Raw genomic sequence first — 57,671 nt, 5'->3', positions numbered from 1 at the left:
TTGAAAGCATAGAATCTAAATCAAAGGATAAGAACTTTAAAACACCTGTTCTGTCTCACGCATTTGAAAAGGGGAAAAGCATTATTACCAACTCTCAGATGCATCGAAACAAGAAATACATTCTGAACATTGACTTGAAAAACTTTTTTGATTCTTTTAATTTTGGAAGAGTAAGAGGCTTCTTTATAAAAGACAAGGATTTTACTGTTTCACCAGAAATTGCTACAGTAATTGCTCAAATTGCATGTTACCAAGGTAAGTTACCACAAGGAGCCCCTTCTTCTCCCATCATCACAAATTTAATTACTAGAATTTTAGATTATCGGATTGTCAAAATTGCTAAAAAATATCGTTTTACATATTCTAGATACGCCGATGATATGACTTTTTCGACAAATCGTGAACTAAACTCTAATAAACTGAGAGCAAGCAAAGAGTTAGATAACTTTTTAACTGAATTAGAGGAGGTAATCATCTCATCTGGTTTTGAAATTAATCCTAAAAAAACACGATTGAGCAATAACATGCAGCGCCAAGAAGTGACTGGACTGGTTGTCAACAAAAAGATAAATGTAAAAAGAGAGTACATAAAAAATACTCGCGCAATGGCCTTTCAATTATACAAAGATGGAGCTTTTGAAATAGATAAGAAACCAGGAACGATCAATCAACTAACGGGACGCTTTGCTTTTATTTTTCAAATAGATCAATACAACAACTACTTACTTTATAAAAAGTCCCTGATTCAAAATAATCTGGATGCACAGAAATATTTATTAGGCAGAAACTCATCAAAAAAATCTGAATCGAAATATTATTGGAAATATATCTTTTATAATAAAGATTTACGAAAAGAATTATTCGATAATAAAAAACATAATACATATAATTTACCAACAGAGTTCTACAGTATAGGTAAGGAACAAAAGAAAACGTACATGTCTCTATTTAATTCTAGAGAAAAAGAGTACAAAAAATTTCTATTTTATAAATATTTTTTCGGAAATGATAAACCTATAATTGTCACAGAAGGAAAGACAGATCCCCGATATATTAAAGCAGCTTTAAAAAAGCTTTATCGTAAATATCCAGAACTTATTGAAAAAGTTGGCAATAACTTTGTATTTAAAATTGAATTTTTAAATCATACTAATACAATAGAGTATCTTTTTAATGTTCCAGAAGGGGGAGAAGGTTTTAAATATTGGTATAATTATTTTTCTGATAAATCTTACTATAATGATGAAGGTAAGAAAAAATTTTTTGCTCTAGATCCAGAAGAAAGAATTTTATACGCAAACTATATTACTTATTTCCAACAATTAACCGATAATATTCCAAATTATCCAACAATATTTTTATTTGATAATGAACCGAATAATAGAAATGGTAAGGATAAATCTCCCTTATTTTTGTTTGCGAATCATGCAAAAGACCTAATGAATCCTCAGAATAAAGACTCGAAGACTTCCAAGAGTTTAGAATCAAAAATTTCAGATAATTTAGAAAAAATTAGAAGAGAAAAACCTTGTCGTATTAATAAAAATGGGAGCTTATATATTATGGCGACACCTTTAGTATCTAGTAAGAATGACGGTAATTTTTCTGATATTGAAGATCTATTATTGTCACGTAAATTGCCACCCATTTTAAAAGGGAAAACATTCTCCAAGAGTGGTGGTGATAATCATTATGGAAAAGAAATTCTTTCAAAGCATGTTCTAAAAAATTATGAAAAATTCGATTTTACTGAGTTTATCCCTTTGTTAGACGGTATAAGAGATAATATACTAGATTATAAATCATTATTCTAGCTTATCTTTAAAATATAGAATTCTGCCGAATAACTGATGTATAATCCTCTAAACTTCTAGTTTTTACTAGGAGTTTTTTTATATGTAAAATTTTTACACATATTTCTTGACAGGGCTTTCATATTGAGATACAATATATTTGAAAAGAGTATATATAAAATTTTTATATAATATAAAGGAGGTTTCCCATGTACTTCCCAACATCCTCTGCCTTGATCGAGTTTCTCATCTTGGCTGTACTGGAGCAGGGGGATTCTTATGGTTATGAGATTAGTCAAACCATTAAGCTCATCGCCAATATCAAAGAATCTACGCTCTATCCCATTCTCAAAAAATTGGAAGCCAGTGGCTTTCTGACCACCTACTCTAGAGAGTTTCAGGGGCGTATGCGCAAATACTACTCCTTGACCAATCGGGGCGTAGAGCAGCTCGTTACTCTAAAGGAAGAGTGGACGCTCTATACCGACACCGTCAACGGCATCATAGAAGGGAGTATCCGCCATGACAAGAACTGACTATCTGACTCAGTTAGAAACCTATCTCAATAAACTGCCTGAAGCTGACCGCATCGAAGCTATGGACTACTTTAAGGAACTATTTGACGATGCAGGTTCAGAGGGCGAAGAGGAACTCATTGCCAGTCTAGGAACACCAAAAGAAGCGGCTCATGATGTCCTCTCTGATCTTCTCGATAAAAAAGTCAATGAAGCCCCTGCTCAAAAGAATGACCGTCAACTGCTACACATTGCCCTCCTGGCCCTGCTAGTAGCTCCTATCGGAATTCCGGTCGGGATCGGCATCCTCATGGCCATCATCGGTATTATTATCGCAGCCGTCTCCGTCATTTTAGCCTTTTTTACCGTCTCTGTAACGGGTATCCTGCTAGGTGGACTCTTTATCATAGAGAGCTTTAGTGTCCTAGTCGAAGCCAAATCTGCCTTTATCTTGATTTTTGGGGCTGGTTTGCTTTCTATCGGTGCTTCTTCTCTTGTTCTACTAGGTATCTCCTATGTAGCTCGTTTCTTTGGCCTCCTAATCGTCCGCTTAGCACAATGGATTCTTAAAAAAGGAAAGAGAGGTGATAGACATGCGTAAATTGACAAAAGGATTTCTCATTTTTGGTGTGGTTTCTACAATCCTCGGTTTTATCATGATCATTGTAGGTGCGCAGTCCAATGGTATTCAAAGTTTGCTTGCCATGTCAAAAGACCCCGTCTATGACAATCGTATCGAAGAAGTGACCTTTGGAAGTGAAGTGGAAAAGCTTGATTTGACCCTTGAGGAACATAGCCTAACCATCACAGAGTCTGTAGATGACAAGATTCACATCACCTATCATCCTTCCGTGTCTGGTCGTCACGATCTGACTACTGGCATGAGTGACAAAACACTAAGCGTCACTGACAAACAAGCCTCCCAACATCGCTTTCTCGGTTCAGGAATCGAAGGCCTACTTCGTATCGCCAGCAACTATTCTAATCGTTTTGACGAAGTCGTTCTCTCCCTCCCTAAAGGAAGAAAGCTGCAAGCTATCACCGTCTCAGCCAATCGTGGACAAACCAATATTCGTCAAGCCAATCTTGAAAATGCAACAATCAAAGCAAAAGGCTATCTCTTAAGAATAACAGAAAGCTCTATCAAGAATAGTACACTAACGACACCTCATATCATCAATATCTTTGATACCGAATTGACAGATAGCCAGGTCAAGACGGAAAGGGAACACATCTATGCTGAGAATATCAAGGTCCACGGCAAGGTTGAGCTAGAGGCCCATTCCACTCTAAACCTCATTCTCTCCCAGAAAGAGACTGACCGTATCAATCTAGATCTTTCTTCTCAGCATGGTGGTATCTATCATAAACCCAAAGAAGAACATCGTGGACAAAAAGAGAATGAACTTGCCAACCCATACAAGACAGACAAAGCAGATGTCAAGGACCTGCTCATTGCAAAAGCCAACCAGGATATCTACCTACCTAAAGAAGAGTACTCTTCTCCATCTAGAAACCATTGACAAAAACGCTTTCATCTGCTAATCTAAAAATAGAAAACGACCATAAAAAAGGAGGTTCCACCATGACACAAGAATGGTTTGAAAGTGCCGATCTTGAGAAGAAATCACCTCAGACAAAATCAGAAATCCAGCCCAACGAGCCTGAGACTTCAGAAACTGTGGAGACCGAACTACAAGTAAGCCAAGAAACTCCTATCTCACCTAAAGAGTCGGAAACGCATGAGGAGGAAGCTCCCGAAACGATAGAAGAAGCCCAAACCGAGGAAGAGGGAGAAGGGAAAGCTGAAGAGGAGCACAAGCAAGAAAACCCTGCAAAAGAGAAAAGTAACCTCAGCAAGGCTTTAGATAGTCCCTATATCCCAGACATTGACCCTCGTAAAACTGCCCGGTTCAAAGAAGAAATCGCACTATTTTGGACTTGGTTGCTGGACGCTATCCAAGAACCAACTGCCAGCAAGAATACGGACCAAAAGCATCGTTACAGTGTCTTTGGCCTGCTCACTTTACTATCCTCGATTAGCCTTTTCTTTAGTATCTATCATATCAAGCACCTCTACTACGGCTATATGGCCTCTATTGCCAATAGTTTACCTAACCAGCTCCCTCCTTTAGATCTCTTTGCTGGGCTTTCTATCTTGGTCGCTAGCGCTCTATTTTACTTTTCTATCATTTTGGGAGGCTTTACTGTCCGACGTGTGCTGGACCAGGAGAGCGACTTCACATTCCAAGAAGCTTGCGATCGTTACAGCCGGCTCTTTGCTATACCACTTGTCCTAACAGCTCTAGCAAGTTTCTTTGCACTTTTTGGTGGCTTACGATTTGCTGGCATCCTCACTCTTCTAAGCATGACCATCTTTGCCCTTGGAAATCTCTTTGTGATTAGCAAGCCAAGTAAGACCAGTAGCCTTGACCCATTTTATCGTTTCTTACTAGCTGTCTTACTTGATGCTGCTATTCTCTTACCCTTCTTCATTGCAGAGTTGGCGCTAACAGTGGACTACCTTCGCATCCTGACCTTCTTTTAACCAAAATCCCTGCCATTTGTTAATGACAGGGATTTTTATTCTTACTCTTTTTTGGACAAGGTCTACTCGATGCTTGCCAATCCTTCAAAATCTTTTCCCAAAATGGCTTGTACTTCCAATTGATTGGCATCTAGTTGGTGGTAAAATTCTGTTGGTAGTGACTCTAGGAATCTTGCATAGTCCAAGCGAGCGATGGTTTCATAGTCTTCTGCTTTGGACCCATCACCAGAAATCTTCACTAGGTCAATCTCCCAAACAAGCTCCTTGCCTGCTAGCTGCTCGGTATAGGGTGCTGGTACAAAGGGCTCCTTAGGTAAAATCGTCTTGACTCCCTGGGCTAGGTGGTAGATACCGTGCACCTTGCCTTGAGCATCCGGGTAAAATTTCACACTGGCAAGGTAGGCATCAGAGCCTTGAACCTTCTTGACTAGCTCTTCAAAACGTGCCAATCCGTCCTCAGCCAAAAAGCTCTCGAGGTAGTCCTTGTTGAGATAAATAGGAGACAAGAGTCCTTGGCAATATACTAAACGAACCGCCTTATCCGCTAGATAATGCTGGATCGTTTGTCGGAAATAAGCTTCAAAGTCAAAGTCTTCTAGCCCTTCTACCACTTGCCCCAACTTGCTCGATAGGGCTTGGAGGAGAGCCTCTACAATCTCCCAGTCCGCTCTGGTAAGAAAGTCTGGAATCACCACTTGATAGCCTTTTCGACTATCCGCATAGTTCACTTTGAAAAGAAATTGCGACTGGCCTACAATCCCACACTCCATGTACTCGAGACGATTGAGGGGCTGACGGAGATAGACTGCATCATAACTGTGCGACTCCAAGCCCTCCACCAAGGCCAAGATGGACTTGGCAGTCAAGACCTCCTGTTGTCCTAGAATGCTTTCTTTATTTGGGATAAAAAATGTTTTCGCCATAACTGGCCTCCTTTGAAATCGTTTACACATAGTATACCCTATTTTCCTGAAAGATACAGAAACAAATTTTAGATTTTTAGATAAAAAGCATAGAAAAACAGCCTCTAAGGGCTGTTTGCTTTATACTGTAGCGACTTGATCTAAGCTTTCACCGATAGCGGCTAGGCGCTCGATCACTTCTGCTTGTGTCAATTCATTTTCTGAAACATAGCGGTTGCGTGGGTGAACACGGCACTCGTGTGAGCATCCACGAAGGTATTTGTCTTCATTTTCTTCTGATGTTAGGATACGACGGTTACAGAAGGGATTTCCACAGTTGACATAACGTTCACATGGTGTTCCATCAAACCAGTCTTTCCCTACGATGGTTGGGTTAACATGGTTGACATCGACTGCGATACGCTCGTCAAAGACGTACATTTTCCCATCCCAAAGCTCACCTTGAACTTCTGGGTCTTTACCGTAAGTTGCGATTCCTCCGTGCAATTGGCCAACATCTTTGTAGCCTTCACGAACCATCCAACCTGAGAATTTCTCACAACGAACGCCACCTGTACAGTAAACCACGACACGCTTGTCCATGAATTTTTCCTTGTTGTCACGAACCCATTGTGGTAACTCACGGAAGTTGCGGATGTCTGGGCGGATAGCTCCACGGAAATGTCCTAGGTCGTACTCATAATCGTTACGTGTGTCAAGGACAACGGTATCTTCGTCAAGAAGGGCTTCTTTGAACTCTTTTGGAGACAAGTAAGCACCTGTTGTTTCAAGTGGGTTGATGTCGTTGTCAAAGTCGTTGTCTTCCAAACCAAGGTGGACAATTTCTTTCTTGTAGCGAACAAACATCTTCTTGAAGGCTTGTTCATTTTCTTCGTCAATCTTGAACCAGAGGTCTTCCATGCCTGGGAGACTGTGAACGTAGTCCATGTATTTTTGAGTTGTTTCGTAGTCACCTGAAACAGTTCCGTTAATTCCCTCGTCAGCGACTAGGATACGACCTTTAAGGCCGATTGATTTACAGAAAGCCAAGTGATCTGCCGCAAATTGCTCTGCATTTTCAATTGGAGTATAAAGGTAGTAAAGTAAGACACGAATATCTTTTGCCATAAGATTTGTTCTCTTTTCTATTCTTAAATTTTCAGAATTTTTCATTCAACTATACTAGTATACCCACTTGGGAAAACGAATGCAATTTATTTGACCGGAAATTGTAGAAAGAGTCCTACCCCTGCACTTCATCAGTAACCATAGCGAATCGCAGATAATTCTCTCAACTTTTTATTTGCATCCTAAAAATCACTACCTCCCCTAGAGAACTAAGGAAGGCAGTGATCACATTTTTAGGAATTAGGAATGAATACACGAAATCAATCAATCTTATGATTTTTTGTTTTTCAAGAATTCGTCATATTGTTTTTGCATTTCGTTCAATACTTTTTCGTAGGCACCTTCAGATTTCAATTTTTCCATCAATTCTGGAATAGCTTTATCTGGGTCTACAGTACCAGTGTTGATAGCTGTATCGAATTGTTGCATTGTGTTAGAAATTGCTGAGATTTCAGATTTCACATTGTCAGTGTTAAAGATGAATCCAAGTGCTGGAGATTCTTTAGCTTCTGCCAATTGTTTCTTAGAATCTTCGATTTGTTGATCTGTAACGTTTTCGTTGATGTAAAGAATCCAGTTGTTACCAGTGTTCCATCCACCCATGTGAGTATTTCCTTTGTAGCCATCAAGGACGCGTACACGGTTTTCTTTACCTTCAATTTTTTCCCAGTTCTTGCCTTCTGGACCGTAAACAAGACCGTTCAAGAGTTCTGGGTTCGTGTTCAAGAGGTTCAACACTTCCATTGATTTTTCTTTGTTCTTAGAGTTGTTTGAGATAACAAAGTTGGCAACTTGTGTTGTTTGGTTTTTCTTGATAAAGTTAGTGATTGGTTTGATTTGGATGTCTTTGTTAGCAACGCGTGAGAGCAAGCTGTTACCGTAGTCAGCTGGTCCTACTGTTTCTTCACGAACGAACCAAGTATCTTGTTGAAGGTCAAATGAAGTGTCGCTTGTTGCTACGTCTTTTGGAATGTATCCAGCTTCATAGAATTTGTGAAGAGTCTTCAAGTGTTCTTTGAAACGAGGCACTTCGTAACGGTTTACGATCTTAGTAGTGTCTCCTTCAAGGTCAATAACAAATGGAAGTCCGTTTGGTACTGGGTAGTCAAAGTTATCAGATGGGATAAAGTTCTTCGTAACCGCAAATGGTACTACGTCTGGAGCTTTTTCTTTGATTTGTTTCAAGACTGGCTCAAGTGTTTCGTATGAAGTTACACCTGAAATATCGATACCGTATTTAGCAAGAAGAGTTCCGTTGAAGGCAAAGTTTTGAGATGATGCAACGTTAGCTGCAACTGGTACTGCATAGATCTTACCGTTTACAGTGTTCCCTTTGATGTAAGCTGGGTCAAGTGCTTTGTAAAGCTCTGCTCCTTCTTTTTTATACAATTCTGTCAAGTCAGCATAAGCACCTTTTTGAGCATTTACGACATAGTTAGATGCAAATGCGATATCATAGTTTTCACCAGATGATGTGATAACTGACATTTTCTTATCATAGTCACCCCATCCGAGGTATTGGATATCCAATTTAGCACCGACTTTTTCTTCGATGATTTTGTTTGCATTTTCTAGCAATTCATCCAAGTTGTCTGGTTTGTCACCGATTTGGTACATTTTGATTACAGGTTTTTCACCTGAAGCAGTATCAGCAGCTTTTTTGTTATTACCTGTAAGGTTTCCACAAGCAGCAAGACCAGCAGCCAAAGCGACTACGCTAGCAGATGCAAAAGCATATTTTTTCCAGTTTTTCATGATAAAAACTCCTTTTTTTATTTTTAAACTTATAAACGATTTAATAATTTGTAACTTCAGTCACTAAGATGAAGTTGGGAAGGGAGAAACGGTGTTTCTCAGCAAGTGCTATTCTTTCACACCACCGATGGTCAAACCTTTAACAAAGTAGCGTTGGAAGAATGGATACAGAATCGCGATTGGAAGGGTTGCAACAACAACCATGGCCATACGACCTGTTTCTTTCGGTAGAGCAACTCCCAGTTGGCCAGATAGACCGACTGCTTTTGCAATGTAGTCCATATTTTGTTGGATTTGCATAAGCAAATATTGCAATGGATACAAGTTGTCACTCTTGATATAAAGAAGGGCGTTGAACCAGTCGTTCCAGAAACCAAGAGCTGTCAAAAGCGTGATGGTTGCGATACCTGGAAGTGACAATGGCAAACAGATCTGGAAGAAGATCCGAGCTTCACTGGCACCATCAATACGAGCAGATTCGAGAATGGCTTCTGGAATGGTCTTCTTGAAGAAGGAACGCATCAAGATGATGTTGAATGGTGAGAGGAGCATTGGAACAATCAAGGCCCAAACGGTATCACCCAGTTGAAGCAGGCGAGTTACCACAATATAGCCCGGTACCAAACCAGCATTGAACAACATACTAAGAAGAGCGAAGATCGTGAAGAATCTGCGGTACTTAAAGGTTGTCCGTGAGATGGCGTAGGCATAAGTGGTTGTAATGAAGACGTTGGTCACTGTTCCGACTACAGTTACAAAAACTGAGATAAAGAGCGCTTGGAGGATCTTATCTTTAAACTGAGCCAAGAACTGGAATCCGTCTACACCAAACTTCGAAGGGAAAAAGCTATATCCATACTGGAGGATGCTCTTTTCGTCTGTCACCGAAATGATGATAACGAAGATAAAGGGCAAGATACAAGAAAGAGCAATCAAACCAGAGATGATACTAAAGAAGATATCTGCTTTCTTACTGAAGGAGTGAATGCCGACATTATCGATTTTTTCTTTTTTAATTTTCTTTTCTGCCATATTCTCCTCCTTTCTAGAACAAAGCTGAGTTTGGATCGACTCGTCTTGCAAGCAAGTTTGATAGGATAACCAGAATCAAACCGACAACGGATTGGTAAAGACCGGCTGCTGAAGCCATACCGATATCTGCTGTCTGAGTCAAACCATTAAAGACATATACGTCCAAAACGTTGGTTACATTGTAAAGCTGACCAGCATTGTGTGGAATTTGATAGAAGAGACCAAAGTCTGCACGGAAGATATTTCCGACTGCAAGGATGGTCAATACAGTTACAAGTGGAGTCAACTGAGGAATGGTTACGTTGCGAATGCGTTGCCACTTGCTCGCCCCGTCCACTGTTGCTGCTTCGTAGTAGGTTGGATCAATTCCCATGATCGTCGCATAGTACATGACACTGCTATATCCAAAGCCTTTCCAAATACCTAGGAAAAGGAGAAGGTATGGCCAAATGCCTAAGTCAGCGTAAAAGTTGACTTCCTTCATGCCAATGGATGTTAGGAAATGGTTGAAGACCCCTTTGTCAATGTTTAGGAAGGCATCTGTAAAGAAACTGATGATAACCCATGACAGGAAGTAAGGGAACAACATAGACGTTTGGAAAATCTTAACCATTCTCTTAGAGCGGAGCTCGCTGAGGATGATGGCAATCCCTACTGATACAATCAAACCGATAAAGATAAACCCGAGATTGTAGAGAACGGTATTTCGAGTGATGATAAAGGCATCTTTTGAACTAAACAAGAATCTGAAATTATCTAACCCGACCCATTTACTATTCACAATACTATCTATGAAACCATTACTGGTCATATGGTAGTCTTTAAAGGCAACCACATTCCCAAATACTGGAATGTAAAAGAATAGAATCAACCAGAGTGCCCCTGGTAAAACCATCAAGAGAAAGATCCAGTTATCTCTCAAGGTCTTTGAAAACTTTTTCATAATTTCCTCCCTTTTTATTCCTAAAAACTGATTTCATCGAATTTTTAGGTTTGATAACGATTACATTATTAGTATACTCCTATTTGAAGGCTAGGTTAAACTACTAATTATAGAAAAAACTCCACAAATTATTTTTTGTGGAGAAGTTTTTTATAAGAAATAGGTTTCACGAGAAACACTCTGAACAAAGGACACTGTTCTTGTTTTTATACTCAATGAAAATCAAAGAGCAAACTAGGAAGCTAGCCGCAAGCTGCTCAAAGCACTGCTTTGAGGTTGCAGATAAAACTGACGAAGTCAGTAACATCTATACGGCAAGGCGAAGCTGACGTGGTTTTAAGAGATTTTCGAAGAGTATTAAGTCGTATAAATCGTTGAAGCTGTCGCAATAGTATGCCATTGGTTGGCTGTTGTGGCTGCGAAGTCCTTGTCTGCGTAGAAGTCAGTAAATGGTAGGATTTCAACTTCTAGCTCGTCGATGCGGTCAATCTGATCAGACAGATAGGCTTCGATACGGCTTTCTGCTCGCTTGATGCGTTGCAAGAGTCCGCCCATACGGATATCAACCGTATCCAAACCAAAGACCTTGTTTTCTTTCAACCATTGGTGGCTAAAGAGGGCATGGAAGTTTTCAATCTCGCTTCTAAGTTTTGGTAATTCTTGGCTTGCGATTTCTCTCAGACTTTCTTTATCGTTTACTTGGTAGGCCTGACGAATGCGTCGTCCCACATCCACTTTACTGCTTAAAATCTGGTTCAACTGGGCCTGAGTTTCAAAGAGATAAGCATAATTTCCTGCTTTTTCTTTGATTTCAGCAAGCGTCGCAGCTGCCTGAGCAAAGTGCGGTTTGTCCTGTTCAGGTGTCATATGTTTGTCAAGAATCGGACAGAGAATATCCTGATAAAAGACATAGCGGTTGGGATTGATGCCACTGAGATTGCCTAGTAGGTCTGGCAAGAGATTAGCTAGGTCAATCTGTATAAAGTCCTCAACCGATAGACCTGTATTGGTCTTGAAGTGTGCAGACAAACGGTCTAGGTCATTGCGGTAGCTGAGTTCTGCCCAGATTTGCAGACTTGGTAGAATAGAAAACTGGGCAGTTTCCCCACCATTGTCCCCCCAACCCGTTACAATGACTTCTTTGATGTCGTTAGCACGACAGGCTTTGTTGGCTTCAAGAGCAATAAGACGGCTGAAATGGTTGTTGGGTGTGAAACCGATCCACTTCCAAGCACCACCTGCAAAGGCAATATCTTGGCTAATCTTGTGGTGATTGCGGAAATTGCGGTTGTATTTTTCCTCGCTGTCCTGATAATAATCCCAGTAAACCAAGGTTACACGATCTTTAAGTCGGTCGAGGTAGACACGAGTTTCCTCAGGAATCTCCACATCACGGTCGTACTGGCCATCTGCTGACATGAGTTTAAAGAACATATCGCTCCACATCTGGCAGTGGAAACCATACTTGTCTGCAATATCCAGTACGCGCTCCAAGTGTTGGCACATAAGGAGACTACGGTCCACAACACCGTTCAAAATGAGGTAGCGCCCCAAACCAACCAAATGGGCTTCGTCCATCCCGATATTGACCTTGCGAGTCTGCAGTTTAGATAGAGTGGCAAACATGCCATCAATCAGGTCATAAACCTTTTCTTCGCCGATAAGGAGAATGTCCTCCACATCACGGAGTTCTTGCACTTCCTTAACACCCCATTTGACAAAGGCTGACAAGTGGGCCAAGGTCTGGATGCAAGGCACAAAGGTCATGTCAAACTGCTGAGCGTAGGCTTCGATTTCCTGCAACTCCTCAGCCGAGTAGGCACCACGGAAATAGCCAAAGTAAGGCTGTCCCTCAATCTGGTAGGTGTCTTCCATGTAAAGCTCAAATGTTGAGTAGCCCATGAGAGCCAAGACCTCAATCATCTGTTTGGCAGAAGCGACATTGAGCACTGCATTTCGTGAACAGTCTGCCATGTAGGCCAACTCTTCGTAAGCAGCTTCTTCTTCAATCTCTACCTTATCCCCTTCTACTAGAGCTGTTGCCAATAAGGACAAGGCGCGGTATAGTTGGTGAGGTTTGCGATAGGTTAGTTGATAGTGTCCACTTTCACCCTTGATAGAGATAGAGGCCTGATCAGACTGAGCGACTGCAATTTCCACATCTGGTAAAGAGATATGCTTTGTCAGCAAGTCGATTGCCTGAGTTTGTTTGGGACTAAGTCCTGTAAATCTTACCACTGATTTTCCTCCTGTAGCCAGTTGACAAGGGCACCGTAGAGATTGGCGTCTGCGTGATAGGTGCAGGTCTGGATAACTGGTGCGACCGTGTATTCTTCGTAGGTTTCGACAAATTCATCGACAGCTTTTTTGACACCTTGGATAAAGTCTGGATTCTGACTGATGGAGCCTCCCAGACTAATGACATCTGGGTCGATGAGATACTGAATATTGAGCAAGCCTTGCGCCAGATTACGGTTCATGCGCAAAATAGCTTCTTGACAAAGAGCATTGCCAGCTGCAGCTTCTTGGTAAATCTTGCGACCATCCCAGTCAGTCTGACCAGATTTTTCAATTACGTAACGAACCATGTTTCCTGTAGAGGCTAGTAGCGACCAGTTGTTGAGTTTTTCAGCTGGTTCAATGGTTGTCATATAGCCAAACTCACCACCTAAGCCGTGGCGACCACGGTGAAGTTTGCCATTGATAATCATAGCTCCGCCAATTCCTGTCCCAATCACGACACAGGCTGCATTTTCAATCTCTGGATGAGCCAGCAGTTCACTAAGTCCAACACAGTTGGCATCATTTTCTAGATGGACAGGGAGTTGATGATGAGCAAGAGCTTCATACCAAGAAAAGCCATGGATGTAAGGTACGGCACTGATTCCCTCAATCACACCTGTTTCTTGATTGACCGCGCCTGGAACGCTCATGGCAATGCCCTTATAATCTTTCTCCGACAGACGTTGGTCTAGCCAAGTCAGTAAATCCTCCAAGTTTTCTGGCGTCGGAGTACTTGTCTTATCTAGTATTTTTCCATCAGGAGTCAGACTGGCAAACTTAATCCCAGTCCCTCCGATATCAATGGTTGCAATGGTCATTGTTCTTCCCATAAAAAGGGGCGAATCAGTAGTCAATCCTTACTCTTTCGCCCCTCCTTTCTATCTCTTATTATTAGTTATCAAACACTTTAAAACTGTTAAATGTCTTCTTTTTTGATCAATTCTGTGCGAATCTCTTGTGGCGCTAATAGTCCTGAATGAACGGGATATGGTCGTTCAAGCAAGTCCAAAATGGTTTGTTGGTGTTCAGATATGCGCACATTTTCTTGGCTCATATTGTAGTAACGAAGTACATATCCTTCTTCATTTTCAGCTACCTTAAAGGCTGTCGGGCAGACTTGTGGCAAGCTGAGTGCCGCATGACTCAAGAGGCTACCAGTCGCAGCAACACTTCCTTCTTGTTTAGCAACCTGAAGACTAGTGAATGGTGTTTGGAAGGCTTTGGCACGACGGAAAGCTGAGAAACGTTCCCCTGCTTGGTGGCATTCAAGTGTAAACTCAACTTCAAACTCACGCAAGCACTGAGCTTCTGGTGTTGGGAAGTAACCCCAGTCACCTAACTCACCTGATGCACGCAAAATGGTCACTGCAATGGTGTCGTCTCCAAGGATTTCATACTCGTGCAATCCTTTATTAGCCACTGTCACCCCTTTTTCATCATCATACAGACTGACAAAGGCTTGTTGGTGTTGAGGATTTTCAGGATTTTCCCAAGAAGCAGCTGGTTTATTTGGTCGTGTCACCACCTCATAGATGCTTTCAGAGTCATTGCTTGGACGTGTGTTATGAGTCTTGACCAAGAGACGGATACGGTGGTCCTTGGCTGTGTTAGTAAAGCGAGTCTTGAAACGAATTTGTGGATTGTCAACAAAGACGGTCATCTCTGTTTCAAGAAGAACGCTTGTCAATTCTTCTGAGCGCCCAGCTTCACGCGTCATAAACTCGATGATGCCTCTTTGTTCCGCATCCAGTTTTTCGTCTGCACTTACTGGAATTGTCAATTCATGCTTGAGCAAAATCTTGGCAAAACGTGCTGTATTTTCCAAGACCTCATAGCCTTTGAGTTCTGCGTAGATAGGCTCTGTTCCTTTTGGTTGGAAGTAGATGTACTCATTTCCAATGTCACCACGGTCTTCAAAGCGAATAACATCTTCATAAGCTTCATGAGTTGTCTTGTCGTAGACCGTGATGTTTTCATCCACACTGACCGTTACAAATGGCGTATCAATCACTCCATTTTGGTAAATACCGTCACGGTGTTCTTGTTCTCCTTCAAGCAATTGGAAGGTTGTCCAAGAGAGAGGTGCTAGATGAACAGGGACTGTCACGCGCACTTGTCGAGCAATACGAGCCTGACGGAACTTGTCTTTTGGTAAATCATACTCAAAATTAGCTCCCAAATCTTCGATTTTCGCTTCTACAGCATGTCCTTCCAAGTCTTCAACACGGTAGCTTGGCAAGGTCAAGGCTGCCATCTTCTTATAGCCTTCTGTTGGGTGCAATTCTTTGAAATCACAAGTCGCCACATCAATCACTGTGCTGACCGTATCAACCTTATCATGCAAGCCTGTATTGATAACCGTAAAGAGATGGTCGCTTTGGGCTTCATGGGTTGCGATTTTACCCTTCCACTCGTTGAGAAGGTTAGTTTTCACAAAGTTTCCGACTTGGCTGACCTTGGCAAAACGTGTTTCCATCTCACGGTGAACCTCGTCCACGCTACAGCCACAGATACTGTCATGTGGCGCATTTTGTAGAAGGACTTTCCAAGCATAGGTCAACTGGTCCTTATGGTTGTGCCCACCAGTGATGACAGTCAATGGCTCCACAACTTGTTCTAGGAGGTTGCTATTTTCTTGGAAGGCTTGTTTGAGGTAAATGCGTGATGAAGAAGTATTGGCAAGCGTGTACCAACCATCTGTTTCCTGACTTGTCAACTCACCCGTAACGGTAGATAGTTGCTCCGGTAGAGCACTTTCTACTGCATGGACATAGTCATCAAAGGAACTATGCACAAAAGTCACATCTGGGAAGAGTTCATTTGCTACACGAATGGCTTCACTCAGATTTCTCTGTACAGGCTGGTGGTCACATCCGTTCATCATCAACCATTGGTTGGTCGAAGCGTAGTCACGCACATCTGCCAATTTTTGTTTCCAGAAAGCCAATGCCTCGTCTTTATCCACTGGAATTTCATTTCCATTACTGTACCAGTTAGCAAAGAGGATTCCGAGGACACGACTTCCGTCTGCACCCTGCCAGTACATTTCTGAAAACTGGGAAGTAAACTGCTCATCTTCGAGGACTTGGTTGTCAAATCCAATCGGCTTGACACCACGGCCAAAGGCTGCCACGTGAATGCCTGATTTTTGAAGGATTTGGGGAGCTTGTCCCATATTTCCAAAGGTATCTGGGAAGTAACCAATCTGAGTAGATTTGCCCCATTTTGCACATTCTGCTTGACCAATCAAGGTATTGCGGACGTTGGCTTCACTGGAAATCAAGTAGTCATCCTGCAAGATGTAAAAAGGACCAATTTTGAGTTTGCCTTGGTCGATGTAACCTTGGACTTTGTCGCGATTTTCAGGGCGAATTTCCAAATAGTCATCAAGGACAATGGTTTGGCCATCCAAGTGGAAACTCTTGAACTCAGGGTCATTTTCAAAAAGGTCAAAAAGATTATCAAATAATTCCACCAACTGCATCCGGTGGCTTTCAAAAGGCAAGTACCACTCACGATCCCAGTGACTATGTGAGATAATATGTACAACAACATTTTCCATGAGTTAAACCTCATTCTAAATTTAAATTTTAACGTTTTAAATGTAAAGGTGTGATTCTGACACGAATCGGTGAAACTAAAGCGCGCTCCTTAACGAATATCCAGGTAATCCAAGACTAATTCACAGAACATCATGTTGGCCCAAGAAAACCATTCACGTGAGTAAAGCGTTGGGTCGTCCACGTGGAAGCTTTCATGCATGACACCTGTGCCACCATCGCAGGCAACCAGCTGATCGAGTAAGAATTTCTTCTCTGCCTTATCTCTTGTTGTCAAACCTTGGATAGATAGGGCAATGGGCCAGATATAGCGATAGAAGGTATGGGAACTTCCGAGTCCACTTGCGTACTCTCCTTCATAGAAGTAGGGATTTTCAGGGCTGAGAATGGTGCGACGAGTGGCTTGATACACTTCGTCTTCAATGTCGCAATAACCCAGATAAGGCGCAGCCAACAAACTTGGTACGTTTGGATCATCCATGATGCTAGCATTTCCTAGACCATCCACTTCAAAGGCGTAAATCTTTTCACCCTTGCTGTTGGAGGTATAAGCGTAGTTTTCGATTCCTTCTTGAATCTCTGCTTGCAGACGTTTAGCGTCTGCGATGATGTTTTGGCTATCAGCTAGATCTAGTTCTGCAAAGATTTCTTGGACATAACCCAAGACAACGACTGCAAACATATTGGATGGAATCAAATAGCTATACTGACAGCAATCATCACTCGGTCGAAAGGCTGACCAAGTCATACCTGTCACCGCAAAGTCAGGTCCAAAGCCATCATTTACCAAGGTGTCTTCCTTGCGGTCCGTATCACGGACAAAACGATAAGGAGAATTCTTGTGGTCTTGCTCCACTGTCCATAGGTGAAGGATTTCCTTAGTTGCTGTGACAAAAGTTTCATCAAACTGGCTGGTTTCGCCAGTCTCTTTCCATAGGAGATAAGCCAGCTGCAAAGGATAGCAAAGCGAGTCCACCTCATACTTGCGCTCCCAAATCCAACCATTAAGGTCTGTATGGTCGGTCTCGTGGTGGCCCTTCCAGTTTTCCTCAATGTTAAAGGAGTTGGCATACGGATCTTTGAGTACTAGGGTCATTTGACGCTTGACCAAACCTGCAATGGTCTGACGTAAGAGAGGATCTCTTTTAGCCACATGAAGGTAGGGTCTGAGTTGGGCAGTCGAATCCCGAAGCCACATGGCAGGAATATCTCCTGTGAGTACAAAGGTTGAACCATCTTCTAGGATCTCAACCGTATTGTCCAAGGTGTCTGTATAGCAACGCTCAAAGACATCCACCCACTCCGGATGGTCCTTAGCCCGCTCTGCTACTTCATCCAGCCATTCTCTAACAATTTCTTTCGAATAAATCATCGTGCAGTTTCCTCTTTCAAACAAGTTTCATGTTCAGTATATAGTTTTTGAGACAGAAAATACATACACAAATGATAGTCATTTTTCTACAAAATAGTTATCTTTGAAACTCCTTTTCTAAAGACCTCATTTTTCTGATATAATGTAGAAAAACAGCTAAAGGAAATACTATGAAACCACTACTTGAAACCATCGATACCCGCTTTGGGACTGCTAGCAAGCATGCCTTTTCTCGAGGAAATACCCTGCCCTACACAGGCGTTCCTTTTGGGATGAATTATTTTGTGCCTCAGACCAGCGACCAGGAGGGAGCTTGGTTCTTCGATCCGCATCTGCCCATCTTTCAGGGGATTCGATTGACCCACCAGCCCAGCCCTTGGATTGGCGACTACTCTTGGCTCCTTCTGACACCTGTCACCGGCCAGCTTGGGGGAGATAACCTCTTTCACCGTCAATCCTCCTATGATAGGGATAAAGCTTCCTTCCAACCTCATTATCTGAAGATTTTCTCCCTGCGCTATCAGATTGAAACCCAGCTTACACCGACTTGCTATGGCGCTTCTATTCGTTTGGAGCAAAAGCAAGGCAAATCCCTCTCCCTCTACCTTCACGCTGCAGATGATTTAACAATTGAGCAGGTAGATAAGCAGACTCTAGCCCTCAGACAAGAAGGCAAAACAGAGACCAATAAAAATCCACTGATACTCTTCACCGCCCTACAAATAAATACGGATATTCTTGCTGTCAACCAAGAAAGCGGAGACTGGCGAATTGACTTAGCAAGCAGTCATGCTGACATCCAGCTAGCAACTTCTTTCATCTCGCCTTCTCAAGCTCTGCTTAATCTACCTCAAAAGGACTTTGATAGCTGTAAAGCAAGTGCCCAAGCAGACTGGGAAAATCTCCTCCATCGTTTTGACATACTAGAGACAGGAGAGGCTGACCGGACCTTCTTTGATCACTGCCTCTACAGACTCTTCCTCTTCCCACAGACTTTTTATGAAGTGAACGAGTCAGGGCAAACCATCCATATGGACCTGACTACTGGTACTGTCAAGCCCGGTATCCTCTTTAGCAATAATGGCTTCTGGGATACCTTCCGCACCACCTTCCCCCTCTTTGCCCTTGTCATACCGGAACACTATCACCTCTTTTTAGAAGGTTTCCTCAATAGCTACCGCGATACTGGGTTCCTTCCAAAATGGTTGGCTCCAGATGAACGTGGCATGATGCCTGGTACCCTGCTAGATGGCATTATCGCAGACAGCGCCTGCAAGGACATGGCCCCCGACCTAGAAAAAGAACTCCTTCAAGCCATGCTTGAAACAGCCACTAAGTCCGACCCTCTCGGCATCAATGGCCGCCACGGACTAGCCCAATACCAAGAACTGGGCTACCTCTCTACCGACCACCACGAAAGTGTCAGTCACACCCTTGACTACGCCTATAGCGATTTTTGTATCGCCAGCTGTGCCGAAAAGCTTGGTCAGAATGACATCGCGGAAACATATAGAACTGCGTCTCAAAATTACCGTCATCTATTTGATGCTGAAACAGGTTACATGCGAGCGCGAGATAGTCAAGGAAACTTCCGCCCTGACTTCTCTCCCTATAGTTGGGGACGCGACTACGCCGAATGCTCTGCCATTCAAGCGACTTTAGGCGTTCTCCACGACATCCCAGGTTTGCGTCAACTCATGGGTGGAAAAGAAGCCTTCAGCCACTATCTTTTGAAAGCCTGTCAGGACGCTCCTCTCTTTGAAACCACCGGCTATGGTTACGAGATTCACGAGATGAGCGAGATGGCTACCGCTCCTTTTGGGCAAATCGCCATTTCCAACCAACCGAGCTTCCACATCCCTTATCTCTTCCGCTACAGCGACTACCCTGACTACACTGCTCTACTCATCAAAACCTTGCGTCAGAAAGCCTTTCACCCCAGCTGGGAAGCCTATCCTGGCGATGAGGACAATGGCAGTCTCTCTGCTTGGTACATCTGGTCAGCTCTTGGATTCTACCCGATCTGTCCGGGCAAGCCAAGTTACGATCTCGGAATTCCTCTCTTTGACCACCTCCGTATCTACCTAGCCAAGGAAAATAAATGGCTGGATATCCATGCCGAGCAAAACCACAGCCATTTCAACTTTGTCAAAGAATGCCGATTGGACAAGGCTCCTGTATCTAGCATTCAACACCAAGACCTCTTGAAAGCTGAGCAACTGACCTTCACCCTCAGCTGGCTACCAAATCACTCCTAACCAAAAGAACCTTTGCATCGCGCAAAGGTTCTTCTTTTATGAAACTTGGACCTGAAGCTGGTCAACCAGCTGCCTATCTACCGTCAGATTTAGATAAAAATCTAAGTTTTTATCGCCTGCAAAATACAAGGTTGGTAGCGTCAGCCTTTTTTCAGTCTCGCCAACTTGAAACGCAAGGACTTGAATCTCGTCCCGATAAGCAACACCATGCACACCCGTCCCTGGTTGAATCGAAATCTTAGCTTCTAAAGGACTGCTAGATTCTCTTCGCTTCACTGTAAAGTGGACATTTTCTCCCTTGGTCACAACTAGACTTTTTTCTGAAAACTCTAACTGTTGAACAGCTTCTTTTTTCGACAAGGTAGGTGTTTTATAGAGTGAAATCTTGGTCAACAAAGGCAAAGCCTGTGCCTCTGTAATGATCACACGCACCTTCTGAGCCTCTACCATGGATCCTCGCAAAAGGCGTTTATAGCCAACAGTATAGCCGGATTCAAACTCCTGCCAGACACCATCCAACTCTACCTGAACACGGAAAGCAGCGATGCGTTGCCCCAAATTCAAATCTTCTCTTAACTCAATCACATCAAAAGCTTTAGGTGCACCTAAATCAAGCTCTAATTGGATTGGCAACTCTGCATCACTTGCCCATGAACTGGTCTCTAGCCCATCTGTCAGATGATGACAGGCATAGTCTGGTGATAGAGCAGGGCCAGATACCGTGGCTCCCAAAGCCAAATCTTCTTTATATAGCTCGTCACGGTAGGCAGCAAATTCATAGAGACGCTGGATATCCTTTTCATCAAAGAGGCCATCTTGGTTCGGTGGGATATTAAGCAAGAGTGGAGTTCCCCGCCCTACCGAGTGAAAGTAGATTTCGACCAACTCCTCCAGAGACTTAGGATCCTGATCCTCATGGTAAAACCAGCCCGGCCGAAGAGAAACATCTGCCTCACCGATTGAAAATAGCGTCCCAAAGGGGTCTCCGTGCTGTAGATAATCTAATTCCGCCTCTGTTCCTAACTGGTCTGGCTTGACTTTTTGCCACAAGGGATCCCCTGCATAGCCTCGTTCATTGCCAATCCAGCGAATACTAGTTCCCTCAGTTGAGAAAATCAAACAATCGCCCTGCAAGTCACGAATGGTTTCAAACCAAGTCTCAAACTCATAGTTGACCTTCTGGGCCCCTTCGCCTCGAGCACCATCCATCCACACCTCAGTGAGCTTGCCGGCATTCCCATAGGCAGGATTTGACAAGATTTCCTTCAACTGATCCAGATAATAGGCATTGTAGTCCGCTTCTCGGTCCACATGATAGAGGGGACTATGGGCATCCCAAGGAGATAAATAAACTCCCATATCCATGTCAAACTCAGTTGCAGCTTGGGAAACTTCAAGGAGCAAGTCCCCCTTTCCATCCCTCCAAGGACTAGCCTTGATCGAATAATCTGTGTGGGATGTCGGGTAGAGAACAAAGCCATCGTGGTGCTTCACCACCAAAATCAGCTTTTTAAAACCCGTTTCTTTAAGCACTCGAACCCATTCACGCGCATCCAACTTAGTCGGGTTAAAACGCATAGGATCCTCTTGCCCACTTCCCCATTCCTGGTCATAAAAGGTATTGGGACCAAAATGGATAAAGGCAGCTAGTTCATCCTCTAAATAATCCAGCTGGGCCTGACTTGGTAATGGTCCATGCGGTTTTATGTTCGTCATCATCTCACATCTCTTTCTCTTGTTCACAAAATTATCCACAACTTGTGGATAAGAAAACATGCCTAAAAACTAGTTTCTCCAAAATCCAGCTCTTAGACTTAGAGGCCTTCACCCCTAAACAGACCTTTGTCAAACAGCTCTGTACTAGGGTTTCTACTAGCTCTCTAGCAAGTTACTAATGTACGGAACTAGTATCAGGGTGCTTCAACACCCTGAGTTATATGTCATTTTCCCCTAGACTTATCCACAGACTGTGAATAAACTAGTGTTCCAGACCGCTCTCTCCTTGACTATAACAAAAAGCGATAGCAGCGTCAATATGACTAAGCTCCCTTCCTAAATCCCCTGAAAAGATTCTATAATTTGTACAATCGTAGCTTTTGCATTCGCCAGCTAGTGAGAATCAGCCAGTAGAAAATGACCTCTTTATCACATTGTGAACAGCACAGCTGTAGTACTATAGCGCCCACAACCTACTCAGATAATCGTTTCTAGCAAAAAATCCCGCAGATTTGCGGGATCTTCTCTTGCATCAATGCGCTAACATTTCTTGGGCGATTTCTTGGCCAGATAGGTTATCTGGGTAGTAGGTTGGCCAGTTATCCATTTCTTCAAAGAGGGCTTCTTGGCTTGTGCCTCCAAAGAAGATATGGAAATGTTCTGCCTTGACTGGGGCGATATTGTGGTCACTAAACTGAACATACTTGAACTGTCCAGCGTCCGCATCTGTCGCTTCAAAGAGGAAGCGCACACCACGATTGCCTTTCTTATAAGTCAAGATTTTCTTGCCGACATACTTATAGGTGAATTTCTTGCTTTGGCCACCTTGAACAAATTCCATAGTGTTATCCGTGATGTTGATTTTGGTCACATCTGTCTGATAGCCTTTTCTATAGTAAGCCTTATACTCATCCTTGGTCATCTTACCAGTCAACTTAGCCTTGTAGTCAAAGACTTGATCAAAGGTTCCATCCTCAAGGAAAGGATAAACTGACTGCCAGTTGCCAACATAGTCACTCAAGGTACGATCTTTGACATCTGCATCCTCAAAGTAACCGTTGTGAACTGTCTTAGTGTTTTCTTCCTTCTCTGGCTCGATTTCTGGTCCTTCTTGGTCCGTTGTTTGTTTCAAAGCCTTGAGGTTTTTCTCCATCACAGAGATATAATCCTCACCGGCCTTGGTTGCTTCTTCTGTTAGACTTTCTAGCGGATTGAGCACGTCTAGTTTGACACCTGTTTCTTTTGAAAGTGTATTGGCGAGGGCTTGTGAGGCATTTTCTTCAAAGTAGATATAAGAAATCTTGTTTTTCTTGATATACTCTGTCAATTCTGCCAAACGTGCTGCTGATGGTTCTGCATCTGGTGAGAGACCTGAGATAGATACTTGCTTGAGACCGTAGTCCAAGGCAAGGTAGTTAAAGGCAGCGTGCTGGGTCACAAAGCTCTTTTGTTTAGCTTGAGACAAGCCATCTGTGTAGGCCTTGTCCAATGCTTGCAATTTTTCAATATAGGCAGCCGCATTCTTCTCAAAAGTCTCTTTTTTATCAGGATAATCTGCTGACAAGCTGTCACGGATATGCTCTACCAGTTTGATGGCGCGTGCTGGTGAAAGCCAAACGTGGGGATCGTAGTCGTGATGGTGACCCTCACCGCCATGATCATGCCCTTCCTCTTCTTCCTCACCACCTGGCAAGAGGAGCATATTGCCTGTCGCCTTGATGGTTTTCACCTTTTTCTTATCCAAGGATTCTAACAATTTTGGAACCCAAGTTTCCATGTTTTCATTTTCATAGACAAAGGTATCTGCATCTTGGATTTTAGCAACTGCCTTGGCAGACGGTTCATATTCGTGAGGTTCTGTACCAGCACCGATGAGGAGTTCTACATTAGCAGTATCTCCTGCGACTTGCTTGGTAAATTCGTAGACAGGGTAAAAGGTTGTTACGATATTTAGCTTCCCATCTGCCTGTTTTTGATTGGAACAAGCCACTAAAAACAGGGCACATAGACTAGCCAGTAGTAAGCTTAGTTTTTTCATTTCATTCTCCTATTTGATAAAACGTTTCAGTAGACTGACTAACAAAAAGACAGCTACAAAGATAATGGTGATACTAGCGCTAGCAGGTGTTTCCGCATAGTAGGAAATATAAAGTCCTGCCACCATTCCCAAAAAGCCAATAGCGCTGGCTAGTAACATAACGGATTTAAAGTTTTTCCCCAGACGAAGGGCAATACTAGCTGGCAAGACCATAATGGTCGATACCAAAAGAGCTCCTGCAGCTGGAATCATAAGGGCAATGGCCACCCCTGTAACCATGTTAAAGAGGATAGACATGGTACGAACGGGCAAGCCATCCACAAAGGCCGTGTCCTCATCAAAAGTCAGGATGTACATGGGACGTAAGAATAAGAAAGTCAAGAGCAAAACGACCGCAGCAATGGCAAAGAGGAATACCACCTGCTCCTGGCTAATGGTTACAATCGAACCAAAGAGATATTGGTCCAAACTCATGGAGCTCGAACTTTTCCCCTTACTCATGACAATCAGTGACACCGCAAGTCCTGTTGACATGAGGATGGCTGTCCCGATTTCCATAAAGTTCTTATAGACTGTCCGGAGATACTCTAGAAAGACCGCAGCGATTAAGACAATAGCGATGGTTGAAATAGTTGGAGAAATTCCCAAAACCAGACCAAAGGCTACCCCTGACAGAGAAACGTGACTGAGGGTATCACTCATCAAACTCTGACGACGTAAGATAAGGAAAGTCCCAAGAACTGGAGAAAAGAGACTCATGGCAATAACCGCCAAGAAGGCACGCTGCATGAAATCATAAGATAACAAACTAAGCATGGTCCACCTCCTGGTCGCTTTCGTGAACGTTAAAACAACGCCATGGCGAATCTTGGTTACGAACCAGATGGATATTGCGATCCGCATAGTCCTTGACCTCCTCAGGGTCATGGGTAATCATCAAAACAGCCTTGCCATGATGGTGGGCACTATGGTGCATGAGTTCGTAAAATTCATTTTTGCTTCCCGCATCCATCCCTGTCGTTGGCTCATCCAAGACAAAGATATCTGGGTCAGAAGCAAACATCCGGGCAATCACTGCTCGTTGCTTTTGCCCTCCCGAAAGGGAACCAATTCGTTTGTTACGGTGTTCCCACATACCAACTGAGTCTAGACTGGCCTTGATATGTTCCTCATCATGGGCGTTCAAGCGACGGAACCAGCCCTTTCGCGGATAGCGACCCGACTTGACAAATTCATAAACTGTACTTGGAAAACCAGCATTAAAACTAGCTATCTGCTGGGGAAGATAGGCTATCCTAAGTTTTTTCCCATGAGTATTTGTCTTTGAGATGGTTACCTTACCAAATCTTGGCTGCAAGATGCCTAGGCTCGCCTTGATAAGCGTTGTCTTGGCAGCTCCATTTTCACCAGTCAAGGTGACAAACTCCCCGCTATCAACACTGTAGTTGATGTGCTCGAGGACAGGCTCTTTGTCATAATAGAAAGACAAGTCCTCTACTGTAATATACCGCATTATTTGATTTCTCCTACTAAAGCAGTTAAAAACCGCTGAATCACTTCTTGTTCATTTGGAGTAAACTGACTTGCCACTTGTTCATAGGCTAAGAGCGTGTGTTCATGATGATGGTGGTGTTCCTCTGCCACTGGTCGGGCTAGTTCTGTCAGTTGGTAAAAAATCACACGCGCATCTTTTGGATCTCTAGATGTCTCTAACATGCCCTCTTTGACCAAAGACTTGATAGCCTTGGTCACTGCCGCCTGACTGACATTAAGGCGACGGGCTAGCTCTGAGTTGGTTAGGGATTCTTCGGACAAGAGCATGAGGATGTGTTCCTGAGTATTGGTCAAGGCTACGTCACTCGTGCAATGCCCAATCAGAATTTCATGCTGGTTCTCAGATCTCAAGATCACCTCGTTTAAAAAGTTATCGATTTCCTGTGCAAGCTGTCTCATGTGTTACTCCTTCCCTAGCTATCTTTTTCGTAAAAAACATAGATAGCCACCGATTCTTTACTGGTTAATTATATCATAAACCAAAAAAGAGTCAAGGGAAAAAGGCGTAAAAACGTTTCCCTAGACTCTTCTAGATGTGAAATTTAACCTATTTTTGCTTTGGTTTTCGACTCGACAAGATACCTGCCAGACCAGCTACCATTCCCATCAAGAGCAAGAAGATGGACTGTTCGCTTCCTGTATTTGGGAGGGCTTTTTCTGAGACAACTGCCTTCTTGCTAAATTGACCTGCCACCTCATAAGTCAATGGCACATTTGTAGTCGCATCGCTAGCAGCTGCATTCGTTTGAGGTGTTTCTACTGGCAGACTAAAGGTTTTAGAATCCACAGAAATCGTCCGTGAGTTCGGATTGATCTTTTCATACTGGGTCAAGTCAGCGGTTTTCAGATACTCTTCAAAGGCTGCATCCATAGAAGGACCTTCTTCACGCGCGCCGCCTAACATAGTGTAGCCATCACCACCCGCAGCTAAGAAATCATTGGTTGCAAGATAGTAAGTTTTTGCGAGGTCTAGGAGATCATAACGACCAGTCGCGCGGTTTTTAACCTGGATGGCCAAGACACGTTTACCTGATGGTAGGTTGGTATCATAGTAGACCTTCACACCTGAAACTTGCAAGAATCCACCACTTGGTTCTAGCAATGGTTGTCCGTTCTCATCCAAGACCTTCTTGCCATCCTTATCGACCTGCAAGATAGATCCGAGTGATTTTTCAAACATATCCAAAACTTGTTGCCCCGTCACTTGGATTTGTGAAATGGTATTTCCAAATGGAAGAACAGCAATGACATTTCCTTTAGTGATTGGTTTTCCTTTTGCAATGGTTTCACGCAAGCCACCACCATTTGTCACAGCGATGTCTGTCGGATGGCTAAATCCTGTTTGACCATACTGATAGAGCGAGTCTGCCACGACGTTTCCGAGGTTGGTTTCACGGACCCGAACATTTTCACGATCACCGTTTAGTTCTACAGGGCTGTTTGAAACAATCTCAACCGCATTTTCAGTATCGTATTTTTGTTTAATGTCTTTGACTAGTTTTTCAACTGTTGGATTGGCTGGTAATTTTTTAGCATCAGCAGCCGGAATCTGAGTTGGATTGCCCAAAAGCTGACGGGATTTGTAGGTGATTTTCCCTACATTGTGAAGGTAGCTTCCCGTCTGGTTATAGGTAACATTGTCTCCATAGGTCGTTGATTCTACTGTATGAGAGTGACCATCGATTACTGTTACGCGTTTCCCTTTCAAACGAGGATTTTTAGACAAGGCTTCTGCCAAAGTTGAACCACGCCATTCTACTGGGGTTGTGGTATCCACACCCAAGTGAGCCAGCACAACATAGTGTTTGTAGTCCTTACCTTCTGCACGAGCCTTAGCTTGAACTTCTTCGATGACCTTATTGACTTCAGAGATTGGATCTGTAAAAGTTACCCCTTTGACATTTTTAGGGTGAGTTTTGGTTGCTGTTTCAGGTGTTGTCACCCCGATTACAACAAACTCATCACCTTCCACAGTCTTATCTTTATCAACGATTGTAGAAGCTTCAAAGAGACGAGCACCATTGACGTAGGTATTTGAACTAAGTAATGGGAATTTCAAGATTTCCTTGTATTTCTTAGCTTCGTCCAAACCAAAGTCAAACTCATGGTTTCCTACTGCCATGGCATCATACTGCATCTGATTGAGAATTTCAGCACGCGCTTCACCCTTAGTAGAGTTGGAAATCGGTAAACCTTGGAAAGCGTCTCCCGCATCAACAACTAGAGTATTTTGATTTGATTTCGCACGTTCCTGCTCAATGACTGTCGCTAACTTAGCATCTCCAATTACTCCCTTTTCCTCTACAATACGACCATGGACATCATTGGTGTGTAAGATAACGGTGTCCTTTTCTTCGCTTTTAGTAGATTCAGCAGGAGCTGTCGGAGCTTCTGCAGGTGCAACTGCTTCTGAAGTTGCCGAAGTTTCCGGTACCGCAGGGCTCTCAACAGGAGCTGGAGTCGCCGACGTAGCAGGAGTCGCTACGACAGCTGAACTTTCTTCAGGAGTTGTTGCTTCTTCAGCGTATACTTGTCCAGCTAAGAAGGCTGGAGCTAACAGGGCTGTCGATAAGACAGGTAACAAAGAACGTTTGTTCATTTTAAAATCCCTTTCTTTTCTTTTTCTCTTTTATATTATACGCTATTTCTAAAAATTTTGAAACTTTTGACCTATTTTTATCTTAAATATTCGCCATTTAAACAAAAAAGCTTGGGTTTAAATCCCAAACTTTTAACTCATTTTATTGGAAATCTTTGATGTTCCCATCATAGGTCGCCCAGTCCTTGCTAAAGAAGCGGTCATTCATCTTATAGTCTGGAGCTGGAGTCGGATCCGTCAAGAAAGGATTGACAACCTTATCAAAAGCCAGCCAACCTAACCATCCTAGATGAATGGTATCTTTAACAAAATAAGGGTCCCCTCCATTTTTTGAAAAATCAGCAATATTGGTAAAACCCTGACTTTCTAATTGGTAACGAATTTTCTCCACTGCATGCTGGTACATCTCCTCGCTGAGCCCTGTGTACTCCATCCACTTCTTGTTAACCGGCTGAATGACAAAGAGCACATTGACATTCGACTTAGCAAATTGATTGAGGACCAGCTGCAAATCATTGTACTCAGAGGACTTGAGGAAGTTGTAATTTTTTTGATATCCTTCCCATTTTTTTAAATCCTTTTGAATCTCTCTCGTATAGAAATGATTTTCCATCCCCATATCGTTATTGGTCGTATTTGCTTCTGCGTCCTTACGAACAATTTTTTCTAACTCATCATAAGAAAATTGATCCGGAAGATCTTTTAAATAGTTCTCCACGTGTTCCTTGTACTTGAGTTGTCCTCGAATGGAGAATTGTCCAAAGAGAGCGGATTGTTTTTCGTTGAATCGCGCAAAAAGATCAATAGCAACCTGATCAACATCTGATAATTCTTCACCCTTTGACAGTTTTTGAACAATGCCTTTTAATGCAACATTAGGATTCTGCTTTAACAATCGAATAGCCGCATGCTTTGCAGCAATGTCACCAGATTGATTTCCCAAAAAAGCTGTCAATTGGTCGCTGTTAAAAAATCTCTGAAACGCTGCGGGTTCATAATCTGTCTCCGTAAACCACTGAGGCGAAATCACAAATACAGCCTGCTTATTCTCTATTTCTGGCAAAATTTGCTGTAGACCAAAATATTGATTGAGAGAGGCTGCTCCTGCTTGACCTAGAAAGTAAGGACGATAGGGACGATGGTATTTTTCCGCTAAAACAGCTGGATGGACACTATCAAATCGAATCCATTCACTGGACCCTAGAAAAGGAATAAAACGCATATTTGGATCCGTAAGAGCCCTTACCTTTTGGCTTCTCTCTTTAAAACTCTCTGCACTAACAGAAGCCGCCGAATATTTCTCCTCCGTCAGATTATGGTTTGTTGTACCTGGATAAAAAAAGATGAGTAGAAGAACCAAAAATCCAGCAATGAAGATAGGCCCGAAGATCAGCCACAAGCGTTTAAGCATTCTTCAACTCCGTAATACCTTCTACGATTTTATTAGCCGTATTCCAGTCATCACGACCGAACTCCGTCACTGGAACACGAATGTCAAAACGGTTTTCAATCTCAACAATCAATTCAACCGTTCCCATACTATCCAAGACACCGGCATCAAAAAGATCTTCATCCATCATGTCAGAAACATCTTCCATAAACAACTCATCAATAATTTCAATAACTTCTGATTTGATATCCATTTTTTACATCCTTTTATTTTTTAAACCATAAATCATTCAAAAATCCAGAAAAGATTAAGAATGAAACCATCACGACATGGAAGGTGACAACCATGCCAAGCAACTGAATCCAGCGATTCTCAGGTAAGGAACCCTTTCCAGCTTTTTTCCGCTCTTTATTGAGTGCTTTTTTCTTACGAACCCAAGCGTCATTGATGACCAGCCCAATCCCATGAAAAAGTCCATAGGCGATGTAGTACCAGGTCACACCATGCCAAAATCCCATAATCAGCATATTGAGAATATAGGCTACACTTGATGTCACATTGCGATTTTTAAAGACCTTCTTTCTGGTCAACACCATGACCATCCGCATAAAGACAAAGTCACGGAACCAGAAAGACAGACTCATGTGCCAGCGATTCCAAAACTCTTTTAAATCCCTTGACAAAAAGGGCTTGTTAAAGTTGATAGGACTATGAATACCCATCAAGTTTGAAATGGCTAAGGCAAACATAGAGTAGCCCGCAAAGTCAAAGAAGAGCTCCAGACCAAAGGTGTACATGACCGCTAAAGCGTAGAGGTTAAAGAAACCACCTGTCTGCAAGGCCAAATTTTTCAGCGGAGGCAATAGTGTCTCTCCTAAAATGTGAGCCAAGATAAACTTGTAGAGGAAGCCAAGCATGATATATTTGACAGCCTCTTCTAGCATATCCATCAGCTCATCCCGCTCAGGAATGGTCTCGTAATTTTCATTGAAGCGTTTAAAACGATCAATGGGACCACTTGAGAAAGTCGGCATAAAGAGAAGAAAACGTAAGAATTGCCAGATCGTTAATTCCTTGATGACACCGTCTCTCAACTCAACGATAACCCCAACTGCACGAAAGGTCAAGTAAGAAATCCCTAAAAATCCAAACAAAGATTGAGGTCCATGAATAGCAGGAGATACTTTCACAAAGACGATTGGCAATAGGGATAAAAAGCTAACCAGGTAAAATATCCATTTACTATCCCGTTGTTTCCTGTACCTTTTGTAGAAAGATACAAGAAGTACTTGCCAGATAACATAAAGGATAAGAGCGATTATTTGATTCGTCTTTCCACCGACCAACATGGTGACGATAAAGAAGAGACTAACGAGCACCTCGTACAAGGCAAAACGTTTCTTGAAAAAAAGACCAATAAAGATAGGTAAAGTCGCAGCAATTACGTATAAAAAGTACTGAAGATCACCATAAGGTTCCAAATGAGGTAGCTGTTTATAAAGCTCCATCATCTACTGTTTACCTCGTTAATCAAGCCCTTGATATCAATTTTACCATTAGGCGTTAGTGGTAAACTGTCTCGATAGAGAAACTTAGACGGCATCATATAGGACATCATGATATCTGCTAGGTCTTCCTTGATAGCCTTGGTAATATCGATATCACGCTCAAACTGCTGACGGACACCGTCTTTTAGGATGACATAGGCCAGTAGATTTTGTACCTTGTGGTCCTTGTTATAACGTGGGACAGCAACAGCCGACTCGATAAAGCGAGACTTGTTGAGGTTTTGAGAGACATCTTCCAGCTCAATGCGATAACCATTAAACTTAATCTGGAAATCCATTCGTCCACCATAGAGAAGCAAGCCCTCATCTGTCATGGTTCCTACATCCCCTGTGTGGTAGGCTGGAAGACCTTCGAACTCAAAGAAAGCTTCTGCCGTTTTTTCAGGATTATTCATATAGCCTTTTGAAACAGCTGGTCCAGAAATGATGATTTCTCCCTGTTCACCATTTGGAACTTTCTTACCTTCCCCATCAATGATAAAGGTCGGAGAATCCGCCTTGGTATAGCCGATTGGCAGGCGTTTGAGAGTCGCCAACATCTCATCAGTGACGGCAACTGCTGACAAAGCTACCGTCGCTTCTGTTGGTCCGTAGGCATTGATAATACGGGCATTTGGGAATCGCTCGCGCAGTTTTTGAGCAGTTTTGACCGTCAATTCTTCACCATCAAAGTAGAAATGCGTGATTCCTGGCATTTTCTCACTATTAAAGTCTTCTGACAACATGGCCATATCTGCAAAGGATGGTGTTGAGGTCCAGATAGCAATGGGCAAGGAAAAAATCGTCGCAAAGAGTTTTTTGAAGTCCTGAGTAATGGCTGAAGGAAGAGCAAAAAGCGTGCCACCCAGTGCCAAGGTCGGTGCCCAATACATGACAGATAGGTCAAAAGAATAAGGGGGTTGAGCCAGCATTTGCGGACGACTTGGCGTCGCAAATTCCTTATCTGTAATCATCCAGTTGGTAAAGCTGAGGAGATTATCATGGGAGATCTGCACTCCCTTAGGCTTACCAGTCGTACCAGAAGTAAAGATGATGTAGTAGTTGTCATCTCCCTTGACTGGATGGGTCATCTCGTAGCTAGAAGCTTGAGCAAAGGCTTCATGGACTTGTTCTAAATTCAGCATCGGTACGCTAGTTTGCTCTAATGGAAAATCCGAGATTGCAATAATCAAACTTGGCTCTGCAACTTCTACGATAGCAGAAACTCGTTCCAAGGCCGAATGGCTATCAATTGGAATATAGGCATGTCCCGACTTAGTCAGCGCAACAAAGGTAGCCAGCATCTCATATTCCTGTCCGCCAAAAACGACGACTGGAGATTTCTCAGGTAAGCCTAGTTGGTCGATAGCTGCAGCCAAACTATCCGAATCAGCCTTCAAATCACCATAAGTATGTTCTTGACCTAAAACATTGTAGACAGGATATGTTGGTTGTGTTTGAGCAAAGTGCTCAATCGTTTCAATCATATCTTTTATCGGTTTATTAGACACTGTTCCTCTTCTCCTTTAAACTAGAACTCATTATAAATAAAGGTGCCTTGGCTCTGACCAAGGTAACTAAAAAAATAAAGCAAACCAAGCAAGATTACAAAATATAGAGCCGTCCGGCCTAAGAATACATGTAAATTTCGTTGTTTTTTCATAAGCTATCCATTAATATATTGTTTCTATTAACTATCAGTACGTATTGTTAGTATCTTATCTTCCTAACATTTTACCACTTTATCAACCTTTTTTTCAACTGTTTACCATAACTTAAAAATTGGTTTTAGCTTATTTTAAGATAAGTTAAAATATTAATGTTTTGGCCATCAAAAAAGAGCCTGAGATTTTCATCTCAAACTCTGTTGCCAATCACTCTTTTATCTTAGAAAAGTGAAAATACGAGAACTGCTAGGGCTGCACCGATAACAGGTCCCACAACAGGAATCCAAGCATAAGACCAGTCCCCATCTCCCTTGTTTGGAATTGGAAGAAGGCTATGCATAATGCGAGGACCGAGGTCACGAGCTGGGTTCAAGGCACAACCAGTTGTCCCACCTAGTGAAAGAACGATACCGACAATCAAGGTTCCCACTGCAAAGGTTCCTAGCCCTGCTTGAAGGTCATAGAGACCCAAAGCAAAGATTGTCAATACCAAGACAAAAGTCCCAAGGATTTCACTAATCAAGTTTGACACAGTATCTTTGATAGCTGGTCCAGTGCTGAAAGTTGCTAGAATATTTCCTGCATTTTCTTCCGCCTCATAGTGTGGTTTGAATTGCAACCAAACCAAAATCTGAGCCACCATCGCTCCTGCGAATTGGGCTAGAATATAAGGGAAAACAGAACCCCAAGAGAGCGTTCCTTTTAAGGCCATCGCAAATGTCACAGCTGGATTTAAGTGGGCTGGGCTGAGCGTGCCAGATACAAAGGCCGCAACGGCTACAGCAATTCCCCATCCCATCGTGATGACGATCCACCCTGAATTGTTACTCTTGGTTTTGGGAAGAACCACACCTGCAACAACACCATTTCCTAGGAGGATAAGGATTAAGGTCCCCAAAAACTCTCCAAATAATTCTTTCATCATATCGTTGTCTCCTTTTAAAAGAAGGAGAGAGAAGGCAAGGAACGCTTGCTTCCCTCTCTTCTAGTTTTTCTTAATTTTTTAATTCTGCTAAATCGTTATTAGCAAGAGCTGCCTTTACATCAGCACGGTAAGTTGCTTTTTCTTCTTCTGACCAATCATAGAATCGTCCCATTTCATCCAGAACTGGCTCAACGATGCTATCCAAACTATCACGCATAAAGAGCATGTGGTTGGTGCGACGAAGGAGGAAGTCAACTGGGCTCAGAGCCAACTCATTGCGCATTGCATAGTGCAGAGACAAGGTATCAGCCAAACTAAGACCTGGTGCTTGTTCTAAACTATGAGCAAGGGCAAAGACCTTCGGTGCATTTGAACCGTAAAGATTTGCTAGGTAATGAGCTTCCTTACTATCCAAGCCACGTGATACTCCAAGTTGCGCAAAGGCTTCGATTTCTGAGTCCACATTTGCTGGGTTCAATTCCCCACCTGAAACAGGGTATGTCTTAGAGTTGATGAGTTTAAAGCTGCGGTCAAATTCTGCTTTGAGGATGTCAACCACGCGCTCCATAGCCCCTTCAGCCATCTTACGGTAGTCTGTGATTTTACCACCAGCAAGGGTCAACAGGCCATTGTCATCACGGTCCAAGCTCGAACCACGTGAAACTGCAGATGGGTCCAAATGTTTCTCAGATGTGCTACTTTCAAGCTTGCTGACAGCAGACTCAACATCTTCACGCGATTTTTCTTTCGATAGATAAGCCTCGACAGTAGCAATCAAGTTATTGAAGCTTTCATCGCTAATGGTTCCGTTATTTCCACCATTGTAGTCAGAAGCGCTATTGCCTGCGATCAATGGACGAAGACCAGCCCAGCTGCTTTCAATATCAGCAACGGTAATGTTTGCTTCTGGGAAGCGGTTGTTGACAATGCCAAGTAGATAATCTACATCTTCCTGCGTCACTTTTGGATGTTCCAAATCACCTGTGTAGTCTGTATCGGTTGTACCAAAGTAAGTCTTGTTTTCACGTGGGAGAACAAAGACCATACGACCATCTCCCAAACCTGTGTCAAAGTAAACTGGCTGTGAAACCTTGATCTTGCTTGAGTCCACCACCAAGTGAACTCCCTTAGTTGGACGCATTTGTGAGAATTGCGTTCCCTTATTAGACAGATTGCGTACCTTGTCGCTCCAAGGACCTGTCGTGTTGATAACCAGACGAGCCTTGATTTCAAAGACTTGGTCTGTCAAGAGATCACGAGCTACAACACCTGTAATCTTGCCACTTTCGTCAAAGAGGAAGCCTTCTGCCTTAACGTGGTTGGCAATGAGGGCACCGTCTTGATTGGCACGTTTGATGTTTTCAATCACGAGACGCGCATCGTTATTACGGAAGTCAAGGTAAACCCCACCTCCTACCAAGCCTTCTTTCTTCAAGTTTGGCTGGCGTTCTAAAACTTCTTCCTTGCTCAAAACCTTGTTAGCAGCTGGTGTGTTATTAACCCCTGCCAAAAGGTCGTACAAGTCCATAGCTACTTTGAGACGGAAGAGGCTAAAGGTTGCTCCATCTTCTTCATAAACTGGTAAAAGCATTGGATCTGGTTTTGGAATGTGAGGTGCAATTTGTTGAACCACTGCACGTTCTGAAACCGTATCTGACACCACTTCTACGTCGAATTGTTTGAGGTAACGCAGACCTCCGTGAACTAATTTTGTTGAACGGCTAGATGTTCCTTCTGCGAAGTCCTGCATTTCAATCAATCCAGTCTCAAGACCGCTAGCTGCCGCCTGCAAAGCTACACCAGCCCCTGTGATTCCTCCACCGATAATCAAGAGGTCCAGGGTACGTTCCTGCATTTTTTTAATTGATAATTCACGTGTTTTCTTTGAAAATTCCATATTTACACACTTTCTAACTAAGTCACTTTATTCTTCCAGTATTAGTCGTCTACTTCCGCAAAGACTTGGGTTGCTTTCACAGCCTTCTTCCAACCCTTGTAGAGTTGTTCCTTGCGAGATTCGTTCATAGATGGCTCAAAGAGTTCTCCTGTCTCGTTCAAGAGTTTCAACTCATCCAAGTCCTTCCAGTAGCCTACTGACAATCCTGCCAGGAAGGCTGCCCCTAGGGCAGTTGTTTCCAAGTTTTTAGCGCGTGCGATATCAATTCCCAAGATGTCAGCTTGGAACTGCATGAGGAAGTTGTTCATGGCTGCACCACCATCTACCTTCAAGACTTGGATAGCTGTCTGAGCATCCACTTGCATGGTGTCGATGATGTCACGTACTTGATAAGCGATAGATTGCAAAGTCGCCTTGATAAAGTCTTCTTTAGTTGTTCCACGAGTCAAGCCAAAGACAGATCCTCGAGCGTTTTGGTTCCAGTATGGTGCCCCTAGACCTGTAAAGGCAGGTACGACATAGACTTCGTCATTATTGTGAGAATTAAGAGCATATTTTTCAGACTCTGGTGAGTTTTCCACCATGCGAAGACCGTCACGAAGCCATTGAATGGCACTTCCTGCGATGAAGATAGAACCTTCCAAAGCATAGTAAACCTTGCCGTTAATACCATAACCAATCGTTGTCAAAAGGTTGTTTTCAGACAACTGCATTTCTTCACCAGTGTTCATGATGATGAAGGAACCAGTTCCGTAGGTATTTTTAACCATACCAGGATCAAAAGCCAACTGACCAAAGAGGGCTGCTTGTTGGTCACCTGCCATACCAGAGATTGGCACTTCTCCACCGTAGAAATGGAATGGAGCTGTCTTGCCATAGATTTCAGAGTTAGAACGAACTTCTGGAAGCATAACCTTAGGAATATTGAGGATTTCCAAAATCTCATCATCCCATTTAAGATCCTTGATGTTATAGAGCATGGTACGAGCTGCGTTTGAGTAGTCAGTTACGTGAGCTGCGCCGTCAGTCAATTTCCAAACCAGCCAAGTATCAATGGTACCAAAGAGCAATTCACCCTTTTCTGCTCGCTCTTGAGCACCTTCTACATGGTCCAAAATCCAACGAACCTTAGTCGCTGAGAAGTAAGCATCGATGATCAAACCAGTCTTCTCATGGAATTTTTCCACATAACCTTGGCTTTTTAGTTGTTCAGCCAGAGGAGCAGTTTGGCGTGATTGCCAAACGATAGCATTGTAGATAGGGAGCCCTGTTTTCTTATCCCAGACGACAGTTGTTTCACGCTGGTTGGTAATCCCGATTGCCTCGATTTGACTTGGTTTCACACCACTTTCGATGAAAGCACCCGCAATAACTGACTGAACAGAGTTCCAAATTTCATTAGCATTATGCTCAACCCAACCTGCCTGAGGGAAAATCTGAGTGAATTCTTTTTGGCTAGAGCTGACCTTCTCGCCTTTTTTGTTAAAAATGATGGCACGAGAACTGGTAGTTCCTTGGTCAATAGCCATAATGTATTTTTCTTGTGACATGTGCTGTCCTCCTGATAAAATCTTGAGGGGGTTCCTCTTTACAGTAACTAGTATACAAAATAAAGCGCTTTCCTGTCTATCAATTTTTTTAAAATTTTAAAAAAAAAGTGAGGAGATTGTGCGAATTTCACAAAAAAGACCTGAAAAATCAGGTCTTTTAGGCAAATAGCATCTGACGGATCGTAGCTAAATCTTCGATGTCCAAATCATTTTTCAAATAGTAGATAGGTGTTTGTTCTTTCTTATGGATAGGGTTATTGGTAACCAGCAAATCATAATGACGAGTACGGTCATAGGCTTCAATGCTAATGAAACGATTGTACTCCAAATATCGTTTTAAAAGGGCCGACATTCTCGAAAAGACAAGGAAGCCTGCTGTTAGATCTAGCCCTATTCTCAGATGTTTGCCTATATTTTCTGCCATATACTCCAACAACTGAAGCCATTCCCAAAGGATTTTTTTATCCAGATCCGTCCCCTGATGAAAGGCTGGCAAGGAGGCAAAAATTTTCTGAGCAATATCTCGAAAGTCATGCTCCATCAGCAAATAAGGGGGGCGATGCTCTATCTGATATTTGTATCGATCTTGCAAGATATAGCCCTTGTAGAGATAAACTTGACCACAGAGCTGGCTGAGTTCATAGGTGACATGGTCCTCTGTGTAGTCCCCCAGCAACTCCTCCTTCTTCATTTCCTGGATCATTTGTGTCAGCAAATCGGCTAATTGCCCTCCAAAACCAAGAATATACTCCATAGTATGAAGAGGAAAAATACGATGAGAAAGGAGAAATGAAAAGAATATCATCATCTCCCCATCTTCAGTTCCTAGAGGAATGTGCTGGCCACCAAAAAAAGAAGAAGCCTTGCCAAGTAAACGAAGGTAGAAAATATTGTCAAAATAGCCCCGCATTTTTTCTTCTATAACCTGAAATTGACAGGCGTTAACTAGAAGGCGCTGTTGACTGATATGAGTCCAGAGAACCAAGTCTAATTTCTGACCCGAAGACAAGCTGGCACCGCAGATTTCTTCTAGAGTAGCAATATCCTGCTTTCTCTCAGCTTTCTGCATATGACTTTCCCACTCCTGACTGGACCAGACCTTGCGGAAAAGACAGAAATAAAAGTAACGAATCTGATGCTCCGGACCTCGCCAACGGCCATTTTGGATGGATAAGTCAAACTCTGACAAAATATGATTCAAGCTAGACAAATGGCGACCAAGCGTGGCCTCGCTAATCATCAATTCTTGAGCTAGTTGATGGGCTAGGAACTGTTGGTGATAGAGAAGGTAAACCAAAATTTGGTACTTAATGGCATTGTCTAGAAACAAGCTCCGAATCTCTCTCCCCTTTGTGGCAGTACCGACAGACAGACGCAAGCTTTCATCATCCAAGTGGATGGCCAGCTCTAACCCTCTTTCCAAGGCATTTTCGTTAATCAGAGAGATGTACTTGGTTAGAGTCGCCTTTGAAAAGCCTGTTTCTTCCATGGCTTCCTTGACGGTTGTCTGCGAATCTTGTAATAAAAAGGAAAGGACTAAAAATTGACCAGATTCGGCTTTTTCCATCAAATCGCCTAAATACATTTGTTACCCCTTTCATTTTCTCCTTCAAGAATAGCATAAATCTTTCAAATGCTGAAATAATCTGTTTCTCTTTTTATTTTCATGCTGATTTCCTAGTCCATTATCCTGAAAATCAGCAAACACGCGGCTCCCCCTTTGGGCATTTTTATGCTAAAATAGTAGCTATGGATAAAATTATTAAAACTATATCAGAAAGCGGAGCCTTTCGTGCTTTTGTCCTTGATAGTACAGAAACAGTCCGCACTGCTCAAGAAAAACACCAAACCCAAGCTAGCTCAACTGTAGCGCTTGGTCGAACTCTTATCGCCAGCCAGATTCTCGCAGCCAATGAAAAAGGAAATACCAAACTAACCGTTAAGGTGCTGGGCTCTAGCTCTCTAGGTGCTATCATCACCGTCGCTGATACCAAGGGGAACGTCAAAGGTTACGTTCAAAATCCTGGTGTTGACATCAAAAAGACTGCGACTGGTGAAGTTCTAGTCGGACCTTTTGTGGGAAATGGTCAATTCCTCGTTATCACAGACTACGGTACTGGAAATCCCTACAACTCTATGACTCCCCTCATCTCTGGGGAAATCGGTGAAGACCTTGCCTTTTACCTGACTGAAAGCCAACAAACCCCTTCAGCAGTCGGCCTCAATGTCCTTTTGGACGAGGAAGACAAGGTCAAGGTTGCAGGTGGTTTCCTAGTCCAAGTCTTGCCGGGAGCCAATGAAGAAGAGATCGCTCGCTTTGAGAAACGCATCCAAGAAATGCCAGCCATCTCAACCCTTCTGGAAAGCGACGACCATATCGAAGCTCTCCTCAAGGCTATTTATGGTGACGAATCATACAAACGCCTATCTGAAGAAGAAATTCGTTTCCAATGTGACTGCAGCAAAGACCGTTTTATGGACGCTCTTGCCAGCCTTCCAACTTCAGACTTAGAGGAAATGAAAGAGGAAGACCACGGGGCAGAAATCACTTGCCAATTCTGCCAAACAACTTATAACTTTGATGAAAACGACTTGGAGGAACTCATTCGTGACAAATCTTAATACACCTTTTATGATTGGCAATGTTGAGATTCCCAATCGTACCGTTTTAGCACCCATGGCTGGTGTCACCAACTCAGCCTTTCGTACCATCGCAAAAGAGCTCGGGGCTGGACTCGTTGTGATGGAAATGGTCTCTGACAAGGGAATCCAATACAACAATGAAAAAACCCTGCATATGCTTCATATCGATGAAGGAGAGAACCCTGTTTCTATCCAACTTTTTGGTAGCGATGAAGACAGCCTCGCACGCGCAGCAGAATTCATCCAGGAAAACACCAAGACTGATATCGTCGATATCAACATGGGCTGCCCAGTTAACAAAATCGTGAAAAACGAAGCTGGCGCTATGTGGCTCAAGGATCCAGACAAGATCTACTCTATTATCAACAAGGTCCAATCTGTCCTTGATATCCCCCTCACTGTCAAAATGCGTACAGGCTGGTCTGATCCATCCTTAGCCGTGGAGAATGCCCTCGCTGCTGAGGCTGCAGGTGTCTCTGCCCTCGCTATGCACGGCCGTACCCGTGAACAAATGTACACAGGTCACGCAGACCTTGAGACTCTTCACAAGGTCGCTCAAGCTCTGACCAAGATTCCATTTATCGCCAATGGTGACATCCGTACGGTCCAAGAAGCCAAACAGCGTATCGAAGAAGTCGGTGCTGACGCTGTCATGATTGGTCGCGCAGCCATGGGAAATCCCTACCTCTTCAATCAAATCAACCACTACTTTGAAACAGGAGAAATTCTCCCTGATTTGACTTTTGAAGACAAGATGAAAATCGCCTACGAACATTTGAAACGCTTGATTAACCTCAAAGGAGAAAACGTAGCCGTTCGTGAATTCCGCGGCCTCGCTCCTCACTACCTCCGAGGGACATCTGGCGCTGCCAAACTTCGTGGAGCCATTTCACAAGCTAGCACCCTAGCAGAGATTGAAGCCCTCTTGCAATTAGACAAAGCATAATAGAAAAAACCGTAACTCACTTGGAGTTTACGGTTTTTTAGATCCTAGGAAAACCTAGGTACTATTATTGAATCAAGGCAACGCTTGAAACTTTACCATCCGCACCTGTTGTAATTTGGATGATTTTTCCTCCACCGATTTTGGCATTATACTTACCATCATCAAGAGTGTAAGAGTAGCCTCTGATAGAATAGTTTTCTTTCTTTCCATCTGCAGTTTCTACTGTAAATTGGCCCCCTGATGAAACTGTAATGGTTTCACCATTCGCTCCCTTCCAGTTGCCTGCTGCAGCTGAGAAGTCACCATCCACCATGGTTAAAACTCCCTTATAGCGTTTGTTGTGTTCAGCTTGCTTGTCCTGAAGTTTGCGGTCAGTTGTTGGATCATAAGTTGACTGGTTAGACTGGGCTTGAGAACCTTGCTGAGTTGACGGAGCCTGAGAAGGGGCTGGCTGACTAGGAGTTGCTTGTTCTTGTCTTGATTCAGGTGCTGGTTTCGCTTGTGACTGATCTGCCGTTGTAGAAGACTGATCAGAAGATGCTTGAGCTTTTTCAGATGAAGCTGAGCTTGAAGATTTTTGAGTCTTGCTTTCTTTGTTAGAAGAAGCTGCTTTAGAACTTGATGATTGGCTTGTCTTTGCAGAGCTGCTAGTTTGAGTGGTTTCGTTTTTATTTCCACAAGCTCCTAGTAGCAAGGTAGAAGCCAATACAGTCGCTGCCATCAATTTGATATAGGTTTTCTTTTTCATTTTTCTACTCCTTTGTAACATTTTTGAAATGTTAAGAAATCTTTTTGTAATATAATTGTAACATTAAGCTTTAAATCTGTCAACTATTTAGAGAAACTATTTTAAAAAATTTCTCTCTACTATTTCTATTCGTAATAAAACAGAAAAATAGAAAATTTTTTAGATAAGAGTTCTATTTTTACATCACCTTTGTGTAATCGCTTGCATTGCATTAGACAAAGGAATATAATAACATTGAAATAGAATATAGGAGGTGCACTCTTATGCTAAATAAGTATTACAAGTATCTTCCTTGGTTGATTTTGGGAGCTATTGGCTCTTATCAAACAGCCACTTACTATGCGCGAACTGCATTTGATGTCTTCTATCTGACTACAATCTTTTTGATTGTTTATATCGCTTTGTTATTCCTACACGAAAAATATCTCAAGTATCGATACAAAGACTTCTTTACTCACATGTTGAGGAATCCTAAGAAAGATAGCCATTCATAAAAAATGATGATAAATAAAAAGGTCGGGAACTTTGTCCCGACCTCACTTTTTATTTCAATCGATAGGTTTTTCTTGGTTTCTTTTTGGGTACTCGTTTGAGTCCGACTTCTTCTACATATTCTCCGTATTTTACGAGAAAGTTATTGCTGACAATTGGGCGACCAGGGTTGATGAGATTAACCAGTTCAGTCCCCTCGTAGACAGTGAACTCCTCCTCCAGCAGATAGAGGAAGGTCGGATTCCAGTCGAGACGGCCTTGGATTCGTTTGATGGATTCTTGGATAATGGCATAATGGTCAAAGGCGAAGGCTTGCTCCTCCAGCTCGACTCCATCTAGGTAGCATTTGCCTGTCTGAAAATCGACATCTACGAAAACGACATCCTTGGCATCGTCACCTGCCTGAATGAGGTCTAAGGCACGACTAGGTAGGTACACTAAGTGGGCAATGGTCACTGTCCAGCCCCGTGGATCACGACCGGGGGTCGATACCGTCATCAATTGCTCGATTTTCTCCAAAGGTAGATCGAGATTGACTTCTTCTCTCACCTCGCGCTGACAGGCATGTGCAGCATCTTCTCCCTTGTCCATAAAGCCTCCAACCAAAGCCAAACAGTTTTGATAAGGGTGAGCCTTGCGACGGATTAGCAGGAGCTTGATCTTTCCTTCGACAAAGCAGTAGGCTACCATATCCACTGTCACACTTGGTTTTTCATATTGAGGGAGTTCCTGCTTGTAGTACCAGTCTAAAAACTCCTCCTGACTGGCATGGATTTCATAATATTCTTTTTCCGTCATCCCGGCTGGAATCTTTGTGTCTGCCATCTTATGCCTCCTTTCGAACTGCCTTGGTCCATTGATACCATCCCACTAGACTGTTGAGTGTGTAAACCCAGTACATCCCTTGGATGTGGATATTTTCACCCCACCAGAGATAAATACTAAAGAGATTGGTTGCAATCCAGAAAATCCATTGCTCACGGTAGAGACGTGTCATCAAGAGCTGACCAACACCATTAGTCGCATCAGTAACACTATCACGGAAAGGACGGGCGCTATTGATACTTTGGTAAGCCAAGCCCATACCAATCCAGATAATAGCAGTCAAGGCCAAGTACTTGAGCCAATCAAGAACAGATAATTTCTTAGCTTCAAAGTGGGATTCTTCTGGTTTTCCTTGGTCGTTGATACGATTGGACAGCCAAGCATAGAGACCAATCGGCTGCATGACAAAGAAGTAAACCGTCGTCAAGACTTCGCCATAAAAAGTCGCATTCATGGCCAAGATCAAGTAGATTGCCGAGTTAATAGCCCCAAAGAGATAATTGCTTGCACGCCCTTCTGCTACCAAGATAACACAGACAATCCCAGTCCAAGATGCAAACAAGCTCAGCCAGTCATGACTTTCCGTATTTTGTGTGAACTCTAAGATCAAGGGAACACTTGATAAGGCGATAAGATACAACCACTGGAAAAGGCTACGGCCGACAAAGAGATCTTTCCATAGCAGGCGCATGATTCCTGCAAAACCAATCTTGCGAGCTTCGGCATGGACATTTTTAAAGTTTTCGATAAATTGTGTGATTTTTTTAGTTACTGTTTTCATAATTTTCTCCTAATCTGCTTGGTAAATGGCATCAATAGCCACTTTTGCTGCTTCATAATTGCCTAGATAATCCTCTGCTAGATAAACTAAAGGAATAGTCGTTAAGTATCTCTCCCTCATCTGATCCAAATGCTGGGAAAAACTGTAGCGAATATGGTCTTCCGCCATGGTCATATCTCTAAATCCGTCATTGACATAGGAGCCAACAGGCTGCACAAAGAGAATCAAGTCCCATTTTTCCTTAGCCAAGATTGAAACAAAGAGATTGTCAAAGGTTTCTCCTGATAAGTCCCCTTGATCCTCAGTCTCCATGTAATAGTCATAATAGCCCTTGGTTACCAAGGAGTTGGTGTCGGCTATCACTAAGCCTCGATTGGCATTGCTATCGATTAGCTTTGAGGTCTGGTCATACTGCCCTAAAAGGAGATAATAGTAATCCTTTGGAGTCAATTCATCGTCGCGGACATTGTTTTTGATCTGGTACTCCCGCGCGTATTCCAGGCTGACCGGCGCATCGTAATACCTTGCCAAATCCTTGGCCAGAGTGGTCTTCCCATTGCTAGCACTTCCCATAATCAAGACTTTCTTGGTAAACTGACGACGGAAGGGCTGAGCGATGTATTTCCAATATTTGCTTGGATTTTCTCGAATCATAGTCGCTGAGATACCAAACTTTCTTTCTTGCAAGACGGTGCCAAATCCACGCTTAGATAACTCTTGCTGGTAGTCTTCTTCTCCCACAAAGAAAGTCAGTTCTTGCTGGTTTTCATCATAGGAAATCTCCGCTAACATCTGGTCCAACCACTCCTGCCAACCCATAGGGTAACGAGGAAGCTTGGTCTCATCCAGCTTGCAGACAGAGGTCAACTCGTCATCCCGAAAAGCCTCTCGGATATAGCGAAATCGTTTTTGAAGACTTAAACCTACCTGCTCACCTCGGTCTCCCTCATAGCCTGACACGACTACCCAGACCTGGTCACACTGACGCTTCGCTCGCTGGATCAGATCGATATGCCCTTGATGGAGAGGGGCAAAGGTCCCAAATACCACTGCTGTTTTCTTTTTCATAAACGTTTTACCTTTTTATAATTTTTGATATTTTTATTTTCTATGTTTTTATTATATACTATATTTTTGTTTTGTCAATACTTTTTTATCATTTTTTATAAAAAAGTAGCAAAAAAGAATCAGGATTGCTCCTGACTCTCTATTTTTAAGCAATATCAAATTTTAACTGGCCTGCTTTGACACCAATCTTAAGTGTCTTACCTGCCACCAATTCTCCCTTGAGAAGAAGTTCTGCCAACTTGTCTTCCACTTCTGTTTGCAGGGTTCTGCGAAGTGGGCGAGCTCCCATTTCTGGATTGTAACCGTGACTAGCTAGCAACTTCAGTGCCGAAGCTTGCAGTTTCAAGTCGATACCTTTCTCTGCCAGGCTAGCAATCAATGGTTTGACCATAATCTTGACAATTTCTTGCATGTGCTTGCTATCTAAGCTATGGAAGACCACCTTTTCATCAATACGGTTGATAAACTCTGGTCGATAAGCTTTTTTCAACTCTTCAAAGATTCGTTTTTCCATATTTTCCTGGTCAAAACGAATATCCTTGGCCCCAAAGCCGACCGTCTTGTCATCACGAAGAGCCGTCGCACCAAGGTTTGACGTCATGATGATAATGGTATTTGAAAAATCAACCTTGCGCCCCTTGCTATCTGTCAAGACGCCGTCGTCCAAAACCTGCAAGAGGACATTAAAGATGTCTGGATGGGCCTTTTCTACCTCGTCAAAGAGAAGCACTGAGTAAGGTTTGTTGCGAACCTTCTCGGTCAACTCCCCACCTTCCTCGTAGCCCACATAGCCAGGAGGTGCTCCATTGAGACGGCTAGCCGCAAATTTCTCCATATACTCACTCATATCAAAGCGGATAAGGGCTGATTCGTCATCAAAGAGGACTTCTGCCAGAGCCTTTGCCAATTCGGTCTTACCGACTCCTGTCGGCCCTAGGAACATAAAGGAACCAATCGGACGCTTGTGACTACGAATACCTGACTGATTGCGACGAATGGCACGACTAATGCTTGAAACAGCTTGATCTTGGCCGATGACACGTTTGTGCAGTTCCGCTTCCAGATTCAGGTATTTCTTCGCATCAGTCTGAGTCAGTTTTTGGACTGGAATCCCTGACAAGCGACTCAAGGTGGTCAAAATAGCGGATTCTGTAACCAAGTCTTTATAGACAGGGACTTCCTGCTCTTTTGCGATTAACTGGGCAGCTTGTTTCCACTTGCCATCCATCAAGGCCTTGTCAGCTGGAGTCAAGTCGGATTCGTCTGCTTTCACATGCTTGGATTTGTTTTGCACTGTTGCTGCCGCCTCATCCAAGAGGTCGATAGCAGAGTCTGGCAAGTGACGACTGGTCAAGTAACGATGTGCCATCCTAACAGCCGTTTCGACAGCTTCATCTGTGATTTGCACACGATGGTGTTTCTCATAGGTCGCTTTCAAACCTTGCAAAATGATCATGCTGTCAGCTAAGCTTGGCTCTTCAATCGTCACTTTGGCAAACCGACGAGAAAGGGCAGCATCTTTTTCGATGTGTTTCTGGTATTCTTCCTGAGTGGTGGCACCAACCGTTCTCAAAGTTCCACGAGCCAAGGCTGGCTTCAAGATATTGGCCGCATCCAGAGTCGAATCAATACCGCTACCAGAACCCATGATGGTGTGAAGTTCATCGATAAAGAGGATTACTTTGCCATCTTCCTCGATGTCCTTGATGATATTGTTCATGCGCTCTTCAAAATCCCCACGGAAACGTGTTCCCGCAACGACATTCATCAAATCAAGCTCTAGAACACGCATCTTTGCCATTTCAGCTGGTACGTCCCCACTAGCAATACGCTGGGCAAGCCCAAGTGCTAAAGCTGTTTTCCCGACACCCGCATCTCCAACCAAGACAGGATTGTTCTTGGTCTTCCGACTCAAAATCTGAATCATACGCGAGATTTCCTTGTCACGACCGATAACTGGTTCTAACTTGCCAGAGCGCGCTTGCTCCGTCAGGTCATGCGTGTAATCCTCTAGACCACCACTTTGAGCTTGAGGCATGCCCATCATATTAGCCATGGAATTTTGCTTGTCAGTTACTGTGCGATGGCGTTGACGCAAAGCCTTGAGATCTTCTCTTGTCCATCCTGCACGCTCTTCTAGATTGCGACGAAGAGCGGCAATTCTGACCTGATCTTTTTGGTCTTCATAAGAAAAGCCCGCTCTCTCCAAGATGCGAGTTGCCAAGGCATTGCCATCATGCAAAATCGCATAGAGGACATGCTCTGTCCCTAGTACCTTTGCATGGACCACTGAGGCCACATACTCTGCTTCTGCAAAGAGAACCTCCAAACGATGGGAAAAGGGTAATTCTGTAAAGGTTTCGTCTTGGCTATAATCCGTTTCAGTCAGTTCCAACGCAACCTCTTCTAAACGGTCCATCTCGTATGGATAATCATTTAGAGTCGCACCTGCCACACTGTAACTGTGATTGGACATGGCAATCAATAAATGCCAAGACTCTAGATAATGGGCTCCAAAATGGCTCGCAACCATGTAGGCACTTTCGATACATTCATTCAATGCTTTTGAATAGTTCATCTTACTTCTCTTTTCTATCTACCTCTTGTAATAGCTGTCGGAGCATATTGGCACGGACAACTGAGGATTCTTCCCCTAGGACACGATCTGTTGCTACTGAAGTCAGCAAGGTCATCTCCTGTTTGGTCATCAAGTCCTGCTCCACCAAAAGCTGGAGAATATCCTCATAGATCTCCTGACTAACTCGCTCACCAATCGAGTAAAGCAAATCGCGGAGCATCTCATGATGATTGGAAAACTCAATCCGGCCTATTCGAATGTAGCCTCCGCCACCACGCTTGCTCTCAACTAAGTAACCTCTACTTTCCGTAAAGCGTGTCTTGATGACATAGTTGATCTGACTCGGTACAACCTGGAAGGTATCTGCCAACTGGCTCCGCTGCAATTCCACGATACCAGACTGGTCTAAAATCGCCTTGATATAGGCTTCGATATGATCTGATGTATTTTTAAATCTCATAGTAAATCAAACTCCTTCTTTGAACCTTGACTATCTTTGACTATTATACCGAAATTTTTGATTTTTTTAAAGGAAAAGGGAACGAGTTACGAAGATTATTATAAACTATCCAAAACAAAAAGATGGGACCGTAAAACAGTCGCCATCTTTTTTAGTTATTCAAAGTTGAGATTAGTCAACTTTTTTAGCACGGTATACAAGTCCTGCCAAAGCTGCAAGAACTAGACCAAGAATAGTAGAGAATGCTGTAAAGTCTGCTCCACCAGTGTTTGGCAAATCTCCCTTAGGCTGTTCACCCTTAGGACCTTCCTTAGGTTCTTCTTTTTTCGGTTCAGTATACGTGTTAGTGAAGGTTGGGTTGTTACCTGTAACTGTTGTTACAAGTTGGCCTGTACCGTTGTCAACCACTTCAACTGTCACTTCATGTTTAGCAGTATCGTATGTCACATTTTCTTCCTTACTATCTACTTCAGTAATAGTGTAAGTGTGCTTACCTGCTTCGTTGTACTTAATAGCTTTGAAAGTAACAGTACCGTCTGCAGCGTTTGTAGCTGTCTCAACGACTTTGTCACCTTCTTTAAGTTCAAACTTAAATTGACCTTCTACAAGCTTTTTATCACCTTTCAAGACTTTCTTAGCTGAGAAAATTACTTGTGTTGAAGATGCAACATAAGTGTTTGTGAAGGTTGGGTTGTTGTCAGTTACAGTCGCAACAAGTTTGCCTGCACCGTTATCAACAACTTTAACTGTTACATTGTGAGTAGATTTATCGTATGTCACACCTGCTTCGTTACCTGCTTTTTCAGAGATAGTGTAAGTGTGCTCACCAGCTTCTTTGTACTCGATACCTGCGAAAGCAACTGTACCGTCTACAGCGTTTGTCGCTGTTCCGATTACTTTGTCACCTTCTTTAAGTTCAAACTCATATTTACCTGCTTCAAGAGTTTTACCATTCAAGACTTTCTTAGCCGTGATGTTTACAGTTGTTGAAGCTGCTTTATATGTGTTGGTGAAGGTTGGGTTGTTACCTGTAACAGCTGCCTCAAGTTGTCCTTGACCGTTATCTGTAACTGCTACCTTAACTTCGTGTTTAGCAGTGTCGTATGTCACACCTTTTTCACTACCTGCTTTTTCAGAGATAGTGTAAGTGTGGTTGCCTGCTGCTGCGTACTTGATATCTTCGAAAGTAACAGTACCGTCTGCAGCATTCTTAGCTGTCGCAACGACTTTGTCACCTTCTTTAAGTTCAAACTCATATTTACCAGCTTCTAGAGCTTTACCATTCAAGACTTTAGTAGCCGTGATAGTAGCTGTTGTTGTAGCTGCTTTATATGTGTTGGTGAAGGTTGGGTTGTTGTTAGTTGCAGTTGCAACAAGTTGGCCTTGACCATTATCTGTAACGTTTACTGTCACTTCATGTGTAGCAGTGTCGTATGTCACACCTGCTTCGCTACCTGCTTTTTCAGTGATAGTGTATGTGTGGTCGCCTGCTTCTTTGTACTCAATATCTTTGAAAGTAACCGTACCGTCTGCAGCATTTTTAGCTGTTCCGATTACTTCGTCACCTTCTTTAAGTTCAAACTCATATTTGTCAGCTTCTAGAGCTTTACCATCCAAGACTTTCTTAGCTGTGATAGTCGCTGTTGTTTTAGCTGCTTTATAAGTGTTGGTGAAAGTTGGGTTGTTATCAGTTACAGTCGCAACAAGTTGGCCTGCACCGTTATCTGTAACTGCTACCTTAACTTCGTGTTTAGCAGTGTCATATGTCACACCTGCTTCACTACCTGCTTTTTCAGTGATAGTGTATGTGTGGTTGCCTGCTGCTGCGTACTTGATATCTTCGAAAGTAACAGTACCGTCTGCTGCGTTTGTCGCTGTTCCGATTACTTTGTCACCTTCTTTAAGTTCAAACTCATATTTACCTGCTTCAAGAGCTTTACCATTCAAGACTTTAGTAGCCGTGATAGTAGCACTTGTTGTAGCTGCTTTATAAGTGTTGGTGAAGGTTGGGTTGTTACCTGTAACAGCTGCAACAAGTTGACCTTGGCCGTTATCTGTAACTTTTACCTTAACTTCGTGTTTAGCAGTATCGTATGTCACACCTTTTTCGCTACCTGCTTTTTCAGTGATAGTGTAAGTGTAGTCACCTGCTGTTGCGAACTCAATTTCTTTGAAAGTAACAGTTCCGTCTGCAGCGTTTTTAGCTGTCGCAACGACTTCTTCATCTTTTTTAAGTTCGAATTCGTATTTATCAGCTTCAAGCTCTTTACCGTTCAAGACTTTAGTAGCTGTGATGATAATAGGTTTTGCTGGTTTAGCTTTATAAACGTTCGTGAAAGTAATGTTCTTTGTATCTGGTGTTGCAACAAGTTGACCTTGACCGTTATCTTTAACGACTACTTTTACTTCATAAGCATTTGGATCGTATTCAACTCCGGCTACATCACCTGCTTTTTCAGCGATAGTAAATGTACGGGTTTCTTCTTGTGTGAACTTAAGTTCTGGGAATTGAATCTTACCGTTTGCATCGTTTGAAACAGTGTGGAGAACTGCTCCGTTTTCTTTCAACTCAAATTCAAATTGGCCAGCCTCGATAGCTTTACCGTTCAAGACTTTCTTAGCTTCAAGTTGAAGTTTTGCTTCTTTAGCAGCGTATGTGTTTGTAAATTCTTTCTTAGAATCTTCAAATTTGACGCTCGCTAATTTTTCACCCAAAACATCTTCTACTGTTACAGTCGCTTTAAGGACGTTCGCATCATAAGTGTATCCAGGTTTGTTATCATTAACTTCTTTAATGGTATATTTAAAAGTTCCTGCTTCTTTGTATTTGATTGCCTCGAACTTCACTTTACCATTCTCATCATTTTTGACAGTTTGTAAAAGATTACCTTTGTCATCTAGAAGTTGGAAACTAAATGCATCTTTTTCAAGAGCTTTACCTTCAAGTTTCTTAGTTACTTCTAGAGCAACCTCATCCGATTTGGCACCTCCACCAATACCGTCTGTTGTGGTAATTGGTGCAAAACCTTCAAAATCAATTGGTTGAGCTTCCTCGTTTGTAGTTACCGACACGTTATTTAGTACACGTTTAGTAACTTGGTCAACTGGTTTAGTCAAACGAGTACGGTATAGGATGAACAAACCTTTATGATCAAGAGTTCCATCACCATTAGGTGTAATTGAGAAATGGTTCTTATCTGTTACTTGGACATGAGCACTATCCAATTTTGTTCTTCCGTAACCATTTTCCCAGTCTGGGAAGTAGTAACCAGTGATTTCACTTGCAAGAACTTGTCCATCAGGAATAGTATCTTGGATATTTACACCAGTGTAAGATTTTGCATAGCGGTTAACACGGATACGCCAGTTTACATAGTTAGGATCGTCTGAGTCTTGAACTCCCCATTTAGTAAATCCAGTTGGGTCAACGTCTGGAACGATACGAGTCAAATGGTAAACTCCTGCACCAGGAATGTTGATTTCATATTCCTTATTCTTTTCAACATGGTCTGCCCATACTACAGTAAATGATGCAACAATTTGTTTGTTCTCATTAAACTTCTTAAAGTACTCTTCGTTTGTTACTGTAATCTTAGCAGTATTCGTTGCCTTCTCTGTTGTCAGTTTTGCAATCGTTTCACCGTTCGGAGCTTTCAAATCTGTACTAGAATCTACTTCGATTTTGAACTCATTTGGAACGTGATAAACCATGAAATCACCGTTATTCAGAGTTACATTGTCTGGGAATGCGTAAGTTGTTTTAAGATAGAACTTACCTTCTCCATATTTGGCATGATCGACTAATCGGTTCGTATTAATCGTCGGCTCTGTAGTCAAAGTGTACTCTGATTCAGTTTTTTCGGCAGCACTAACTACTCCATTAAGTCTTAGTGCAGGCAAAAAGACCGACACAACCAGTAGCAAGGCCATCAAGCCACGAAAGAGTTTACTAGTTCTCTTTTTCACCACATTATCCTCCTTATTGTCTATAATGGTTCAATTATATTATACAGGTCTATAACAGTATGTCAACTATAATGTGCTAATTTTTATATTAACTTATCAGATAGATGGATAAGTCAGCCAATCCCGCGTCCGCATAAGCTTTGAAACAATTAAATCCAAGCAGGGTTCTTGCTTGGACTTAATATATAATATTGTTCTAAGGATCTAAGTATTTAATCCCAATTCTGCTAATATTTGCCGTTTGTAGGCAATTTTTTGGACTTCCTTGTCTTCGTTCTGGGACCAATCTAGTTTAATTTCTGAAACAATTTGCCCAGGACGATTTTTCAAGATGTAGATGCGGTCACTAAGATTAAGGGCCTCTTCGATGCTATGCGTGATGATCAAGGTCGTCAGCTGTAGCTGTTTGTGAATCTCCAGATACCAAGCGTGGAGTTCCATCTTGGTCATCTCATCCAAGGCACTAAAGGCCTCGTCTAGAAGAAAGAGTTTGTGCCCGAAAAGGTAGGTCCGGAGCAAGGCTACACGCTGGCGCATCCCTCCACTGAGTTCGTGAGGATACTTGTCCCGTACAGCTGTCAACTGGAAGGTCGCAAGGATGTCATCCGCTCGAGCAATAGCCTCTGCCTTATCCACCTTTTGAATCAAGAGGGGCAGGATGATATTGCCAAGCACCGTCTTGTGCTCCAAAAGCAAATCCTTTTGCAACATATAACTCACGCGCCCCTTGGGATTTTCTTCACCGTCCAAGACAATTCGCCCAGACTGGACTTCTAAAATCCCAGCGATTAGGTTAAAGAGAGTGGTCTTTCCAACACCACTTGGACCTAGGATAGAAACGACTTCACCTGAAGTCACCTGTAGGTTGATATCCTCTAAAATCTTTTCATCGCCATAGGCATAGCTGACGTGTTCTAGTCTAATTTCTGTCATTATTTTACAAATTCGTTAGTGAAGCCCTTGTCAGTCAAGTCTTCTTTAAGGATACCATTTTCTTTGTCCCATTTGTAGAAGGCATTCCAGCGGTCAGCGTCAAATTGTCCCCATTTTTCCTTGTCGCTTGCGTATTCTTTTGACAAGTATTTTTGAGATTCGATGACAAAGTCACGTTTTTCCTTGAGTTCAGGTGCATTCTTGATGAGGATATCTGCAGCTTCTTCTGGGTGTTCCATAGCATATTGGTAGCCTTTTTTGATGGCTTGGATGACTTTACGAGCTTCTTCCTTGTTGTCTTTTAGATAGTCGTTGTTTGCGATGATAACTGGTGAGTAGTAGTCAAACTCCTTGACATAGTCTTTTAAGTACATGAAGTTAGCATCTACGCCTTGAGATTTGGCAAGGATACCATCCCAACCGTAGTAGATCCAAGCGGTGTCAAAAACGCCATTGGCAATTGGTGTGATGGAGTTTGAGTCGTTGTTTGGTACTTTTTCGACCTTCTCAAAGTCTCCGCCTTGTGATTCTACCAAGGTTTTCAACATAGCAAGCTCCGTTGGGTCATTCCAGGTTCCGTATTTCTTGCCAACCAAGTCTTTGGGACTGCTTACATTGTCAGATTTACGAGAAATGATTCCTGATGTATTGTGCTCAACGATAGCGGCAACAGCAGTAATGCCTGCACCTTTTTCCAATTTCTTAGCCATGTAGTCCTGGAAATAGATAGCAAATGGCGCCTTGCCATTGATCACCAAGTCAGACGAGCTTTCTTCTGGTGGCAATTTCAAATCAACATCCACTCCAGCTTCTTTGAAATAACCTTTTTCCTTGGCAACGTATAGCCCTGTGTGGTTAGTATTTGGCGTCCAGTCTAGGATGAAGTCAATCTTCTTAACTTCTGCTTCTTTGTTGTCCTTAGAAGCAGTTCCTTGGCCACAAGCCACAAGCACGACAGCTACAAGAGCTGTTACAATCATTAAAAACACTTTCCATGTTTTCTTCATTTTCACTTCCTCTTTTCTTTTTCTAAAACATCCTTATCTTAGGGATGTTTCCATTTAATCACATATTTTTCACTGATATCGACCAGCTTCATACCCAAAAGACTGATAATCGACACCAGAATAATAATGGCAAACATGGTATCATACTGAAACAGTTTTTTAGACTGAATCATATAAACACCAAGACCTTCAAAACCTCCCAACCACTCAGATACCACTGTTGTGATAAAGGCGTAGGAGACACTGACCCTCAGACCTGCATAAAAGTAAGGCAGACTGACCGGGATTTTAAAATGCCACAGGATTTGCCAAGGGTTTGCCCGCATCAGACTAAACAAGGTCAGCATATCCTTGTCACAGTGCCTAAATCCATCTAAAATACTGACGATGATAGGGAAGGTTGTCGTCAAGATAATCAAGACAATCTTGGGCAAAATCCCATAACCTAGCCACAAGACCAGGATAGGAGCTATGGCAATGGTCGGAATGGTCTGTACAACCACCATCATAGGGTAAATCAGGTCATTGAGCCAAGTCAAACTATCCATAAGTACAGCCATGAGACAGGCAATCAAGACTCCCAAGACTAGACCTAGCAAAGCCACTCTCAAGGTCGCCCAGCTATGGTGCCAGAGAAATTCTCTGTCACGAACAAAGGCCTGGAGAATTTCAAAAGGGGTTGGCAGGATAAACTTGGGTAAAAGTTTGAATATTCCCGCTAACTGCCAGATTGACAAGACTCCTAGAAAACCCAATAGACTAATGTGTCGTCTCAGTATACTTTTCAAGTTTCTCATCAATACTTAAAATCTCTCCTACATTTATTTTGACATTGGCAAAGACATTATCTGCTTCCTGCCCTGCCACTTCAAGCGCTTCTTTGAGAATACGCATGAGCTCATCAAACTCCCCTTCCAAGACCGTTTCAAATGGTGTCACTACCATGGTCACGGACTGAGCTTGCAGATAGGTAATAACCTGATCGATAATAGCAATTCGGTCAACCCCCTGCGATAGGGGCAAGACTTGCAAGGCAATGCTTGCTTTCATAAAAACCTCCTTTTCTCAGGTTTCCTTTTGACAAAAAGAAAACCCCTTCCATATATGGAAAAGGTGCAGAATTCGGCTAAGTATCGTTCCCTACGCTGGCATTACCCAGATCAGGTGCGGTCGAAGTTTAACACTTCCTCTCAGACTGTACACAGACTCCCATATCTTATATGGAAATATAGTAACGCAAATACAAGGAAAAGTCAAGGAAACTGCTTACAGAAAATCATGAAAAAGAGCTTGAAGGCAAATGTTTCAAACTCTTTCATAACTTTCTTATTTAGCCTCGTACCATGTTGCCCCTTCATTTTCATCTGCGATAAGGGGAACACTGAGCTGGATGGCTTCTTCCATGGTTTGTTTCACTAGAGCTTTGACGGCTGCTAGTTCTGATTTCGGAACCTCGAGGACGATTTCATCATGCACTTGCAAGAGCATCTTGGTCTGATAGCCACCTTCCACTAGAGCTTTGTCTAGCTGGATCATTGCAATCTTGAGAATATCTGCTGCAGATCCCTGGATAGGAGAGTTGATAGCTGTCCGCTCTGCAAAACCACGAATGTTAAAGTTGCGCGAATTAATATCTGGTAACTCACGACGACGCTTGAAGAGAGTCTCTACATAACCCTTATCACGCGCCTCACGCACCACTTCATCCATGTAGTTTTTAATACCTGGGAAGCGTTCAAAGTAAGTGTCGATGTAGGCTTTAGCCTCTTTACGGCTGATGCCCAGATTATTAGACAAACCAAAGTCTGAAATTCCGTAAACCACTCCAAAGTTGACGGCCTTAGCATTGCGACGATCATTTGGAGTCACATCCTCAGGGCGTTCAATTCCAAAGACCCGCATGGCCGTCGAGGTATGGATATCTGCTCCCTCTTGGAAGGCTTTGATTAAGTGCTCATCCTTAGAGATATGCGCCAAAACGCGCAACTCAATCTGCGAATAATCCGAGCTAAGAAGAACGCTATCCTCCCACTCAGGCACAAAAGCCTTACGAATGAGACGGCCTTGCTCCAAACGCACAGGAATATTTTGCAAGTTTGGATCTACACTAGACAGACGCCCAGTCTGAGTCAAATCCTGCACATAGCGCGTGTGGATCTTGCCATCATCCAAAATCCAGTCTTGCAAACCAATCACATAGGTAGATTGAATCTTAGCAATCTGACGGTAGTCTAGGATTTTTTTAACAATCGGAGCAATGGGAGCTAGACGCTCTAGCACATCCACAGCTGTCGAGTAACCTGTCTTGGTTTTCTTGGTATATTCCAGAGGAAGACCGAGCTTTTCAAAGAGAAGCACGCCCAACTGCTTAGGGGAATTGATATTAAACTCCTCACCAGCCAGTTCATAAATCTCCTGAGTTAATTTTTCAATGACAAGTTCATTTTCAGCCTGCATCTCAAGCAAGGTCTCTTTCTTGACTGTAATTCCAGCGATTTCCATCTTGGCAAGGACAAAAGCCAGAGGTTGCTCCATGTCATAGAGAAGGTCTAACTGCCCATGTTCACTGAGTTTTTCAAGTAAAACCGGTTCCGTCTCAACCAATACAGCAACCTTGCGAGCCAAATGCTCCAAGAATTTCTCTCTCTCAGGGATGGCTTTCTTGACCCCCTTACCGTAGAAAGTCTCATCATCAGTCAGATAAGTCTGGCCATAGAGACTCGCAATAGTTGAGATTTCATTGTTCTCGACTGTTGAGAGTAAGTATTTTGCCAAACGACTGTCAAAAGCAGGTGCCTGGAGGTTCAAACCCAAGCGATTTAAAAGAACCTTCGCTTTCTTAAAGTCATACACTTTCAGAGGTGTTTTTTCTAAAAATTCCTTGAAAACCGGCTCCTGCAAGAGCTCAAGTTTGTCTGTAGCGTAAAGTTTATCTCCGCAGGACCAAGCAAAACCAACCAAGTCATCTGTATGGTAATTCTCCCCAAAGAGCTCAAAGTGGAAGATGGAGTCTGCGCTCAGCATGTCTTGACTGACGTGGTCAACGATAGTGAAATCCAAGCTCTCAGGCGCATCCTTTGACGAAACATTTAGAGCTTGTTTGAGCTGTTTGAAGTCCATCTCATCGTAGAATTTCCCGAGATTTTCCACATCTGGGCCATTATAGACCAAATCATCAAGACCAATCTCAATCGGTGCCTGAGTCTCAATGGTCGCCAAGGTTTTAGACAAAAAGGCCTGTTCCTTGTCATTGATGAGATTTTCCTTCATCTTAGAAGCCTTCATCCCATCGATATTTTCATAAATACCCTCAAGCGAACCATGTTCCAGCAAGAGCTTGATACCCGTCTTTTCACCGATTTTCGTGACGCCAGGGATATTATCAGACTTATCCCCCATAAGAGCCTTAAGATCAATAAACTGAGCTGGTGTGAGGCCCATTTTTTCCATGAGATAGTCTGGTGTAAAGGCCTCAAACTCAGCCACACCTTTCTTGGAAATCTCAACCACCGTATGCTCATCCGTCAACTGGATCAAATCCTTATCTCCGCTAACGATAGTCACATCAAAAGAATCCTTCTCAGCCAAACGACCTAGAGTCCCGATGATATCATCAGCTTCATACTGGGCCAACTCATAATGGCGAATCCCAAGATGATCTAACAACTCACGAATGAAGGGAAATTGCTCACGAAACTCATCTGGAGTTTTAGCACGGCCACCCTTGTAGTCTGCATACATCTCTGTTCGGAAAGTCGTCTTTCCTGCATCAAAGGCTACCAAAACATGACTGGGCTCAACCCGCTCTAAGACATGATTCAACATGAGTTGAAAGCCATAGATTGCATTGGTATGAAGGCCATTAGCATTTTTAAAACGATCCAACTGCTGATAGAGCGCAAAAAAAGCCCGAAAAGCAACAGAAGATCCATCAATTAATAATAATTTTTTCTTGTCCATACACCCATTATAAAGGAAAGCAAGGAAAAATACCATCGGAAAGAGCTGAAAAACGCGGACTTATCCCTATTTCACCATAAAAAAGAAAAGGACTATTCAAATCCTTTTCTTTTATTGATTTCATGCGATTTATTTGTTTAATTTTCTCTTTGCAAATGGTAGCAAACCAAGAAGGAGACCAACAAATCCTAACGATGCGACTGCTGAAGCATCTTTGCTTCCTGTATTTGGAAGGAGTTGCTCATCTGTTGCTGCAGGCGCTTTGTAGGTACGATCTTGTTCAGTTCCAAGA

Annotated in this window: 46 protein-coding genes and 1 riboswitch (2 of these 47 running past the window's edge); of the genes, 9 read left to right on the top strand and 37 right to left on the bottom strand. The window is 42.9% G+C overall.

Going from position 1 to position 57,671, the window contains the following annotated elements; translation table 11 throughout:
• The 5 genes from P8P68_RS07565 to P8P68_RS07545 form a co-directional block, all read left to right on the top strand.
• A protein-coding gene (locus tag P8P68_RS07565; RefSeq protein WP_000160018.1) for a retron Ec67 family RNA-directed DNA polymerase/endonuclease crosses the window boundary here: on the top strand, positions 1-1,814 show its 3' portion. The gene continues 226 nt to the left of window position 1, outside the view; 1,814 of the gene's 2,040 nt are visible here — the last part of the coding sequence; the start codon falls outside the window, past its left edge; it ends in the stop codon at positions 1,812-1,814.
• 188 nt (positions 1,815-2,002) lie between these two features.
• Complete coding sequence (locus tag P8P68_RS07560; protein WP_000273860.1) at positions 2,003-2,329, top strand: PadR family transcriptional regulator; 327 nt, start codon at positions 2,003-2,005, stop codon at positions 2,327-2,329.
• Positions 2,316-2,909, top strand: coding sequence for a DUF1700 domain-containing protein (locus tag P8P68_RS07555; protein ID WP_000198659.1), 594 nt, complete (start codon positions 2,316-2,318; stop codon positions 2,907-2,909). The genes P8P68_RS07560 and P8P68_RS07555 overlap by 14 nt, the downstream gene beginning before the upstream one ends.
• Positions 2,902-3,831, top strand: coding sequence for a DUF4097 family beta strand repeat-containing protein (locus tag P8P68_RS07550; RefSeq protein ID WP_084945058.1), 930 nt, complete (start codon positions 2,902-2,904; stop codon positions 3,829-3,831). Before P8P68_RS07555 ends, P8P68_RS07550 begins: the two co-directional genes overlap by 8 nt.
• A gap of 62 nt (positions 3,832-3,893) precedes the next feature.
• Positions 3,894-4,856, top strand: coding sequence for a DUF6574 domain-containing protein (locus P8P68_RS07545; RefSeq protein WP_000191328.1), 963 nt, complete (start codon positions 3,894-3,896; stop codon positions 4,854-4,856).
• Between the two features lie 62 nt (positions 4,857-4,918).
• On the opposite strand, the gene P8P68_RS07540 is transcribed toward P8P68_RS07545, so the two are convergent.
• The 9 genes from P8P68_RS07540 to P8P68_RS07500 all read right to left on the bottom strand — a co-directional run bounded on the left by P8P68_RS07540 (position 4,919) and on the right by P8P68_RS07500 (position 17,831).
• The gene (locus P8P68_RS07540) at positions 4,919-5,779 is read right to left on the bottom strand and encodes a DUF4299 family protein (protein WP_049501076.1); all 861 of its coding nucleotides are present in this window, start codon (positions 5,777-5,779) and stop codon (positions 4,919-4,921) included.
• A 120-nt stretch (positions 5,780-5,899) separates the two neighbouring features.
• Positions 5,900-6,886, bottom strand: coding sequence for a rhodanese-related sulfurtransferase (locus P8P68_RS07535; protein ID WP_001030012.1), 987 nt, complete (start codon positions 6,884-6,886; stop codon positions 5,900-5,902).
• 270 nt (positions 6,887-7,156) lie between these two features.
• Complete coding sequence (locus tag P8P68_RS07530) at positions 7,157-8,641, bottom strand: ABC transporter substrate-binding protein (RefSeq protein WP_070695954.1); 1,485 nt, start codon at positions 8,639-8,641, stop codon at positions 7,157-7,159.
• Between the two features lie 108 nt (positions 8,642-8,749).
• Positions 8,750-9,673, bottom strand: a complete 924-nt coding sequence (locus P8P68_RS07525; protein WP_000818344.1) for a carbohydrate ABC transporter permease — start codon at positions 9,671-9,673, stop codon at positions 8,750-8,752.
• 13 nt (positions 9,674-9,686) lie between these two features.
• Positions 9,687-10,616 carry a sugar ABC transporter permease gene (locus tag P8P68_RS07520; protein WP_000714584.1) on the bottom strand — a complete coding sequence of 310 codons (930 nt, stop codon included), beginning with the start codon at positions 10,614-10,616 and terminating at the stop codon, positions 9,687-9,689.
• A 357-nt stretch (positions 10,617-10,973) separates the two neighbouring features.
• A complete protein-coding gene (locus P8P68_RS07515) occupies positions 10,974-12,854 on the bottom strand; it encodes a beta-N-acetylhexosaminidase (protein WP_070695950.1) in 1,881 nt (626 codons plus the stop codon).
• A complete protein-coding gene (locus P8P68_RS07510; protein WP_278275851.1) occupies positions 12,848-13,717 on the bottom strand; it encodes an ROK family protein in 870 nt (289 codons plus the stop codon). The genes P8P68_RS07515 and P8P68_RS07510 overlap by 7 nt, the downstream gene beginning before the upstream one ends.
• A gap of 98 nt (positions 13,718-13,815) precedes the next feature.
• A complete protein-coding gene (locus P8P68_RS07505; RefSeq protein ID WP_278275850.1) occupies positions 13,816-16,461 on the bottom strand; it encodes an alpha-mannosidase in 2,646 nt (881 codons plus the stop codon).
• A gap of 89 nt (positions 16,462-16,550) precedes the next feature.
• The gene (locus P8P68_RS07500; protein ID WP_278275849.1) at positions 16,551-17,831 is read right to left on the bottom strand and encodes a glycoside hydrolase family 125 protein; all 1,281 of its coding nucleotides are present in this window, start codon (positions 17,829-17,831) and stop codon (positions 16,551-16,553) included.
• Positions 17,832-18,001: 170 nt separating this feature from the next.
• Between P8P68_RS07500 and P8P68_RS07495 the strand changes: the two genes are divergently transcribed.
• Positions 18,002-20,089, top strand: coding sequence for a GH92 family glycosyl hydrolase (locus P8P68_RS07495; protein ID WP_000803421.1), 2,088 nt, complete (start codon positions 18,002-18,004; stop codon positions 20,087-20,089).
• A gap of 36 nt (positions 20,090-20,125) precedes the next feature.
• Here the strand turns inward: P8P68_RS07495 and P8P68_RS07490 are convergent, their stop codons facing one another.
• The 15 genes from P8P68_RS07490 to P8P68_RS07420 form a co-directional block, all read right to left on the bottom strand.
• Positions 20,126-21,805 carry an alpha-L-fucosidase gene (locus P8P68_RS07490; RefSeq protein WP_278276309.1) on the bottom strand — a complete coding sequence of 560 codons (1,680 nt, stop codon included), beginning with the start codon at positions 21,803-21,805 and terminating at the stop codon, positions 20,126-20,128.
• 532 nt (positions 21,806-22,337) lie between these two features.
• Positions 22,338-23,843 (bottom strand): zinc ABC transporter substrate-binding protein AdcA, encoded by a 1,506-nt coding sequence (locus tag P8P68_RS07485; protein WP_125441422.1) that lies wholly within the window; start codon positions 23,841-23,843, stop codon positions 22,338-22,340.
• A 9-nt stretch (positions 23,844-23,852) separates the two neighbouring features.
• Positions 23,853-24,659 carry a metal ABC transporter permease gene (locus tag P8P68_RS07480; protein ID WP_000950029.1) on the bottom strand — a complete coding sequence of 269 codons (807 nt, stop codon included), beginning with the start codon at positions 24,657-24,659 and terminating at the stop codon, positions 23,853-23,855.
• The gene (locus P8P68_RS07475) at positions 24,652-25,356 is read right to left on the bottom strand and encodes a metal ABC transporter ATP-binding protein (protein WP_278275848.1); all 705 of its coding nucleotides are present in this window, start codon (positions 25,354-25,356) and stop codon (positions 24,652-24,654) included. The genes P8P68_RS07480 and P8P68_RS07475 overlap by 8 nt, the downstream gene beginning before the upstream one ends.
• Positions 25,356-25,796 carry a zinc-dependent transcriptional regulator AdcR gene (gene adcR, locus P8P68_RS07470; RefSeq protein WP_001249328.1) on the bottom strand — a complete coding sequence of 147 codons (441 nt, stop codon included), beginning with the start codon at positions 25,794-25,796 and terminating at the stop codon, positions 25,356-25,358. The genes P8P68_RS07475 and adcR overlap by 1 nt, the downstream gene beginning before the upstream one ends.
• 148 nt (positions 25,797-25,944) lie before the next feature.
• Positions 25,945-27,996, bottom strand: coding sequence for a cell surface ecto-5'-nucleotidase Nt5e (nt5e, locus tag P8P68_RS07465; RefSeq protein ID WP_278275847.1), 2,052 nt, complete (start codon positions 27,994-27,996; stop codon positions 25,945-25,947).
• Between the two features lie 142 nt (positions 27,997-28,138).
• Complete coding sequence (gene dltD, locus P8P68_RS07460; protein ID WP_278275846.1) at positions 28,139-29,407, bottom strand: D-alanyl-lipoteichoic acid biosynthesis protein DltD; 1,269 nt, start codon at positions 29,405-29,407, stop codon at positions 28,139-28,141.
• Positions 29,400-29,639: a D-alanine--poly(phosphoribitol) ligase subunit DltC gene (gene dltC, locus P8P68_RS07455; RefSeq protein WP_000351972.1), complete on the bottom strand. Its 240-nt coding sequence runs from the start codon at positions 29,637-29,639 to the stop codon at positions 29,400-29,402. Before dltC ends, dltD begins: the two co-directional genes overlap by 8 nt.
• 13 nt (positions 29,640-29,652) lie before the next feature.
• On the bottom strand, positions 29,653-30,897 hold the full coding sequence (dltB, locus tag P8P68_RS07450; RefSeq protein ID WP_000970388.1) for a D-alanyl-lipoteichoic acid biosynthesis protein DltB: 1,245 nt from the start codon (positions 30,895-30,897) through the stop codon (positions 29,653-29,655).
• Positions 30,894-32,444 (bottom strand): D-alanine--poly(phosphoribitol) ligase subunit DltA, encoded by a 1,551-nt coding sequence (gene dltA, locus P8P68_RS07445; protein WP_278275845.1) that lies wholly within the window; start codon positions 32,442-32,444, stop codon positions 30,894-30,896. The genes dltB and dltA overlap by 4 nt, the downstream gene beginning before the upstream one ends.
• A 20-nt stretch (positions 32,445-32,464) precedes the next feature.
• Positions 32,465-32,596, bottom strand: a complete 132-nt coding sequence (locus P8P68_RS07440) for a teichoic acid D-Ala incorporation-associated protein DltX (RefSeq protein WP_008276434.1) — start codon at positions 32,594-32,596, stop codon at positions 32,465-32,467.
• A 224-nt stretch (positions 32,597-32,820) separates the two neighbouring features.
• A complete protein-coding gene (locus tag P8P68_RS07435; RefSeq protein WP_216730719.1) occupies positions 32,821-33,525 on the bottom strand; it encodes an MIP/aquaporin family protein in 705 nt (234 codons plus the stop codon).
• Positions 33,526-33,595: 70 nt separating this feature from the next.
• Entirely contained in the window at positions 33,596-35,422 is a 1,827-nt protein-coding gene (gene glpO, locus P8P68_RS07430; protein WP_278275844.1) for a type 1 glycerol-3-phosphate oxidase, read from the bottom strand.
• Positions 35,423-35,463: 41 nt separating this feature from the next.
• Positions 35,464-36,972 carry a glycerol kinase GlpK gene (gene glpK / locus P8P68_RS07425; protein ID WP_247923914.1) on the bottom strand — a complete coding sequence of 503 codons (1,509 nt, stop codon included), beginning with the start codon at positions 36,970-36,972 and terminating at the stop codon, positions 35,464-35,466.
• A gap of 157 nt (positions 36,973-37,129) precedes the next feature.
• Complete coding sequence (locus P8P68_RS07420) at positions 37,130-38,557, bottom strand: helix-turn-helix domain-containing protein (RefSeq protein ID WP_278275843.1); 1,428 nt, start codon at positions 38,555-38,557, stop codon at positions 37,130-37,132.
• A gap of 164 nt (positions 38,558-38,721) precedes the next feature.
• Between P8P68_RS07420 and hslO the strand changes: the two genes are divergently transcribed.
• Together hslO and dusB are read left to right on the top strand one after the other, a co-directional pair.
• Entirely contained in the window at positions 38,722-39,594 is an 873-nt protein-coding gene (gene hslO, locus P8P68_RS07415) for an Hsp33 family molecular chaperone HslO (protein ID WP_278275842.1), read from the top strand.
• Entirely contained in the window at positions 39,581-40,561 is a 981-nt protein-coding gene (gene dusB, locus P8P68_RS07410) for a tRNA dihydrouridine synthase DusB (protein WP_000183317.1), read from the top strand. Before hslO ends, dusB begins: the two co-directional genes overlap by 14 nt.
• A 64-nt stretch (positions 40,562-40,625) precedes the next feature.
• Here the strand turns inward: dusB and P8P68_RS07405 are convergent, their stop codons facing one another.
• Entirely contained in the window at positions 40,626-41,309 is a 684-nt protein-coding gene (locus tag P8P68_RS07405; protein ID WP_278275841.1) for a hypothetical protein, read from the bottom strand.
• Between the two features lie 263 nt (positions 41,310-41,572).
• Between P8P68_RS07405 and P8P68_RS07400 the strand changes: the two genes are divergently transcribed.
• Entirely contained in the window at positions 41,573-41,803 is a 231-nt protein-coding gene (locus P8P68_RS07400; protein WP_278275840.1) for a hypothetical protein, read from the top strand.
• 49 nt (positions 41,804-41,852) lie between these two features.
• Here P8P68_RS07400 and P8P68_RS07395 read toward each other — a convergent pair whose 3' ends face one another.
• The 12 genes from P8P68_RS07395 to P8P68_RS07340 form a co-directional block, all read right to left on the bottom strand.
• Entirely contained in the window at positions 41,853-42,626 is a 774-nt protein-coding gene (locus P8P68_RS07395) for an NUDIX hydrolase (protein ID WP_061428116.1), read from the bottom strand.
• A 1-nt stretch (position 42,627) separates the two neighbouring features.
• Positions 42,628-43,407 carry a nicotinamide riboside transporter PnuC gene (pnuC, locus tag P8P68_RS07390; RefSeq protein ID WP_268710390.1) on the bottom strand — a complete coding sequence of 260 codons (780 nt, stop codon included), beginning with the start codon at positions 43,405-43,407 and terminating at the stop codon, positions 42,628-42,630.
• Between the two features lie 9 nt (positions 43,408-43,416).
• A complete protein-coding gene (locus tag P8P68_RS07385; RefSeq protein WP_278275839.1) occupies positions 43,417-44,475 on the bottom strand; it encodes an AAA family ATPase in 1,059 nt (352 codons plus the stop codon).
• A gap of 145 nt (positions 44,476-44,620) precedes the next feature.
• Positions 44,621-47,053, bottom strand: a complete 2,433-nt coding sequence (locus tag P8P68_RS07380; RefSeq protein ID WP_278275838.1) for an ATP-dependent Clp protease ATP-binding subunit — start codon at positions 47,051-47,053, stop codon at positions 44,621-44,623.
• A gap of 1 nt (position 47,054) precedes the next feature.
• Complete coding sequence (locus P8P68_RS07375) at positions 47,055-47,513, bottom strand: CtsR family transcriptional regulator (protein WP_001211258.1); 459 nt, start codon at positions 47,511-47,513, stop codon at positions 47,055-47,057.
• 171 nt (positions 47,514-47,684) lie between these two features.
• Positions 47,685-51,443 (bottom strand): FctA domain-containing protein, encoded by a 3,759-nt coding sequence (locus P8P68_RS07370; protein WP_278276308.1) that lies wholly within the window; start codon positions 51,441-51,443, stop codon positions 47,685-47,687.
• Between the two features lie 240 nt (positions 51,444-51,683).
• Positions 51,684-52,412 carry an ABC transporter ATP-binding protein gene (locus P8P68_RS07365; protein ID WP_278275837.1) on the bottom strand — a complete coding sequence of 243 codons (729 nt, stop codon included), beginning with the start codon at positions 52,410-52,412 and terminating at the stop codon, positions 51,684-51,686.
• Positions 52,412-53,419 (bottom strand): ABC transporter substrate-binding protein, encoded by a 1,008-nt coding sequence (locus tag P8P68_RS07360; RefSeq protein ID WP_278275836.1) that lies wholly within the window; start codon positions 53,417-53,419, stop codon positions 52,412-52,414. The genes P8P68_RS07365 and P8P68_RS07360 overlap by 1 nt, the downstream gene beginning before the upstream one ends.
• Before the next feature lie 38 nt (positions 53,420-53,457).
• Complete coding sequence (locus P8P68_RS07355; protein ID WP_278275835.1) at positions 53,458-54,216, bottom strand: ABC transporter permease; 759 nt, start codon at positions 54,214-54,216, stop codon at positions 53,458-53,460.
• Positions 54,179-54,469, bottom strand: a complete 291-nt coding sequence (locus P8P68_RS07350; protein WP_278275834.1) for a thiamine-binding protein — start codon at positions 54,467-54,469, stop codon at positions 54,179-54,181. The genes P8P68_RS07355 and P8P68_RS07350 overlap by 38 nt, the downstream gene beginning before the upstream one ends.
• A 70-nt stretch (positions 54,470-54,539) precedes the next feature.
• A riboswitch (TPP riboswitch) is annotated at positions 54,540-54,642 on the bottom strand.
• A 103-nt stretch (positions 54,643-54,745) separates the two neighbouring features.
• Positions 54,746-57,379 carry a DNA polymerase I gene (gene polA, locus P8P68_RS07345; RefSeq protein WP_278275833.1) on the bottom strand — a complete coding sequence of 878 codons (2,634 nt, stop codon included), beginning with the start codon at positions 57,377-57,379 and terminating at the stop codon, positions 54,746-54,748.
• Positions 57,380-57,508: 129 nt separating this feature from the next.
• On the bottom strand, positions 57,509-57,671 hold the end of the coding sequence (locus tag P8P68_RS07340) for an SIALI-17 repeat-containing surface protein (protein ID WP_278275832.1). 2,825 nt of this gene lie beyond the right edge of the window; the window shows 163 of its 2,988 coding nt (coding positions 2,826-2,988); its start codon lies beyond the right edge, outside the window; the stop codon is at positions 57,509-57,511.

It is taken from the genome of Streptococcus sp. D7B5 (assembly GCF_029691405.1).
Lineage (GTDB): Bacteria > Bacillota > Bacilli > Lactobacillales > Streptococcaceae > Streptococcus.
Note: the sequence above shows the minus strand (reverse complement) of the source record. Positions and strands in the feature narration are given on the sequence as shown.

Bases quoted from the DNA above. Each gene is read 5' to 3' on its own strand.
- P8P68_RS07380 (WP_278275838.1), bottom strand. From the start codon at position 47,053: ATGAACTATTCAAAAGCATTGAATGAATGTATCGAAAGTGCCTACATG.
- P8P68_RS07505 (WP_278275850.1), bottom strand. From the start codon at position 16,461: ATGGAAAATGTTGTTGTACATATTATCTCACATAGTCACTGGGATCGT.
- P8P68_RS07495 (WP_000803421.1), top strand. From the start codon at position 18,002: ATGAAACCACTACTTGAAACCATCGATACCCGCTTTGGGACTGCTAGC.
- P8P68_RS07355 (WP_278275835.1), bottom strand. From the start codon at position 54,216: ATGAGAAACTTGAAAAGTATACTGAGACGACACATTAGTCTATTGGGT.
- P8P68_RS07435 (WP_216730719.1), bottom strand. From the start codon at position 33,525: ATGATGAAAGAATTATTTGGAGAGTTTTTGGGGACCTTAATCCTTATC.
- P8P68_RS07440 (WP_008276434.1), bottom strand. From the start codon at position 32,596: ATGAAAAAACAACGAAATTTACATGTATTCTTAGGCCGGACGGCTCTA.
- hslO (WP_278275842.1), top strand. From the start codon at position 38,722: ATGGATAAAATTATTAAAACTATATCAGAAAGCGGAGCCTTTCGTGCT.
- P8P68_RS07485 (WP_125441422.1), bottom strand. From the start codon at position 23,843: ATGAAAAAACTAAGCTTACTACTGGCTAGTCTATGTGCCCTGTTTTTA.
- P8P68_RS07500 (WP_278275849.1), bottom strand. From the start codon at position 17,831: ATGATTTATTCGAAAGAAATTGTTAGAGAATGGCTGGATGAAGTAGCA.
- P8P68_RS07365 (WP_278275837.1), bottom strand. From the start codon at position 52,412: ATGACAGAAATTAGACTAGAACACGTCAGCTATGCCTATGGCGATGAA.
- pnuC (WP_268710390.1), bottom strand. From the start codon at position 43,407: ATGAAAACAGTAACTAAAAAAATCACACAATTTATCGAAAACTTTAAA.
- P8P68_RS07540 (WP_049501076.1), bottom strand. From the start codon at position 5,779: ATGGCGAAAACATTTTTTATCCCAAATAAAGAAAGCATTCTAGGACAA.
- P8P68_RS07360 (WP_278275836.1), bottom strand. From the start codon at position 53,419: ATGAAGAAAACATGGAAAGTGTTTTTAATGATTGTAACAGCTCTTGTA.
- dltB (WP_000970388.1), bottom strand. From the start codon at position 30,897: ATGATGGAGCTTTATAAACAGCTACCTCATTTGGAACCTTATGGTGAT.
- nt5e (WP_278275847.1), bottom strand. From the start codon at position 27,996: ATGAACAAACGTTCTTTGTTACCTGTCTTATCGACAGCCCTGTTAGCT.
- P8P68_RS07475 (WP_278275848.1), bottom strand. From the start codon at position 25,356: ATGCGGTATATTACAGTAGAGGACTTGTCTTTCTATTATGACAAAGAG.
- dltD (WP_278275846.1), bottom strand. From the start codon at position 29,407: ATGCTTAAACGCTTGTGGCTGATCTTCGGGCCTATCTTCATTGCTGGA.
- P8P68_RS07490 (WP_278276309.1), bottom strand. From the start codon at position 21,805: ATGACGAACATAAAACCGCATGGACCATTACCAAGTCAGGCCCAGCTG.
- P8P68_RS07480 (WP_000950029.1), bottom strand. From the start codon at position 24,659: ATGCTTAGTTTGTTATCTTATGATTTCATGCAGCGTGCCTTCTTGGCG.
- glpO (WP_278275844.1), bottom strand. From the start codon at position 35,422: ATGGAATTTTCAAAGAAAACACGTGAATTATCAATTAAAAAAATGCAG.
- P8P68_RS07395 (WP_061428116.1), bottom strand. From the start codon at position 42,626: ATGGCAGACACAAAGATTCCAGCCGGGATGACGGAAAAAGAATATTAT.
- P8P68_RS07545 (WP_000191328.1), top strand. From the start codon at position 3,894: ATGACACAAGAATGGTTTGAAAGTGCCGATCTTGAGAAGAAATCACCT.
- P8P68_RS07420 (WP_278275843.1), bottom strand. From the start codon at position 38,557: ATGTATTTAGGCGATTTGATGGAAAAAGCCGAATCTGGTCAATTTTTA.
- P8P68_RS07375 (WP_001211258.1), bottom strand. From the start codon at position 47,513: ATGAGATTTAAAAATACATCAGATCATATCGAAGCCTATATCAAGGCG.
- P8P68_RS07385 (WP_278275839.1), bottom strand. From the start codon at position 44,475: ATGAAAAAGAAAACAGCAGTGGTATTTGGGACCTTTGCCCCTCTCCAT.
- P8P68_RS07550 (WP_084945058.1), top strand. From the start codon at position 2,902: ATGCGTAAATTGACAAAAGGATTTCTCATTTTTGGTGTGGTTTCTACA.
- glpK (WP_247923914.1), bottom strand. From the start codon at position 36,972: ATGTCACAAGAAAAATACATTATGGCTATTGACCAAGGAACTACCAGT.
- P8P68_RS07370 (WP_278276308.1), bottom strand. From the start codon at position 51,443: ATGGCCTTGCTACTGGTTGTGTCGGTCTTTTTGCCTGCACTAAGACTT.
- P8P68_RS07525 (WP_000818344.1), bottom strand. From the start codon at position 9,673: ATGGCAGAAAAGAAAATTAAAAAAGAAAAAATCGATAATGTCGGCATT.
- P8P68_RS07535 (WP_001030012.1), bottom strand. From the start codon at position 6,886: ATGGCAAAAGATATTCGTGTCTTACTTTACTACCTTTATACTCCAATT.
- P8P68_RS07405 (WP_278275841.1), bottom strand. From the start codon at position 41,309: ATGAAAAAGAAAACCTATATCAAATTGATGGCAGCGACTGTATTGGCT.
- dltC (WP_000351972.1), bottom strand. From the start codon at position 29,639: ATGGATATCAAATCAGAAGTTATTGAAATTATTGATGAGTTGTTTATG.
- P8P68_RS07520 (WP_000714584.1), bottom strand. From the start codon at position 10,616: ATGAAAAAGTTTTCAAAGACCTTGAGAGATAACTGGATCTTTCTCTTG.
- adcR (WP_001249328.1), bottom strand. From the start codon at position 25,796: ATGAGACAGCTTGCACAGGAAATCGATAACTTTTTAAACGAGGTGATC.
- P8P68_RS07560 (WP_000273860.1), top strand. From the start codon at position 2,003: ATGTACTTCCCAACATCCTCTGCCTTGATCGAGTTTCTCATCTTGGCT.
- polA (WP_278275833.1), bottom strand. From the start codon at position 57,379: ATGGACAAGAAAAAATTATTATTAATTGATGGATCTTCTGTTGCTTTT.
- P8P68_RS07350 (WP_278275834.1), bottom strand. From the start codon at position 54,469: ATGAAAGCAAGCATTGCCTTGCAAGTCTTGCCCCTATCGCAGGGGGTT.
- P8P68_RS07530 (WP_070695954.1), bottom strand. From the start codon at position 8,641: ATGAAAAACTGGAAAAAATATGCTTTTGCATCTGCTAGCGTAGTCGCT.
- P8P68_RS07510 (WP_278275851.1), bottom strand. From the start codon at position 13,717: ATGACCATTGCAACCATTGATATCGGAGGGACTGGGATTAAGTTTGCC.
- P8P68_RS07555 (WP_000198659.1), top strand. From the start codon at position 2,316: ATGACAAGAACTGACTATCTGACTCAGTTAGAAACCTATCTCAATAAA.
- P8P68_RS07400 (WP_278275840.1), top strand. From the start codon at position 41,573: ATGCTAAATAAGTATTACAAGTATCTTCCTTGGTTGATTTTGGGAGCT.